We start from the raw sequence: 56627 nt of genomic DNA, 5'->3' as shown, positions 1-56627 counted from the left end.
TAACATGGCGATCGGTTTAGTCGGTAAGAAATGCGGCATGACCCGTGTCTTCACTGAAACAGGCGCTTCTATCCCTGTAACAGTTGTTGAGGTCGATGCAAACCGCATTACTCAAATAAAAACGAATGACACTGACGGCTATCAAGCCATTCAAGTCACCACAGGCGTACGACGTGACAGCCGCGTAACAGCAGCACAAAAAGGTCACTTCGCTAAAGCAGGCGTTAAAGCCGGCCGTGGTATGTGGGAATTTCGTGTTACAGAAGAAGAGCTAGAAGGACGTGAAGCGGGTAGCGAAATTGCTGCTGATCTATTCGAAACAGGGCAACTTGTTGACGTAACAGGTCAAAGCAAAGGTAAAGGCTTCCAAGGTGGCGTAAAACGTCATAACTTTAGTATGCAAGATGCTACTCACGGTAACTCAGTATCGCATCGCGCGCTGGGTTCTACAGGTCAGAACCAAAGCCCAGGTAAAGTTTTCAAAGGTAAGAAAATGCCAGGGCAAATGGGTAACAAACAAGTTACCGTTCAAGGACTTGAAGTCGTGTCAGTAGACGCTGAAAAAGGTCTTCTCGTCATTAAAGGTGCCATTCCAGGCGCCAATGGTGGCGATGTCATCGTACGTCCGTCAATCAAAGCCTAAGCAAGGGGATTAACGTGAATTTAAAAACTGTTACAGGCGCAGCGGTTGAGCTGTCTGACACGGCATTTGGTCGTGAATTCAACGAAGCCCTCGTTCACCAGGTCGTCACTGCATATTTAGCAGGCGCACGTCAGGGTACACGCGCACAAAAGACTCGTGCTGAAGTTTCTGGCGGTGGTAAGAAGCCATGGCGTCAAAAAGGCACAGGCCGTGCACGTGCAGGCTCTATCCGTGGCCCAATCTGGCGTGGTGGTGGTCGAGCATTTGCTGCTAAGCCACAAGACTGGTCACAAAAAGTGAACCGTAAAATGTATCGCGGTGCGATGCAGTGTATCTTAGCCGAATTAGTTCGCCAAGATCGTCTAATTTTAGTTGAAGATATTAATATCTCAGCTCCTAAGACGAAAGAGCTAATCAGCAAGTTAGAAGAACTGAATGCACCAAGAGCATTAATCGTGACCAATGAAGTTTCTGAAAACTTATATTTAGCGGCTCGTAACATTCCACATGTGAATGTTCTAGGCACTAACGAAGTGGATCCAGTTAGCTTGATTGCGTTTGATAAAGTCATCATGTCTGTTGACGCAGCGAAACAATTTGAGGAAGCACTAGCATGAATAACGCAAGACTTTATCAGGTCTTAAAAGGGCCTGTGTTCTCAGAAAAATCTCAGCTGTTAGGTGACTCGCTAGGTGTTCAGGTTTTCAAAGTAGATGGAAACGCCACTAAGCGTGAAATCAAGAAAGCAGTCGAGTTAATGTTTGAAGGTGTGGAAGTTACTAAAGTAAACACCTTAAATGTTAAAGGTAAGACAAAGCGTTTTGGTAAGAGCATCGGTCGTCGTAATGACTATAAAAAAGCCTATGTTACCTTAAAAGCTGGTCAAGATGTACAAATGGCTGATGCTGGTGAAGACGTTGCAGAAACTGCACCTTCTACTAGCGAAACAGCGAACAACGAATAAGGATACAACTCATGCCTATCGTAAAAGCAAAGCCAACATCACCAGGTCGCCGTTTTGTTGAAAAAGTGGTGCATCCACACCTTTACAAAGGTCGTCCGCATGCGCCGCTTGTTGAAGCACAAGGCAAATCAGGTGGTCGTAACAACAATGGTCGTATCACAACACGTCACATTGGTGGTGGACACAAGCAACATTATCGTATTATCGATTTCAAGCGTACTAAAGACAATATACCAGCGACGGTAGAGCGTATCGAATACGATCCTAACCGTACAGCGCATATTGCATTACTTAAGTATGCTGATGGTGAGCGTCGTTACATTATCGCCCCTAAAAAACTTAGCGTTGGTGATACTGTATTGTCAGGTGAGACTTCCCCTATCCGTCCAGGTAACTGCCTACCATTAAAAAATATTCCAGTAGGTTCTGTTATTAGTAACGTTGAACTAAAAATCGGTAAAGGCGCGCAATTAGCTCGCTCAGCTGGTGCATCAGTTCAGTTACTTGGTAAAGATGGCATCTATGCAATCTTACGTTTGCGTTCAGGCGAGACTCGTCGTGTACACGTGAATTGCCGTGCTGTTATCGGTGAAGTTTCTAACACTGAAAACAACCTAAAATCACTTGGTAAAGCAGGTGCATCACGCTGGCGTGGTGTTCGCCCAACGGTTCGCGGTACAGCGATGAACCCAGTTGATCACCCACATGGTGGTGGTGAAGGTCGTACTATGGGTAAACATCCAACAACGCCATGGGGTCAGAAGACCAAAGGTCTTAAAACGCGTTCTAATAAGCGTACTGACAGTATGATCATCCGTCGCCGTCGCGCCAAGAAGAAATAAAGGAAAATTTCATGCCTCGTTCATTGAAAAAAGGTCCATTCATTGATGCGCATCTGTTTGCCAAAGTAGAGAACGCTCTTGAGTCTAACTCACGTAAGCCAATCAAAACTTGGTCACGTCGCTCGATGATTCTGCCACAAATGGTTGGTTTAACAATTTCTGTTCATAATGGCCGTACTCATGTACCGGTTATCATTAGTGAGCAAATGGTTGGCCATAAACTAGGTGAATTTGCCCCGACCCGTACGTATCGCGGTCATGGCTTTGACAAGAAAGCAAAAAAATAAGGTGCTCACTATGGAAGTAACTGCAAAATTACGCGGTGCCGCCATTTCGGCACAGAAAGTTCGACTTGTCGCAGATGAGATTCGTGGTAAGTCTATTGAGCGTGCTTTGGATATCCTTGCGTTCAGCAACAAAAAAGGCGCAGTATTCGTCAAGAAATGTCTTGAGTCTGCTATTGCTAATGCTGAACACAACCACGGTTTAGATATCGATACACTTAAAGTATCAACTATCTATGTGGATGAAGGCATCACGCTAAAGCGTATCCTACCACGTGCAAAGGGTCGTGCTGATCGTATCAGTAAGCGTACCTGTCACATTACTGTTAAGGTAGGAGAATAATTCATGGGACAAAAAGTACATCCAATCGGAATTCGTCTTGGTGTTGTAAAAAAACACAACGCTAACTGGTATGCAGACCCAAAACAATATTCTGAATACCTAATCAACGATATCCAAGTACGTGACTATCTTCGTAAGAAGTTAGACAATGCTATGGTAAGCCATATTATGATCGAGCGTCCTACTGGCGCTGCTAAGATCACAATTTCAACGGCTCGTCCTGGTATCGTAATTGGCAAGAAAGGCGAAGATATTGAGAAGCTACAGAAAGAATTAACCAAAATGATGGGCGTACCAGCTCAGGTTAATATCGAAGAAATCACTTCTCCAGATTTAGATGCCCGCCTTGTTGCTGAAGGTATCGCAAGCCAGTTAGAACGCCGTGTTATGTTCCGTCGCGCTATGAAGCGCGCCGTACAAAACAGCATGCGTTCTGGCGCTCAAGGTATTAAAGTTGAGCTGTCTGGTCGTTTAGGTGGTGCTGAAATTGCACGTACTGAATGGTATCGTGAAGGTCGTGTACCTTTACATACGCTTCGTGCTGACATTGATTATGCATCAATCCGCGCTGAGACAACTTACGGAACCATTGGTGTTAAAGTATGGATTTTCCGTGGTGAGATTCTAGATGGTATGGATAGCGTTTATAATCCTCCTAAAGAAGATAAATCTCGCGCTCCAAAACGTCGCGGCCGTGGTAACCGTCGCAATTCCGACAGAGCAAACACAGATAGAGGTTAAGCTATGTTACAACCAAAACGTACCAAATTTCGTAAAATGTTCAAAGGGCGTAACACGGGTTTAGCTCATCGTGGTAGCACTGTTGCATTTGGTCAATTTGGCCTAAAATCAGTTGGACGTGGCCGTATGACCGCTCGTCAAATTGAAGCAGCACGTCGTGCTATTACTCGTAAAGTTAAACGCGGTGGTAAAATCTGGATTCGTGTATTCCCTGACAAACCAATTACTGAAAAACCATTAGAAGTTCGTATGGGTAAAGGTAAAGGTCCTGTTGAGTACTGGGTATGCGAAATCAAACCAGGTAAAATGCTTTATGAGATCGAAGGGGTATCAGAAGAATTAGCACGCGAAGCGTTCACGCTAGCAGCCGCTAAACTTCCCTTCAAAACTACCATTGTTAAGCGGACGATAATGTAATGAAGATCAGTGAATTACGAGACAAATCAGTAGAAGAGCTGACTGGATTACTAGATGAGAAGCAACTTGACGCTTTCCGTCTTCGTATGGCAAAAGCCACCGGTCAACTAGGTAGCACACACGAAGTCAAAGCAAATCGCCGTGCGATTGCTCAGATTAAGACTTTGATTAATGAGAAACAAAGAGGCGCCTAATGAGTAACGATATTCAACAAACCGAAGGTGTAGGTATTGTTACTGGTAAGGTTGTCAGTAACAAGATGGATAAGTCTATTACAGTGCTAATCGAACGTAAAGTTCGTCACCCACTATATGGCAAACAGATCCGTCGTTCTACAAAAATTAAAGCCCACGATGAAAACAATGTCTGTAAAGAAGGGGATGTGGTTCGTATTGCTGAAACACGCCCAATCTCTAAGACTAAGTCTTGGAAATTAGTTGACGTTGTGGAAACAGCGGAAAAAATATAAGCAAATTGCAATTGGCATTAATAACTGGTAGAATACGCCCCCTTGTGGTGACATACCAGATAAGTGAAGTCGTTCCAGAATCATCGTTTTAATGATGAGTAGGGGTGATTCCACCAGTATAGTTATTGCCTGTTGTATATGATTGGAGTAACGCGATGATTCAGACTGAAACAATTCTGGAAGTTGCAGATAATAGTGGTGCACGACGTGTACAGTGTATTAAGGTTCTTGGCGGTTCACATCGTCGTTATGCCTCTGTAGGCGACATCATTAAAGTATCTGTTAAAGAAGCAATTCCACGTGGTCGTGTTAAGAAAGGCGATGTAATGAATGCTGTGGTTGTACGTACCAAAAAAGGTGTACGTCGTCCAGATGGTTCAGTACTTCGCTTTGATGACAACGCCGCTGTATTGCTTAACCAGAATAAAGCCCCGATTGCCACTCGTATCTTTGGGCCGGTAACTCGTGAACTACGTGGTGATCAATTCATGAAGATTGTATCACTAGCACCAGAAGTACTGTAGAGGTAACCCATGGCTAAATTACGTAAAGGCGACACTGTTCTTGTTATTGCTGGTAAAGATAAAGGCAAACAAGGCACTGTGCTAGCGGTAAAAAATGACCGTATTAAAGTTGAAGGTATTAATATTGTAACCAAACACCAAAAGCCAAATGCGGCAACTGGTGCTGAAGGTGGCATTATTAAGCAAGAAGCATTTTTACATATCTCAAACGTCGCAATTTTTAATGCGCAAACCCAAAAAGCTGATCGTATTACTTATCAGTTTGACGATGAAGGCAACAAACAACGTGTCTATCGCTCAAACGGTGAAGTAGTGGCGACTGCGTAAAACACTAAGGGTGTAATAGCAATGGCTAGATTAAAATCATTATACAATGACCAGTACAAGCAGCAGATCAAAGAAGAACTGGGCTTAGAAAACGTCATGCAAGTACCAAAAATTACCAAAATTACTCTTAACATGGGTGTTGGCGGTGCTTCACAAGACAAGAAGCTTTTAGAAGGTGCCGTAGCGGACATGACTGCAATTGCAGGTCAGAAGCCGGTCATCACTAAAGCTCGTAAATCTGTCGCAGGCTTTAAAATTCGTGAAGAATGGCCAATTGGTTGTAAAGTGACACTTCGTGGCGAGCAAATGTATGAGTTTTTAGATCGTCTCATTGCTATTGCTATCCCACGTATCCGTGACTTCCGTGGCTTTTCTCCAAAAGCATTCGACGGTCGTGGTAACTACTCGTTAGGTATTAAAGAGCAAATCGTTTTCCCAGAAGTTGATTATGACAAGATTGATCGCCTTCGTGGGCTTGATATCACTATCACGACATCTGCTCAGGATGACGAGCAGGGTCGCGCACTGCTTAAAGCATTCGGCTTCCCATTCAAATAGGAATAAAGCATTATGGCAAAAAAGAGCATGATTAATCGCGAGTTAAAACGCGAGAAAATGGTTGCTAAGTATGCTGAGAAGCGTGCAAAGCTTAAAGCAATCATTAGTGATGTAAATGCAAGTGACGAAGAGAGAATGGAAGCAATTCTTGAGCTTCAATCTCTTCCGCGTAATTCATCACCAGTAAGACTACGTAATCGTTGTGCCGTAACTGGCCGTCCTCATGGTTACTTCCGTAAGTTTGGTTTATCACGTAACATTTTACGCGAACGCGTAATGCAAGGTGATGTTCCAGGCGTTCGTAAAGCTAGTTGGTAAGGGAGTAATACTATGAGTATGCAAGATACAGTTGCTGATATGCTAACCCGTATCCGTAACGCACAAATGGCACGTAAAGTTAATGTTGCTATGCCTAACTCTAAACTACGTAAGTCAATTGCTGACCTACTAGTTCAAGAAGGTTACATCGCTTCTGCTGAAGTAACTGAACAAAGCAATGGTAAAGCAACCTTGACTATCGAACTAAAATATTTCGAAGGCAAGCCTGTTATCGAAGTAATTAAACGCTACAGCCGTCCAGGTCTACGTCAATACCGCGGTAAAGACGCTATTCCCACGGTACAGCAAGGTTTAGGCGTTGCAATTGTTTCAACCAGTAAAGGTATCATGAGCGATCGCGCTGCTCGTGCTGCTGGTATTGGCGGTGAAGTAATCGCATTTGTTGCTTAAATCACTATTTGTATTATTTAACTTTTTAAAACACTATTAATCAGTTATAATAGGCGCCTTTATTTAGGCACCTATTAAGTTAATAGTATTAAAAGCTTATCTAATATAGAGCTGATTATATAAATTAACAGGCCTAGTGCCTGTTAATTTTTTCATAATCATTCGTTATTTATCTGTAATTAAGGAATATTCCTATGTCTCGTGTGGCTAAAGCCCCAGTAACATTGCCTAAGGGCGTAAGTGTTACTTTGAACGGTCAGCAGGTTGAAGTTAAAGGCAGTAAAGGTACTATGTCTTTACACCTGCATGATTTGGTCGAGCTAAAACAAGAAGATGATCAACTGATCTTATCACCTGTTTCTGACTCTAAAGAAGCATGGATGCACACTGGCACAATGCGTTCTACATTGAACAACTTTGCTATCGGTGTATCTGAAGGCTTTGAAAGACGTCTACAGTTGATTGGTGTTGGTTACCGTGCTCAAGTAGCGGGTAATAAAATAACCTTAAACGTTGGTTATTCACATCCAATCGAGTACACGCTTCCAGAAGGTGTAACTGCTGAGACGCCAACTCAAACTGAAATCATTTTAAAATCTAATGATAAGCAGGCACTGGGTCAAGCTGCTGCGAAAATCCGTGGTTATCGTCCACCTGAGCCTTATAAAGGTAAAGGTATTCGCTATAGTGACGAGCATGTGGTTCGTAAAGAAGCTAAGAAAAAATAAGGTGAAATGACATGTTTGATAAAAAAGCTGCTCGCTTACGTCGAGCTAAAAAGACACGTGCCCACATCCGCTATTTGGGTGTGCATCGGTTAGTAGTTAACCGTACTCCACGCCATATCTATGCGCAGATCATTTCTCCAACCGGCGGAGAAGTATTGGCTCAAGCGTCTACGCTTGATAGCACTTTACGCTCTGGCGCTACTGGTAACGTTGAAGCAGCAAAAGCTGTTGGTCAACTTATTGCTGAACGTGGAAAATCTGCTGGCATCACAAAAGTCGCCTTTGACCGTAGTGGTTTTAAATACCATGGCCGTGTTAAAGCATTGGCTGACGCCGCTCGTGAAAATGGATTGGAGTTTTAATCATGGCTAAAGTAGAACAAAATGACGGTCTAGTAGAGAAGTTAGTCTCTGTTGATCGCGTATCAAAAGTTGTTAAAGGTGGTCGTATTTTCTCATTCACAGCATTAACTGTTGTTGGTGATGGTAATGGCCGTGTTGGTTTTGGACGTGGTAAAGCTCGTGAAGTTCCTGCTGCTATCCAAAAAGCACTTGAAGCTGCTAAACGCAACATGATCACTGTTGATCTTGATGGCGTAACACTTCAGCATCCTATCGTTGCTCGTCATGGTGCTAGTAAAGTATACATGCAGCCTGCTAACGAAGGTACTGGCGTAATCGCCGGTGGCGCTGTACGTGCCGTATTAGAATCAGCTGGTGTTGAAGACGTATTAACTAAATGTTACGGTTCAACGAACCCAACAAACGTAGTACGCGCAACATTCAATGGTTTACGTGATATGTCGTCACCTGAAAAGGCGGCTGCAAAACGTGGTAAATCTGTAGACGAAATCTTGGGCTAACCATTTTTTAGATATTAAAGTAGGTGAGTTACGATGAAAACAATGAAAGTTACTCAAATTAAATCTGGTGCCCATCGCCTCAAGAGCCATAAAGCTTGTCTTATGGGCCTTGGTTTACGCCGTATTGGACATACAGTTGAAGTTGAAGACACGCCTTCAACCCGTGGAATGGTGAATCGCATCAATTACATGGTTAAAGTGGAGGAAGCGTAATGGGACTTAAATTAAACGAATTATCACCAGGTATTGGTGCTAAGAAAACTGCCCACCGTAAAGGTCGTGGTATTGGTTCGGGCCTTGGTAAAACTGGTGGCCGTGGTGTGAAAGGTCAAAAATCACGCTCAGGTTCAAGCATTCGTCGTGGATTTGAAGGTGGCCAAATGCCTTTATTCCGCCGTGTGCCTAAGTTTGGCTTTACCAGTCAAATGGCATTCACTACTGCAGAAGTACGTTTATCTGAGCTGAATAAGCTTGATGGCGATGTAGTCAGTGTTGAAACTTTAAAAGCAGCTAACATTATCCGTCATGACATGAAACGCGCGCGTATCATCTTATCTGGCGAGATTAATAAAGCTTACACTTTTAAAGGTGTTAAAGTGACTAAAGGTGCTAAGGCTGCTATTGAAGCTGCTGGCGGTACTGTTGAAGTCGCTGAGGGTACTGAGGAGTAATTTAAATGGCTAAGCAATCTGCGCCTACCTCTGCAATTCCGATGAACCCGCTTGTCTTTATCCGTAAGTATGATGAGCTATGGAATCGTCTGTTATTTTTGATAGGGGCGCTGGTTGTCTACCGTTTAGGTTCACATATCCCAGTTCCTGGTATTAATCCAGTTAGCCTAGCAGAGCTATTCTCTCGTAACGAAAACACCATCTTGAGCATGTTTAATATGTTCTCAGGTGGTGCTTTAGAGCGAATGTCTATCATGGCTTTGGGTATTATGCCTTACATTTCGGCTTCTATTATTGTTCAAATGATGTCAGCTGTGTTGCCATCATTGGAAGCCTTAAAAAAAGAAGGAGAGGCCGGGCGCCGTAAACTTAATAGGTATACGCGTCAAGGGACTCTCTTTTTGGCATCTATTCAAGCCATCTTTATGTGTACTGGATTAATCAGTCAAAATCTGACTTTATCCTCAGGTTTAACCTTTTATATTCCTGCTGTAAGCTCGCTTGTAGCAGGTGCCATGTTCTTGATGTGGCTTGGTGAACAAATTACAGAGCGCGGTGTGGGCAACGGTATTTCGATGCTGATTTTTGCCAGTATTGTATCCAGTGTTCCTAGTATGTTAGGGCAATCTTTTGAGATGGTTCGGAACGATCCGCAAAGCTTGATTGTACTGCTTGTATTTGCTGTTTTAGGTATAGCGGTTACCGCAGGTATCGTCTTTATTGAACGAGCCCAGCGTCGTATTCCGGTTAACTATGCTCAAAAGCAACAACAAGGCCGCAAAATTTATGCTGATCAGCAATCACATCTGCCTTTAAAGATTAATATGGCCGGTGTTATTCCAGCAATTTTTGCCAGTGCGTTGTTGATGTTCCCAGCAAGTTTAGGCCAGTGGGTTGGTAACTCTGCTGATCCAAGTATGTGGCAACAACTATTACAAACTATGTCTTTAGTCTTAGCGCCAGGTCAGCCATTATATTTAGTGCTATTTGGAGCGATGATTATTTTCTTCTGTTATTTCTATACGGCGCTAGTTTTTAGCCCACGTGAAGTAGCTGAGAACTTGAAGCGTAGTGGGGCATACATTCCAGGTATTAGACCGGGTCTTCAAACACAACGTTATTTAGATCATGTATTAAATCGTTTAACCTTTATCGGTGCGATATACATGACTGTCATTTGTTTGATGCCGATGCTACTACAGTCTTCATTTGGCATACCATTCCACTTAGGTGGTACATCACTCTTAATTATGGTAGTCGTAGTTATGGACTTTATCTCCCAGCTACAGGCTCACTTAATGACACATCAGTATCATGATCAAACTCTTATTAAATAAGTTCTACATGTAGCCTATCTAAGAGAGTTTGTTCAACAGGAGAATATTATGAAAGTTCAAGCATCTGTTAAAAAGATTTGTGGTAGCTGCAAAGTCGTACGCCGCAAAGGTCGTGTTCATGTTATTTGTAAAGCTGAACCACGCCACAAACAGCGTCAAGGTTAATTTATATTAATTGTGTTTTGAGTCATTAAAGCACAAGTTGTGAATTACACTTGAAAAAATAGGGCGGATGAGTTATCATCCGCCACTTGCCGTCGTTTGCTATCCTTTATTTCCTGTTTTGGTATCAAAGCCAATCGATAAATAAAGCGATTTAGTAAATGGCAAAATCTGAAACATAAGTCTGACTATTATTCTTAATATAATAAAGACTCATTTTTCATAACTGGAGAGAAATCAATGGCTCGTATTGCCGGCGTCAACATTCCGGATAACAAGCATGCAGTGATTTCATTGACTTATATTTTTGGTATTGGTCGTACTACCGCTAAGCAAATCTTAGAAGCGGTTGGCATCGAACCTACTACTAAAATCAGTCAATTAGATGACACGCAGCTTGATGCTATCCGTGCACAAGTTGGTAACTACATGACTGAAGGTGACCTTCGTCGTGAAGTTTCAATGAATATCAAGCGTTTGGTCGATTTAGGTTGTTACCGTGGCATCCGCCATCGTCGTAACTTACCTGTAAGAGGTCAAAACACGAAGAATAACGCTCGTACTCGTAAGGGTCCGATTCGTTCAATTAAAAGATAATTAACTTAGGAAGCTAAAAGATGGCAAAAGACACCCGTGGTCGTAAAAAAACGGCACGTCGTTCGGTATCAGAGGGCGTAGCCCACATTCATGCGTCTTTTAATAACACCATTGTAACGATTACTGATCGTCAAGGTAATGCATTGGCTTGGGCCACTTCTGGTGGACAAGGCTTCCGTGGTTCACGTAAATCTACACCATTCGCAGCTCAGGTTGCAGCTGAAGTTGCTGGTAAAGCAGCTCAAGAATATGGTGTAAAAAATGTCGATGTTCTGGTTAAAGGTCCAGGACCGGGTCGTGAGTCTGCGGTAAGAGCTTTAGGTGCATTAGGTTATAAAATTAACAGCATATCTGATGTAACCCCAATCCCACACAACGGTTGCCGTCCGCCTAAAAAGCGTCGCGTATAAACTATTGTTACCGTATGCTTTGCTTTATTAAAAGCAAAGTTACGGTGTGTGTATTAAGACGAAATTACCGTTACAAGTTACTATTAAGACGTAACTCAAGGAGACACAAGCATGGCCCGTTATATAGGTCCAAAATTAAAGTTGTCGCGTCGTGAAGGTACTGATTTACAATTAAAATCAGGTGTTAAACCTTATGACGTAAAGACTAAAAAAGCAGGTCGAGTACCTGGTCAACACGGCAACACTCGCAATAAAGCTTCAGAATACTCATTACAGCTTCGTGAGAAGCAAAAAGTTAAACGTATTTATGGCGTATTAGAGCGTCAGTTCGCTAACTATTATAAAGAATCTGCACGTGCTCGCGGCGCAACAGGTGAACACCTACTGCAAATGCTAGAGCGTCGTTTAGACAACGTAGTATACCGTATGGGCTTTGGCTCAACTCGTGCTGAAGCACGTCAGCTAGTAAGCCATCGTGCTGTTATGTTGAAAAAAGCGGGTCGTGATGAGTTTGTTCGTGTGAACATTCCATCTATCCAAGTTCAAGATGGTGACGTAATCGCCATCCATGAGAAAGCGAAAGAACAGTTGCGTATTAAGAATGCAATTGAGCTTGCAACTCAACGTGGTATCCCTGAATGGTTAGACGTTGATCATAGCAAAATGCAAGGTACATTTAAGAAAGCACCAGATCGTATTGATTTGCCTGCAGAAATCACCGAAAGCTTAATCGTTGAATTGTACTCTAAATAATCGCTAACAATAATTTGATTAACTAATCGAGGTGACAATATGATGCTAAATGCTACCGAGTTTCTGACCCCTAATGCCATTAACGTGGATGCGGTTGATGAAACCAATGCAAAAGTCACGCTCGAGCCGTTGGAACGCGGCTTTGGGCATACCTTAGGTAATGCCCTTCGTCGTATTCTTCTATCTTCATTGCCTGGTGCAGCCGTTATTGAAGCAGAAATTGAAGGCGTAGATCATGAATATTCTACCCTTGAAGGCCTGCAAGAAGACGTTTTAGATTTATTATTAAATCTAAAAGGTCTAGCAATTACAATGTACGATCAAAATGAAGTATTTTTGACACTAGATAAAAAAGGTCCTGGCACTATCACTGCGGCAGATATCGAACTGCCACATAACGTTGATATTGTTAACCCTGATTTGGTTCTAGGTACTTTAGGTGACCGTGGTCACCTAAAAATGCGCTTACGTGTGGTTATGGGCCGTGGTTATGAGCCTGCTAACTTACGCCGTGAAGATGGCGACACGAAAGCAATTGGCCGCTTGAAATTGGATGCTAGCTTTAGCCCAGTATCACGCGTTGCTTACCAAGTTGAAAATGCTCGTGTTGAACAGCGCACGGATCTTGACCGTTTAATCATTGAACTTGAAACCAATGGTACGATCGATCCTGAAGAAGCAATTCGCAAAGCAGCAACTATTTTGCAGCAACAAATCTCAATCTTTGTAGATTTAGAAGCAGAAGAAGCGCCAGAGCCTGTGAAAGAGAAAGAAGAGGTTGACCCTGTGCTATTACGCCCAGTGGATGACCTTGAACTAACGGTTCGCTCAGCAAACTGTTTGAAAGCTGAAAACATTTACTATATCGGCGATTTGGTACAGCGTTCAGAGACTGAATTGCTTAAAACACCAAACCTTGGTAAGAAGTCATTAACTGAAATCAAAGACGTATTAGCGTCTAAAGGTCTTGAACTGGATATGCGCCTAGAGAATTGGCCACCAGCTGACCTACGTGTTGATGACCGTTTTTCTTACCGTAGCCGTTAAACTATTAAGGATATTTGACCATGCGACATCGTAAGAGTGGAGTTAAGCTGGGTCGCACCGGCAGCCATCGTAAGGCAATGTTCCAGAACATGACAAACTCATTGTTTGAACATGAACTGATTAAAACAACATTACCAAAAGCTAAAGAGCTTCGCCGTGTGGCTGAGCCTTTGATTACATTGGCAAAAGAAGATTCAGTTGCTAACCGCCGTCTGGCTTTCAGCCGTATGCGCAATAAAGATATGGTTGGTAAACTATTTGGTACACTAGCACCACGTTATCAAGATCGTCCAGGTGGATACTTACGTATCATCAAATGTGGCAATCGTGATGGTGATAATGCACCAATGGCATATGTTGAATTGGTAGATCGCGACTAATATTTATTTGAGTTGAATAAACTCATTTAAGGTTAGCAAAGTCTATTAGTCATCGTGCTAATAAAAGAACCTCAGTAGCTTTTTAAATTATGTTCTAGAACATATTTTAATATGGTTACTGAGGTTTTCTTATGTCATTTTAAAATGCAGCGAGATATCTAGACTATTCGGATATTAATGTTCAATTATTCAATAATTTTTGAAACATCTCCTTCGCCTTGTCGCACAAGCTCTGGTGGAAATTGAGTCATATCGACTACAGAAGTCAACTTAGTGGTTAATACACCCGCATTAATCATCACATCAATGTTATTGGCAAGCTTGTCTTCAATATCAAAAGGATCATCTAGCGCAAGCGGTGTTTCGGTCTCTGGCAAGATTAATGAGCTAGTTAGTATTGGTTCATCCATGGCTTCAAGCATCATTTGGGCGATTGGATTAGAGGGTACACGAATACCAATGGTTTTTTTCTTAGGGTGTGAGAGTTTTTTAGGTACATCCTTTGTGGCCTCTAATATATAAGTAATAGGCGCAGGAGTGTTGCCCTTGAGTAGTTTGAATTGCTGATTGTCTACGGTTGCATAGGTAGCGATTTCACTTAAATCACGGCATAAAAGTGTAAATTGATGTTTGTCATCAAGTTGACGAATGTGACGTAATTTTTCTAGTGCATTTTTAGAGCCAATTTTGCAGCCAAAAGCGTAACTGGTATCAGTAGGATAGACGATAAGCTGATCGTTTTTGAGTGCATTCGCCACTTGTTCAATTAGTCGTGGCTGTGGATTTTCTGAGTGAATATATAACGTTTGCATGGGATGCCTCACAGTATAAAATTAAAGAGAAGTCAGGCAGCCGCACAAGTGATTTTATTGGTTATGGGAATCATAAGCCTCATTCATGTGCAGTGTGTTTGACCTTATGTTATGTGTTCATATTATCATGACATAAAGCGGTGAGTATGGTCAGTAGGGTTTGTGCGTCTTTGGGTAATGCGTTAGGATTTTGGATATAGTCTGTGGCCTGATTAAACACGTCATTAGCAAAGGTGCTGTGACTGGTATCAAAGTCGGCATTTAAGTTATCTTGTGAGACTCTAAAGCGCTTATGACACATTAAGGTAAATAGGCACTCAATTGCTTGTGGTTTGATTTCTACCCGCTCAAAAGCACTTTGCTGCGCTTCTGTGCGTCCGTCAGGGGCATACCAGTAGCCAAAGTCAGGCAACGTACGGCGATGACTACCTGCGATGCTCCAGTGGCTGATTTCATGTAAGGCACTTTGGAAAAACCCATGTGCAAATTCAATACGAGCAGGCTGCTGCTCATGCGCAGGGAAGTATTCTGGTTCATGTTCACCGCGAGCAAGAAGGACATTATGGTAGGCAAAGGTTTTGTTAAAGACAGTAATAAGCCAGTCAACTTCTTGAGCTTCTAATTGCTCACTAGAGAGTTGCTCGGTGGCATTAGAATGATGCAAGTATTGCCATTGTTGTTTCAGATGCACCCAGCTTGAATCTTCGCTTTCTAAGACAGAGTTGTTAGCCACTGTATAATTAAACTGAATAAAGAATGGCTTATGTTCAAGCTCTGCGACAAGCTTACGAATCGGCAATTGAGAAAAATCAGGTGTTGGCATAGTGATTCTAATAACAGATAAGTAAATGGATATAAACAGACCAGTTAGGCTGATAAACGCGCTATTCTAGCAAGGAATGGCCCATTTATATATTGTTGGTAGTAAAGATGCCATGATATGGCCTTATTAAAAGCAATCCTAGTAATTAAGATACTGATATGACTATGCTTGCCTTTATCGCTTACAATACCAACATAAGACATACGTTCAAAAAATACAGGTTTAAATAAAGAGAAAACTATGAATAAATATACTCAAAAGGCTGAAATGTCATCACCGGCGGCGACGAACAACACTGAAAAAAGTGCCAAACATTTACCGGAACTGGTTAATTTAGAGAAGTGGGAAGATGCCGGCTACGTATGGTCAGGTACGATTACACCGCGCATTATGCAAAGACTGGTTAGTGTTGTGCCAGAGGCTTACCAAGATGCTCCAATTGAGCTAAAATGCGAGCTCACTAAACAAGGCCAGTTATTGACCTTGATTATGGAATTCTCAGGCGATGTTTGGGTCAACTGTCAGCGCTGTCTACAGCCACTGGCCATTGATGTGGGCCATCAAGCGCAGTTGGTCTTATTGCAACGTGAAGAGCAAGAGAGTCTAGTTGATGATTCTGATGATTATTTATTATTAGAAGAGCTACTAGAAGAGCAGCCAGAGAATAAAAAAGGCGATCGGATGTTGCCGCTCAAGAAGTTGGTCGAAGATGAGCTGTTACTTGATATTCCTTTATCTGCCAAGCATGATGATTGTGAAATGGCGGTAGAGCAAGTCGGCGAGATTATTGAAGAGGAGAATGAGAATCCGTTCGCCGCTTTAGAGGCGTTAAAGGGTAAGCTATAATTAGATTGATTTAACACCGGATATTAGCTTTTAAGGTAGCTTTGGTCAGGATATTGATGATTAATAACAGTCATTACTCTATGTCCTGACTGAGTAGATGAATACCCCCTTTATTTTATGTGATAAAGCGAGTATAATCCCTCGTTTATTATTCCCAGATTTTAAACCTATTTGATTTTTAATAAGAGTTGCTCTTATTGAGGTCAATAGAGAACTCATTTTTGCTAAGTTAGCGTTTTAAGGTTTGTTAACAAACATAAGCGTTTACCTCTACAGCATATTTTAGAATAGGAGCAAGACCCATGGCTGTTCAAAAAAGTCGTAAAAGCCGCTCACGCCGTGATATGCGTCGTTCACACCACCATATGGAAGTTGCTGAGCTAAGCATTGATGCCACTACTGGTGAAAAACATCGTCGTCATCATATGACTAAAGATGGTTTCTACCGTGGTCGCCAATTGTTCAAAGCGAGCCAAGAAGACTAATCTACAATCATTTATAATGATTGCAGTGTAATATAGAGCTAAGCTTTACTAATGATCTTATTTCATTAGTGGCGCTTGGCTCTTTTTTTATGGTTATCTTTAGATATCTCAAGGCATAAGAAGGCTAATAATGTCGTTAAAATCGTCTCACTCAGTTAAAAAACAAACACAACCTGATATGCCACGCCGCATTGCCATTGTGTTTCCAGGCCAAGGGTCACAAACCGTTGGTATGCTTAATGAGCTTAGCGAGGCATATCCCATCGTTGAGCAAACGTTCTCAGAAGCCAGCGAAGCATTAGGATTTGATCTTTGGGCAGTCTGCCAAGATGAGGAAGCTTTAGCGAGCACTGAGAATACTCAGCCCGCGTTATTAGCTGCCAGTATTGCCGTATGGCGTATATTGCAGTCACATGCAGAGATTGATATTGAGCCGCTGTTTTTTGCCGGCCATTCTCTTGGCGAATACAGTGCATTATGTGCAGCTGGTGCTATTAGTCTTGCCGATGCGGTAAAATTGGTACACGCACGTGGTCAATTTATGCAGCAAGCGGTAGAGGGCCTAGATACCAAGATGGCAGCAGTGCTTGGCTTAGAGAACAGCCAAGTTATTAGCGTCTGTGAGCAAGTAGAGAGCAACAATGAAGATGCCATTGTTAGTGCCGCTAATTTTAATAGTCCAGGTCAGATAGTGGTTGCTGGTAACGCAAAAGGCATTGAAATATTAAGCCAACACATTCAATGTATGGGTAAGCGTATGCTACCGCTAAAGGTGAGCGTACCTTCACACTGTGCGTTAATGGAGCCAGCAAGTGATGCGTTAGCAGAGCGCTTGGCGAGTATTGAGTTTGATCTGCCGTCTGTGCCTGTGATTCAAAACCGCTATGCCACTGAAGAGAAAACTGTCATAGCGATTAAAAAAGCACTTACCGAGCAGCTAAGTCACCCTGTGCTATGGACACAAACCATGCAGAAATTTGCTGATAAGCACATTAACTTGATTATTGAATGTGGTGCTGGCACGGTATTAAGTAACTTGGCGAAGCGTCAAGAAACCCCGATTCCAGCGTATCCAACGGATAAGCCAGCACGTATTGATAAGCTGGTTGAAAAGCTACTTGAGGAACAGTCATGAGTCGTACGATTACATTGGTCACAGGCGCAAGTCGAGGTATCGGTAAGGCCATTGCAAAGCAGTTTGCAAAAGAAGGCCATTTTGTAATTGGTACCGCCACAACTGCCGAAGGTGCTCAGCTGATTGATGATTATTTACATGATGCTGGTGGTATTGGCCGTGCGTTAGATGTTACCAATCAAGAGCAGATTAATAAGCTGTTTGAAGAGATTGAAAGTGTTTATGGTAGCGTGCAAGTGCTGGTGAATAATGCTGGTATCTCGCAAGACGGTCTGCTGATGCGTATGAAAGATGAGGATTGGGATCAAGTAGTTGATACCAACTTAACCTCGATTTATCGTATGAGTAAGCGTGCCATTCGCGGTATGATGAAAGCGCGAAAAGGCCGTATTATCAATATCACCTCAGTGGTGGCGCAAATGGGTAATGCCGGTCAGGCAAACTATGCGGCGACCAAAGCAGGGGTTGAAGGCTTTAGCCGTACATTAGCGCGTGAAATTGGGTCACGCCAAGTGACGATTAACTGTGTAGCACCCGGTCTTATTGAAACAGATATGACTGATGAGCTTGATGAGCGCCTACTAAACTCTATGTTAGATGCGGTACCAGTGGGACGCTTGGGTCAGCCAGAAGATGTGGCCGCTGCGGTCTCTTATTTGGCCAGTGATCAAGCCAGTTATGTCACCGGTGCTGTTATTCCTGTTAACGGCGGCATGTATATGTAGTCTGCTTATTAGCGAATCCTATGAATAATAATTAACCTAAAGTTTAATTAAGTACTAGCATTGATAATTGTCAGATTTATAGTAAGTTAGCAATAAACGGGCGGTGATAACTAAAAGTTATGTATTTTGCTGCCCAATTATCAGTTAAGTCAGTTAGAATTGAGCGAGTGTATTCGGTAAGATAAACGATATACCTTTATAAACTAAGAACATTAAGGATGGAGATTTCTATGAGCGAAGATATCGAGTTAAAAGTAAAATCAGCCGTTGCTGAACAATTAGACGTAGATGTTGAAGACATTAACAATGAGTCTTCTTTTATCAATGACTTAGGTGCAGACTCTTTAGACTTAGTAGAATTAGTGATGACGTTTGAAAATGATTTTGATATCACTATTCCTGACGAAGATTCAAATGAGTTAACCACGGTTCAAAAAGCAGTGGATTACATCAAAGCTAAGCTGTAATTTATACCTATAAGTAAGTGTATAAATTTAATTAGGTAGCCTTGGCTATTGATCTACTTGTGAAAACATCAGCCATAACGTATTCGTTGTGGCTTTTTTATGGTTAATGATAAGACAGTGTTTGATAGTAGAGATTCATCTAGCTATTAAAGTAATAAAATTTAACATTTAACTACATAGCGAGTGTAATAAATTTACGTGGTAATGCGTATAATTTGTTCAGTGTAATGATACACCCTGTTAGCTGAATGCTTTATTTTGAGTTAAGCATTTAAAATTGACTGCTGAGATAACGCCACTGATCATTGTTAGATTGATGTTATATAAATACTATTATATGAATAAAAACGCGATGATCGGTGTATACAATAATTAACCAGCTAACCGTTTGAACAATAATTTATGATAGGAGTAAGACATGGGGATTTTTAGCTTTGCAAAGGATATGGGCGATAAGATTTTTAATCGCGATGATGCTAAAAAAGAAACAGAATCACACGCGGATGCGAATGCTGCACCAGCTTCTACTGAGCCATCAGCGCAATCAGTAGCTAACTTATTATTACAGCGTATCCAAAGACAAAACCTAAATATCACTAACTTGAAAGTGAAATATAACGGTACAACAGATACAGCTGAAATCAGTGGTCATGCTGAAACTCAAGCGGACCGTGAAAAAGCGATTATTGCAATTGGTAATGTTCAAAACGTTGCTAAAGTTATCGATAATATCGATATCAAGCAAGATGCGCCTGAATCAACTATGTACACTGTAAAATCAGGTGACTCGTTATCTAAAATTGCTCAAGAAGTTTATGGTTCAGCCAATGAATACAATAAAATCTTTGAAGCAAACAAGCCTATGCTAACTAGTCCAGATAAAATCTATCCTGGTCAAGTACTGCGTATTCCAAAGCCATAATTAAGCTTTAATGCTATCAGGTATTGTTATTTGTACCGACTAAAAATAGTAGGTACCAAATTGATAGCAATGCATGAGCAGAATCTAGCAGAATAATAAAAAAAGGGACATACCAATGGGGTGTGTCCCTTTTTTAGATTCGGTGTTTTATTTGGCAGACTAGGTTTTGAAGATTAATTGAAAAATCATCTGTTATTATCACTTCTATTGTTTGGTAAGCTGCTCATTAATTGCCCAGTTGATGTGTTCATCAAGCATGTCATTGTGCTCACCCAAACGCTGCTTTAAGAGTTGGATATTGTGTTCAGAATAAAGCGCATTGCCGATACCAATAGAGAGGTTACGCAGGAAATTGACATAACCGGTACGGCGAATAGGACTGCCTTGAGTACGCTCTAGAAACTCAGCTTCTGTCCACTGCCATAAGTCCGTTAACAAGCTTTCATCTAGCTGATGGCGGGCATGAAAATCATCAATTGGGCTGACTTTTGCATAACGGTTCCAAGGGCAGATGAGCTGACAGTCATCGCAGCCAAACACTCTATTACCCATGGGTCTACGGTATTTCTCATCAATAGGGCCGTCATGCTCAATGGTCAGATAAGAGATACAGGCGTTGGCATTAAGCTTATGGGGCGCAATAATTGCCTGTGTCGGGCAGATATCAATACAGGCACTACAGCTACCACAGTGTGCACTCACCGGAGCATCTTCAGGTAACTCGAGGCTCAGGAATAACTCGCCTAATACGAAAAAAGAGCCAGACTGCCGGTTAATCAGCAAGGTGTGCTTACCGGTCCAACCGAGTCCTGCTGCATCTGCAAGCGGACGCTCAAAGATGGGTGCAGAATCACTAAAGGGGCGAAAGACGAAAGGCGTGTCAGCAGCTATGTCAAGGTGTTGCCACTGCGGTAGCATGCTCTGTATTTGTTGTGCCAGTTTTTTGAGGCGAGAGCGCATGGTCTTGTGATAATCACGACCTCGGGCATAGCGCGCGATAATGGCATGATTGGGACGCAGATTATCCTCAATTGACCGCGGCTTAGGTGTTGCTTCTAGATAATCCATACGCACAGAGAGGATAGTGCGCGAGCCTTCAACCAATAGCGCAGGATTGGCGCGTTTGTCGTGGTTGTTTTCCATAAAGGTCAGCTGCCCATGATAGCCTTTGGCAAGCCAATCACGTAAGCCTTGCATTTGGGCTTCAAATACAGGGTTATTAACATTGATAAAGCCGCAGTCTGCAAAGCCAAGCTGCTGCGCCTGCTGACGTATCCATGCCTTCACATCTTGGGCATCATGAAAGGTGTTTATCTCCAAAGTATTGGAGCGCGGCGGAGTGGAAGGAGCAGACATAATCAGAACAGCTTTAAGACCAAATAAGCCGCTATGATAAGCTATAACGTGTTAAATATAAAATAATAGCCGGCCACTTTATTCATGAGGATAAAAAATGACACAGCAATCACCTATCAACGCCCATATAGCAAACATACCTTTGTATACCCCAGAACAAGTGTATGAGATTGAAAAGCACTGGTTTGCGCAGTCCAATCCTAGTTATGGACTAATGCAGCAAGCAGCATGGCAAATGGCGCATTGGCTGCAGCGTCAGTGTGATTTGGCAGGGTCGTTAAAGGCTTGGGTGTGGGTAGGTAGTGGTAATAACGGCGGTGATGGTTGGCTAGTCTCCAGTTATTTAAGCCAACTCGGTGCTAAGGTCACTGTGGTCGAAGTGGGGCAGAGTAACACTCAAGATGCTCAATCTGCTAAAAGAGATGCACAGAATCAAGATATCCAAGTACTCAGCCTTACAGAGGTTGATAGTCATTTGGATTATTTGAACGCTGATTTATTCGTCGATGCCTTGTTTGGTATTGGGCTAGATAGAGCGCCAAAGGGAGACTATAAACAAGCGATTGATACCATCAACAGTATCAAACGACAGCGCGGTGATGCGTTGACGGTAGCCAGTGTCGATGTGCCTAGTGGACTTGTAACAAGTACAGGGCAAGTCTTCGATGACTGTGCGATTAGGGCAGATGTGACGCTGTGTTTGGTAGGACGTAAAATTGGGCTGCATATCAAAGATGGCAGTGATTATAGCGGGCAAGTGATAGATATGCCTCTGATACCAAGTGTGTTATCGCAGTTGCCAAAAGCTTGGCTACAGCAGACAGCTAAGTCGATGCCGCAGCGTGATAGTAATTCGCATAAAGGCAGTTACGGCAATGCGCTCATTATTGGCGGTAATCGGGTTGATAGCTCACAAGGCATGGGCGGTGCGGCTATTCTAGCAGCCAGTACAGCGATGGCGACTGGGCTAGGTAAGCAGACCGTCGCTTGTCATGAGATGTTTCATCCAAGTTTAATCACCAGTCTGCCTAATGCAATGAGTATTGATTTGCATGATGTTGATGGCGTGAAACAGATGATTGAGCAATGTGATACGGTAGCCATTGGTATGGGCTTGGGGCGTGATGAGGCGAGTTTGACGCTCTTTCAGCAATATCTTCAGGCAGCGATAGCCGCCGGTGTGAATCTGATTATTGATGCCGATGGTCTGTATCATTTAGCCACTGTTGCCAAGCAAGATACCGATTTAAAGCAGCAGTTGGTACAGCATGCAGATAAGCATGACGTTTGGTATACGCCGCACAGCGGAGAGGCAGCACGGTTATTAGGTATTACCGCATCAGAGGTGGAAGCTGACAGAATGGCTGCCATTGAAGAGTTGTCAGCGCAATATCATGGGAGTTGGTTGTTGAAAGGTGCAGGCTCGATTGTTAAGGAACAAAAGGGCTGTTATGTCTGTGCAGCAGGTAATCCTGGTATGGCGACAGCCGGAATGGGCGATGTTCTTTCTGGATTGGCATTGGGATTATTGGCGCAATCTGCATTACCGAATAATGTCAGACAGTTACGACAGGTGGTGATGGTGCATGCTTTGGCCGGTGATATATTGCAGAAAGAAGTCGGTGTATGGGCATTGCAAGCCAGTGATATGCCAAAAGCGGTAGGTAAGGTGCTGCAGCAATTAACTGCAAATAATTAATCAAAGCGATAGGGATGGAATCTGCGTCATTCTAAGAGAATATCAGCGACAGTATTGAGTCAGTACAAGCTCGATATTCTCTTTTTTTAATTCTATTTCGCCTTGATCGATATGACGACCGCCGCCCTTACTATTAGGCTCATAGATAGGCTGCCCTGATTGCAATTCACCTAAACTGGTGCGTAAGTCATTGCATTGTCTTAAGCGCTCTTGTTGTTTGTGCTGCTTTTTCTGGTCAATGTGAGCGTTTTGGCTGGTCGTTCTAGTGATATCAGTCGCTTTTGTTGTTATAGGGAGACTGTTATTTTGTGCTACCTTTACAGGTTTGGCTTGCGGTGAGGCATGGTAAGTATTGACCTCCATGATATCGACCTTCGTGTCAGATTCGGGCGCAAACTGCGAATACTTGACCTCACCAAAATCGCCCACCGTTTTATACACGGTCATGGCGTGACTGCCGCTAAGACCAACCCAAGTTAGTATGAGGCTAAGACTGGAAAAATGAGTGATAATGGCTAATTTTGCTAAGGCAGATGACCTTTTCTTCTTAAAGCTGTTTTTTAATACAAAAAAGGTCATAAGTTTATTGCCTTGGTATAAAGCGTGGGTTTGTTTTTAATAGAGCATTTAAGGATTTGGCTATATTATATTTATCTAAGTCAAACTCAATGGCTGGCTAGTAACGCTTGATGCTTTTATCTTTAGATATGGTTTCTTGATGCAGCGGAAAACTATCATGGGCATCGATGCTTTGACGGTCTTTAAAGTAATGCGTCAAGGTGCGTTTTACAGCCTCAAATGCGATGTCATCCCAAGGAATGTCTTTTTCTTCAAACAAAGCACACTCTAAGCTTTCAGGTCCTACACCATATTTACCCTCTTGCAAGTCGGTTAGATACAAGGTGTAAATTTGACCAATGGCAGGAATGTCATAGATGCAGTACAGATGTGGATTGATGGCAACGGCATCGGCCTCTTCCATGGTTTCGCGAGCGGCGCCTTCTGCAATCGTTTCACCGATTTCCATAAAACCTGCAGGCAATGTCCAGTAGCCGTATCTTGGCTCAATGGCGCGGCGGCATAATAGAACCTTTTGCTCATGCACTACTAACGCACCGCAAATAACTTTAGGATTTTCATAATGGATGTAATCACAGTTTGGGCAGACAAGCCGCGGATTGTGATCGCCCTCTGGTATTTTATGCTCTGCTTCGTGCCCACATTGTAAACAATATGCCATAAGGGATTCCTTGAATTGGTTATTGATATTAGCATGTCTGATTGTGTGTTGACTCTGTGTACAGCGTCTACTCAAATCACATAAGATATTATATTATCAATCTTCTCAGGCGTATGCGCTGATTGGCTAGGTTATTGTTGGTCCTATCCTACATCTTTATTACTGTCAGAGAGCTTGGGTTACACAATGACTAAGCCGAGCCAGTCATCACGATAGCATACTTAATAAGAATGCGTTAGGCTAACACAACGCCCTAAACAATCGATGATAGTCCGCTATGAAACGTTCTAATGCCTCCTCATTTTTCTTACCGCAGAATCCAAATGTGCAGTCACCTCGCTTTGAAGAATTATCGGTACTGCTGCCAGATTATATTGAACAGCCGCTATTAAAGCAGCTAGCGCAGCGGCTGCAGGCTGATATTTTGCAAAAAGCAAAGCAGCAGAATGCTAATGAGTATAATCAGGCCGAAAATGACTATCAACCAGGGGATATTGGCAAGACACAAGCGCTGCTTAATATGCTGCTCACCACGCCTGTCGCAGATGCATCGGTGCTGGTAGTGATTACTAATGAAGCGAAGCCGAAGCTGCTATTAACCCGCCGTGCGGCGCATTTAAATAGCCATGCTGGCGAGGTTTCTTTTGCCGGTGGTAAGCATGATGAGGATGATGGTAATAATATAGTTACAGCGCTGCGTGAGGCCTGTGAAGAGACGGCTTTGCCGCCTAATGAGGTGCATATTATTGGGCAATTGCCTATTCAGACCTCAAAGTTTGGTTTAAGTGTGCGTCCTATCGTGGCATTGGTGAAGCCGCCGATTACTTATGTGCCTGAGCTTGGCGAGATTGCACGTATATTTTGGGCAGACTTTGAAACGCTTATTTCTGCGCCGACCACAGATTATATTCTTGCCTATGAGATGGAGGGTAAGAGCATTAATATCAGAACGCCAAGTTGGGTGATTGATAACGAGGTGGTGTGGGGATTAACCGGACGTGTCATCGCCAGCTTATTAAAAATAGGCTTTGATCGTGAGATTGAATGGTATTACAAAGCAACAGATTAAGATTAGTCTGCTAATTTGTATGCTTATTTATTATTTAGCTGTCTATTTATTTGACCGTCGATTATCTAACCATCCATTATCTAATAGCCGTGACCCGAATGTTTCCGGTATAAATATTGAGTGCTTGTCGCTCATTCTCGATTGAACCTTGAGCCAACTTAAGACTACCATCTGCATTAATTCCCAGTACTTTACCTTGTTGTACATTCTGCTGCAGGGCAACGGTTGGCGCATTTGTGTCTGCGTCTAATTTATCTGACTTAGTGTCACTGCCATGTTGTAATACTTGAATATCACGACCTGCTAATACGCTGACCGTATTGTATTCGCTGATAAATTTATTCACTGCATAAGGAGAGTCCGCAAAAGATATGAATTGCTGAATCGCCCGCAAAATTGTGGCACTAACTGGCAGATATAAGTCCTCTACACGCGGTGAATTTGCTAAAGCTGATAGGGTCGTTATTTGTTTATTGTCCTGACTTTGTACAGCAGTATGAGTATCGGTGATGAGTTGATTGAGACTCACTGCATGATAATCCATTCCTTCTTTGGTCATCTCGCTTAATAGGGGTGCCGCTTTAATATTAATACCCACTCCGACCACCACGCCAGTAATACGCTTTCCAGAAGTGACCGGCTCAATGAGTATTCCTGCAAGCTTGTTAAAAACCAAGCTATCTTCTTTATCTTGACTATCTGACTCTAGGCTTTTTTCTTGCTTTGGCAGATTGTTTTTAGCATCACGATTATAAAACCCAATATCATTAGCCCATTTGACCCCAATCATAGGCAAGCCTACTTGGTGACGTATTCTGTTTAGGTTTTGGATAATAGGCAGACGAGTTAAATGATAGCCGACAACCAACGATAATAATCCCGATAAAGGGGCGGCCAGCGGATGATACAGCGATAGATAAATATTACCAATGGGCGATTGCCAAGTCCTTTTGTGTTGCCCACGTCCTGCAGTCTGCATACCGGCTGTCAGCATATAAGGACGCATTTTACTAATACGACCACTCTCTAACCAGTGCAGCAGCTCGCTATTGGTCGAGGCGCTAACGGCAACATGATGGTGAGTTAGGTTGTTATTGGTATTTTGTTGAAACGGACGCTGCATTTGCAAAGCCTGTATGAAATTGACTTAAATGACGGAAGTAACGATTTAAAAGAGAGGTAATATTAACACAGTCATTATGATGCAGTGGCAATCGATTTAGCGACCGCTTTTGCTATACTGACAGTCTAATATCAGTGGATAGAGTAAATGGCATGATGATTGTTTGGTTTGTAGTAGCAGGTGCATTTGCTGGCTTATGCGCGGGGCTGTTCGGTATTGGCGGCGGTATGATTATCGTGCCAGCCTTGGTTTGGATTTTTACAGCCTATGGCTTCTCTTCTGAGATAATCGCGCATTTGGCAGTCGGCACCTCTCTGGCAACCATTGTTGTTACCTCTATTAGCTCTTTAACTGCGCATCATAAGCGCGGCGGCGTGCGTTGGGATATTTGGAAAAATATGGCCATTGGTCTGGTAGTGGGTAGCTTGCTTGGTGCAGCCGTAGCTGATCAAATCAATGGTTTAATGCTACAGGCGTTGATTGGTGTTGCGGCATTATTGGTTGCGTTTAAGATGCTGTTTTTATCAAACAAAGAGCAGTTAGGCAAACCGCTACCTTCTGCGCCGGTACAAATCGGTGCCGGCTCAGGCATTGGTATGGCGTCCTCTATATTTGGTATTGGCGGTGGTAGTTTGACCGTGCCTTTTTTGACATGGGCTGGCTTGTCGATGCGTCAGGCAGTCGGTACCTCCGCGGCATGCGGACTACCGATTGCACTGGCAGGGGCGGCAGGGTTTGCTTGGTTTGGTCAAGACGTGGCCAATTTGCCTGAGGGGGCGATTGGGTTTGTACATATCATTGGTTTTATTTGTATTTCAATCGCCAGTTTTATTACTGCCAAATTAGGGGCAAAATTGGCACATCAGTTGCCGGCCGCTACATTAAAACGTGCTTTTGGCATACTACTGGTGTTCGCCGGTGGTCAACTGCTTTGGTCAGGACTACAAGGCATGGGTGTGGTTTAGCAGACCTACATTTGATATGACAGATTAGCGCTTGTCTAATGCATCAATGCCCAGTCGTATCCACTTGCGGGCAAGCTCGTCTTGCTCGGTTAACATGTTCCACAAGGCGTCTTCACTAAAGATAGAATGCGCCTCGCCTGAATACTCAATTGGTAAGTCGGCTTCTCGGTCAGTCATCCATTGCCCATCGAGATAATAAGCTTGCAGTTCCGCCCGTAATACTTCGGCCTCAAGCCACTGTGCTTGTGCTTCTAGCTGCTTTTGATACAGGTTATACCAACGCTCATATTTTTGCTGCAAGGCTTGTGGGTCGTCTTTGCTATTGCTTGGATTAGTCATGGAATATCCTTTCATAGTTGTGTTGTTATTTATGTTTAGTAATCTAATTATTGGTTAGGTGTCCATCCATTATTTTACTATTTTACGTACCTATTTTGATAATTAGTCATTCTATAATAAGAATTTAATCTAATCTGAGCTTAATCGCTGCTAAAACCTGAAAACTACTGGGATTTACGGTAAAATAGCCGCCCTTATTAAGCGTACTCATCATTCGACTTCTAACCTAATTGTGCGGCCTTCATGCGTCTAAAATCTCTTAAATTATCCGGATTTAAATCTTTTGCGAATCCAACCACCTTTACCTTCCGCCATGGCATCACCGCTATTGTGGGACCAAACGGTTGTGGTAAATCCAATGTGATTGATGCCATCCGTTGGGTGCTTGGTGAATCCTCTGCTAAGCAGCTGCGCGGCGGTGCGATGAGCGATGTGATTTTTGCAGGGACGCAAAGCAAAGCGGCCAAAAGCTTGGCCAGTGTGGAGCTGGTATTTGAGCATACTCAAGATGAGCAGACCGGTATCCGTCATGAGTTAAATTTATATCATGAGCTGTCGGTACGTCGTCAAATTAATGCAGAAGGTAAGTCAGACTATTTTATCAACGGTACGCGCTGCCGTCGACGTGATGTGGTCGATGTATTTTTGGGGACAGGTCTTGGTCCGCGTAGTTATTCGGTGATTCAGCAGGGTATGATTGGACGTATTGTTGACTCAAGTCCGCTACAGCTGCGTGAGTTTATTGAAGAGGCAGCAGGCGTGTCACGCTATCAGGCGCGCCGTGAAGAGACGCAGAAAAAGCTGTTAAAAACTCGTGAGAATCTTGAGCGGTTAACAGATATTGAGTCAGAGCTGACTAAGCAGAAACAAAAATTAGCCAAGCAGGCAGAAAGTGCTAATGAATATCAGCAGGCCAAAGAGTCGCTTGAAGCCGTCAAAGAGCAGCTAGCAACCTATCAATTATATCAAGCCAAAGCTGCTCAAATGCAGCACAAGGCAGAGCAAGAGCGATTAACCAAAACGCTTGAGGTACAGCAAGCAGAGGATACTAAACTGAAGCAAAAACTGGCGAAAGTCAGCGCACAGCTAGCAGAAGAGCAGTGGCTCAAGGATGAAGCGCGCGATAAGTTGCATGGACAGGACATGCAGCGTCAGCAAGTCGAGCATCGTCTGAAAGAGCTACAATCAACACTGAGTCAGCTTGATGGCAGGCTGCAAGGTAATCAAGATAGGCAAAAAAAAATACAAGCCAGTATTACAACCACTGAGCAGGATAATCAAGCTCAAAATGAGACTCTAGCACGTCTAAGCCCAGAGCTTGAAGCTCTACAAACAAAGCAGCAGCAAACACAGGCGAAATATGCACCACTGCAATCGGCTTGGGAAGCAATCAATACCAAAGTCGCTAAGATTGAAGCAGATAAGCGTGAAGCTGAGCAGCGACTGGCATTAGACAAACAGTCTCAATCACGTCTGACATTGGACTTATCAAAGTGGCAGAATAAAGACAAGCTGTGGCGGCAAGAAGCCACCAAGTGGGGCATAGCCTCAACGATTACGCAGGGAGACTCATCACACCAGCAGCAGGATAAGGGCCGCTCGCTAGCCAATGAAATTGCCCATATTAATGCCGAGCTTAAAGGCTTGGATAAGCAGCAAGACTCGATTGAGGAGCAGTTAGAAACAGAGCAGCCGGTCTTTAATCAGTTAAAACAGTCACTGGGTGAGCAGCAGAAGCAACTGGCTCAATTAGAGAAGCAGCATGCCAGTTTGATGGCAGAATACGACACACTACATGCCATCGTACATCCCAAAAAGCAGGCAAAAACAGAACAGCCTACTGCATCTAAAGAATCTGTAACGGCTGATAGTAAAGCGTCGATACCAAAGGTATTAGAGAAACTGTCGCCACTGCATGAACAAATCAAGCTGACCAAGACAGGTGAGCAATATGCAGACAGCTTAGATAAATGGTTAGCATTTTGGCTAGATACTCGAGTGTTACCAGTAGCTAATGCTGATGCAAGTGCGCAAGATAATGAGTGTGCTAGCTTGTTACAAAACCTATTGTCTGATGAGTCATTAAATCAGTCTGCTGCTAAAGAGGCGACATCGAAACCTAATAGCGTATTTTTTGAAAACAAAACGGGTTTAACTTCAGAGAATAATCAAGAGAACCTGCCACCCAATCTTATTGCGTTATCAGAACTGATAGCTGCACCCAAATTGATAATTTGGCAGCAGGCATATTTGTATGTTGAGCAATCAGACTCAGAAAATAATACAGAGACTGATTCAACACCTAATAAAATAGCCAACTTGTTAGAGCTGTTGCCTAAACATGCGGTTATCTTGACCCAGTCTGAATGGTTTATTAGTCATATCGGCGCTGTTCATTTAAGCAAGTTAAATGCAGGTGCGCCAAATGAATCCTTTTTAAGCGTACGCTTACAGCAGCAACAGCGTCTGGGAGAACTAGAAAATAGCTTAAACGAGATAGAAGAGGCAATTGAGCAGCTAAATAAAGCCATTAAAGCCGATAGCAGTAAGCACGAGCAATTGTCAGTGGTGATGGAGGAGCTGTCAGCACAACTGTCTGCTTTAACTCATAAGCGTCATGATTTGCAGCAGCAGCGAGTGACGTTAACTGCCAAGCAAGAGCGACAAGACAGTGAGCAGCAGCGGCTAGGTGCACAGCGAGAGGAGCTTGATACAGAGCATCAAGAAATTGAGCAGGCATTAGCGCAATTAACCCAGAAAATGAGCGAAGACACTCAGTATTTAGAAACGCTAATGCCAAACTTAGAGTCAGCTAAGTCAGAGCAGCAGCAGCTTGAGCAAGAGCGTCAACAGATTAGCCAGCAAGAGCGTGATGACAATGAGAAACTGCGTCAATTGCAGTTACAATATGGTCAAGCGCAGATTGCAGCGAAGCACAGTAGTGAGCAATTGACCCAGTTTAATGCCGATAAGCAGCAGCTAGAGCGTAATTATCAAAAGCTACTACAAGAGCAAGAAAAGGCTCAAGACAAGCTGCCCGCGTTAGAGACTGAGTTGAAAGCTGCGAGCACTCAGCATTATGAGCTGCAAGTGGCTCTCGATGAGCGTCAAGCGGTCATTATCACGCTTCAAGCAGAGGTCAATGACTATCAAGCCAAACGAGGTGTTTTGGCGTCGGAGCTGCAGCAGATTCAGGACACATTGGCACAAACTGCGACTCAGGTCGCTATTGCTAATGAGCGTATTCATGAGGTCAGTGAGCGGTTAAAGGTGTTAAATGCTGAGGTTAGCCCTTCGGTATTGTTGACTGATTATATTACGTATGGGCGCTGCGTATCAGAAACCAAACAACAAAAGCTGCAAGCAGAAGAAAGCCGGTTAACTGCCAAGCTTGATAATATGGGCCCAGTGAACCTTGCCGCTGCAGCAGAGCTTGCTGCCGTTGACGAAAGACTGTTGCCGCTTGAGCAGCAAATTAATGATATTACTGCCAGTATGGACACATTAACCGATGCCATTGCCTCTATCGATAGCAAAACCAAAACACTGTTCTTGGACACGTTAGATTCTGTCAATGAGTCATTAACCCGTTTGTTTACCAAGGTGTTTGGTGGTGGGCAGGCAAGCCTTACTTTGGTTAAACAAGAGGGTCTTGAGAAAAGTGAACAGTGGCGAGCTGGGCTTGAGCTGATGGCACAGCCAAAGGGTAAGAAAAACAGTCGCCTTGCGGTATTATCAGGTGGTGAAAAAACACTCACTGCACTGAGTCTAATATTTGCCATCTTCAAACAACATCCTGCGCCATTTTGTGTTCTGGATGAGGTTGATGCACCACTTGATGATGCCAACGTCGCCAGATTTACCAACTTAATTGCTGATCTGGCTGATGATGTACAGTTTGTGTTTATCAGTCATAACAAATTGGCGATGCAAATTGCCGATGAGCTCAAGGGTATTACCATGCCGCAAGCAGGTATCTCAACCTTAGTTAGTGTGAGCTTAGAGGAAGCGGAGCGTTACTTAGAGCCAACTGCGTAGCCGATTAATGTGGTAAATATACTTTTTTTAAATGAACCGCTTGTATAAAAGTTGCTGAGACCGCTTTCGGACTGATGACGAGCGCGGTTAAGCGTGCTAGACTAATAGCGTTTTTTTCTATCTTAATTTTAGGACACGCATGCCATGACCACCGTACAATATATTTTAATTATTATCGCTATTGTCATTATGGTGGTCGGTCTGTACATGATAATTCGTGGAATTTTGAATCGTAAAAAGAACACTGCGCACAAGGCGGTGCATTACGATAAAAATGGTATCCCTATTATTCCTCGTCATGAGCGTGAATTGGTTAAAGACACCAATTTGGATGAGGCAATCGAGGGTGAGACCACCATTACCCCAGACCGCGACCATCTTAAACCTGTTATTGAAGAGGCGCCATATGATGCGCCTCTAGAGCAGGCAAACCCTGCAGATTTAGTACATACAGCCAGTAATACGGCTGAGCAGCCGGCATCAACAGCCCCTGAGTCATGGCAGCAGCCAGTCGCAATGCAGAACTCAGAGCAGTCGCAATTTGAAACAGATTCAACTGCTTTACTAGATGAGCATGACAGTGAAGATGATTTGTTCTCAAATTTAGCTTCAGCGACTGAAAGCTTAATGCCAATTATTGAAACGGCGCCTGAGCCTGGATTTAGCGAAAACAGCCCGATGCTTGATAGACATCTATTGGCAGAGGCGGATCAAGATCAAAACAGCCCGCTTAACCATGCTCAAGAGAATATCAACATTACGTTAGTACCTAAAGATCCAATGCAAGCAATCCTAGGTAAAACGGTATTGTCCTTGGTCACTCAGTATGGTTTAAAATACGGTGCTATGAATATGTTCCACCGTTATGAGACCAAAGATGGTGACGGTATCTTATGGTTTAGTATGATGGGAATCACCGAAGAGGGTATTGCACCGTTTGATTTGAACCTATTACCAACTTCTAAGTTTCAAGGTCTAGTGTTGTTTTTATCACTGCCACATCCAAAAGCGACTCAAGGCTTTGATAGTATGATGAGTGTGGTAAATCTTATTTCTAATGAATTTGATTTGCTGGTATTAGATGAGAATAACGAAGTGCTGACTCGGGAACGTCGTCAACAACTGCGTACACAAGTACAAGAGTATCAAGCTTCTATACGTTAGTATGGGCCTATTTAGTATGGGCTTATACTGTGTGACTTATAACAAAAAACCGTGCTATTAAGCACGGTTTTTTATTGTCTATTAAGCTATTTATAGTGAATCGGATACTAGCCAAGTTTATTGACTAAATGTAGCGGTAAAACCTTCATCGCTTTACCAATAAATAACCATGGCATAGCTGGCACACAGGCCTCATCAACACCTGATTCAATCGCCGCAACCAGTGCATTACTACCGGTCTGCTCATCGACTTCAAACGGCAGCTTTGGTGCGCCCTCATTAATCTCAGTACGAATATAGCCCGGATAAATAGTGGTCACATTAATCGGTAGATTATCCGCAATCATTTCCGCACGAATACCCTCAGCAAGATGGGCAAGACCGGCTTTACTGGCTGCGTAAACAGTAAGGTGTTTGGGTAGACCGCGCATGGCTGACATACTTGAGATAGCAACTAGGTGACCATGATTTTGCTCACGGAATATCTCCATCGCTGCCTCGCATTGGGCTAAGGCAGAGATAAAGTTGATTTCTGCTGTTTTGCGATTGATGTTAAAACGACCAGTGCCCACACGGCGACCAGCACCAACACCTGCATTCACAATAACGCGGTCAATGGTATTAAAGGTGCTCTGGAAGTCTTTGAATACGCTAAAGACAGCATCATAATCGCAGACATCGAGCGCTCTAAATTCAACACGAATGTCTGGGCTATCGGCTAATATTTGCGTTTTCAAGGCTTCTAGTCGATCTGTGCGGCGAGCACAGATAGCTAAGTTATAGCCCAGTTTTGCAAAGCCTTTGGCCATACCAGCGCCAATACCCGAACTGGCACCGGTGATGAGGACGGTTTTGTTTTTACCTACTTTGCGCTTGGTTAAGTCGTCTAAATCTTTGCTTGAAAGCAGTAGCTTTTTGGTTTCATCTACTTTGGTTTGTAGACCTCCCTTTAAGCTGTTTTGTAGGCTGCTAAATAATGAGCTCTTCATAAATATCCTTATAAGATGAAATAGTACTCAGTCGTTAAGAGTGTTTAGTATTAATGGTTTAAGCTTAGTGCCAAGTGATAAACTTTTGACCGGCTTGGTATAAATGACTGTGTTCGTTTAATGATAATAATCGCGGCTTGTTATCTTTTAGCACGACCGAGGTAACACCGGTATTAATTAATCTACGGTTAATTTGATACGCAGTTTGGCTACCTTGACCAAGCAGGCCTGCCACTATCGCAGCAATCACACCACCGGAGGTAAAGATGAGTACCGTCTCTAGCTGCTGGCTTTGTGCGTAGTCGCTAATTTTAGTCAGGGCATTCTGTACACGTTGATTAAAATCAGACCAACTTTCGATATAGTCTGCATCATGCTTACCTGAATGCCAACGAAGCATCGCTTCATTAAACAGCTCTGCCAAACGCAGTTTGGGAACAGGCGCATCAGCAATGGCAGTCATCACCCCAAATTCGGTTGCAAAACTGGGATCATATTTAATAAACACATCGGTATGATTAAATTCGTTTAGCTCTTCAATGGTTGTTGGCGTAGATAATGATAATTCTGAATCATTACCCGTCTGATACGCTGTCAAAAAATGCGCTGCAGAATCTTGTTGACGCACCAAAGAGCCCGTAATGATGGCATCAATTTGACGCTCTGCTTGTGCGTACTGTGTACCCAGTAAAGCCGCTTGCTTGGTACCCAGTTCTGATAGCTTATCGTAATTTTTTTGACCAAATGAGGCTTGTCCGTGTCTGGCAAAAAGTAAGGTTGTCATAATGTCCTATTGTGTTTATTCAAATGATAATCAGCCTAGCTTGGTATCCGTAAAAGCTGGTAGTTCTACGGACACCAAAGGTTATTGTTGACCTATTTTGCCATAGTTTGATGATAACCAGTACGCTGATAGTGCGTTGTTTCAGTGACTGTATAGAGAATCAACAGCACCTCTAACCACTGACTATTTCAAGAATTTAAAGCCCAGTACTTTTTGAGTTATATTCGCGACCGGTGCAGGCAGTCTATTGCTATCTACCAACTTGGCTGCTTCATGTTTCGCAATTAGCTTTAACGTACGAGCGTGAATGGCATGCGTAATTACCCAAAAATTCTTAAAGGCTTTGTTATCCGTTTGCTTGTGGTAATAACGGTAATAAATTTGCTGAGCGATACCGGCCAAACGGAACAGACCAAATACTTCGTAAAAGGTCCAATTATCGGTGGTCAAGCCGGTCTTGTCTAAATAGTAATCAACTACCTCATCGCGGGTCATCATACCTTTTAAATGGGTTGGTTGACGACGTGATTGACGCATAATAATATTGTCATCGCGCTGTACCCAGTAGGCAAGGGCGCCGCCTAAATCCATCAATGGGTCGCCTAAAGTCGCCATTTCCCAATCAAGCACACCAATGACCGATGTTGGGCTCTCAGGGTCCAATACCACGTTATCAAAACGCCAATCATTGTGAATCACACAGGTATGGCTGTCTTGAGGTAGGTTACGCTTTAACCACTGGCGCACAAGATAGAAGCTAGGCACATTTGGTGTTTTTGCCTTGGTATAACGGCGCTCCCAACCCAGTACTTGACGCTCACAATAGCCCTCGCCTTTACCAAGCGCATTTAACTCTGGGTTATGTTGATAGTCGATTTGATGCAGTTCAATCAGCGCATCTATCACATTAGTACACAGGGTACGAACCTCGGACTCATCTAACTTTAATTCTTTAGGTAAGTTGGCACGAGGGATAATGCCGATAAGACGCTCCATGACATAAAAGTCGCAGCCAATGACCGACTCATCAGTACATAGGGCAATCATCTCAGGCACATAAGGGTAGTCGTTAGTCAGTGCTTGCTGGATTTTAAATTCACGAACCATGTCATGCGCTGATTTGGCTTTGGTGCCGGTAGGTGGGCGGCGTAGAATTAAGTCTCGATTGTCATAGTGCAGACAGTAGGTCCAGTTAGAGGCGCCACCAGAGAACTGAGTAACCTCAGCCGACCCTTGGACATCGACATCTTGCGACTTTAGCCATTCAGTGACAGCGTCACTATCTAATTTTTCGGTTTCTCTCACTGCTGTTGGTTTGTCGATGACCGTATTATTAGCAGCGTCTTTGGCAGTATTTTGATTAGACTGTTGAGGGGTGCTCATAAAAATCCTTTTTATAGGCAAAATTAAATAAATAGGTAATCAGGATATCAGGGTTAAACCATTAATCTCTAAAACTCCCTACCTTCTATTTAAAGAAGATAGGAAGGGTTTAATTGAGTTATAGTCTTAGCCAAACTAAAGAGCTACAGCGTTAACCTCACTAAGCCTACTAGAGTAGTACTTGCACTCGGTTGCCTTGTATCTCATTTAGTTGCCTATGACTATACGAGATACTTTATTTTGATTTAGGCTTTGAGTAACCGTGCTTTTTAAGCTCTAACTTGGCAATCATACCTTTATGAACTTCATCCGGGCCATCTGCTAGGCGCAAGCTGCGTGCTTGAGCATAAAAGGCCGGCAATATCGTATCCTGACACACGCCCATACCGCCATGAATTTGCATCGCCATATCGACCACTTCTTGTAGCACATTTGGCGCAACCACTTTAATAGCCGATATTTCGGTTAATGCTTCCATCACGCCTTGTGTATCAATTTTTTCGGCAGCATGGAGTGTTAGCAGTCGGGCTTGGTCAATTTTGATACGTGCTTCAGCGATGCGTTCCATATTGCCGCCTAGCATCATAATCTTTTTGCCAAAGGCTCTACGGTCCATGGCACGGTGCACAGCAAGTTCTAGCGCTTTCTCAGCAGCGCCTATACAGCGCATGCAGTGGTGAATACGTCCAGGACCTAGGCGACCTTGTGCGATAAAAAAGCCCATACCCGGTCCACCAATAAAGTTGCTCACCGGCACGCGTACGTTTTCAAATAGTACTTCGCCATGACCATGCGGCGCATCGTAATCACCGAATACTCGAAGCATACGCTGAATTTTAACGCCTTCGGTTTTGATGGGCACTAATACCATAGAGTGCTGTTGATGGCGGCTTTTGGTCTCATCAGGGGTATGTGCCATAAAGATAATGAAATCAACGTCAGGGTCGCCCAAACCAGATGACCACCATTTACGGCCATTTAATACAATCTCATCACCCTCCACGATGGCAGTGGCTTCCATATTAGTGGCATCACTTGATGCAACATTGGGTTCGGTCATACAGAATACAGAGCGAGTTTTACCCTCTAATAAAGGCTTTAAGAAACGCTCTTTTTGCGCTGTACTACCAAAGCGCCATAACAGCTCCATATTGCCACTGTCAGGAGCATTACAGTTGAAGATATTTGGCGCAATTAAGCTACGGCCGGTTAGCTCTGCAATAGGGGCGTAATCGGTAACAGATAAGCCTGCGCCAAGCTCATCATCGGGTAAAAATAGATTCCAAAGTCCGGCGTCTTTGGCCTTTTGACGTAGCCTGTAATATTCTTCAGGCCATTTCCACTGAGTCCAATCGCCATGATTGTTTGCTTCGTGGCTGGCTTTGATAAGGTCGGCTTCAATAGGTTCGATTTCTGTTTCGATGAAATCTTTGACGCGATTATAAAACGCTTGTCCGTGAGAACTGATGTTATGCATCATAAAATCCTTTTTATGCGAGGGGAGTGGTTGATAAATTAATCAATCAACTGATCAATAACAGTATGACTGAAAGTGTTTATTGTTTCTATTAATTATTTTTCACTATTAATAAATGGGATTTTCACTGTAATCCATTTGTTTTGTGTGGATTAAGATAATTAAACACTTGTTTAGTTTATCACTAATCGCTTTCTGTTTATGTCACTCTATTGACTGATTGGTGTTCCATTTGATTCGTTTTATACATAGATGATTCTACAGATGAGTGTGAAGCGTATCAACAGTGAATGGCGTATTATTGAGTGTTTTTATCTCGGCAAGCACAGCTCAAAATTGCTATTATATTATCAACAAAATCTTTGATTAAATCGCAAATAAAGCGCAGAAAAATGCAAATAAAATAAGGCGAATACCATGACTCAGACTGCAGACAATCATAACCACTCAACCTGTGATGCGCAGCAAATTATTGCCAAAATGCGTACCTTAATTAATGAGGTACGCAAGCATAATAATGCCTATTACGTCATGGATGAGCCAACGATTAGTGATAACGAATATGATCAGTTGAGGCTGAGTCTGATTGAGCTTGAAGAGCGTTATCCAGAATTAACACAGTCCGATAGCCCGACTGCGAGCGTAGGTGATGACCCATTGCCGTCATTCTCGCAAGTGGAGCATGACATTCCAATGCTGTCGCTGGGTAACGTCTTTAATTATGATGATTTGAAAGAGTTTATGCGCCGTGTCAATGATCGCCTAAGTAATGCCGACCAAAACCCTAAATATGAAATAGAGATGAAGCTTGATGGCTTGGCAGTATCGCTTAAATATCACAATGGTGAGTTTGTGCGCGGCGTGACCCGAGGTGATGGTCAGACTGGCGAAGATATTACCCAAAACGTGAAAACCATTAATAATATCCCATTAGTGATAGAAGTCGCGCGTGATATCGATGTGCTTGAGGTGCGCGGTGAGGTGTTAATGCCCAAAGCTGGCTTTAAACGTCTTAATCGTTTGGCTGAAGAAAACGGTGATAAAACCTTTGCTAATCCGCGTAATGCAGCAGCAGGTAGCCTTCGTCAATTAGACCCAGCCGTGGCGGCCAGTCGTCCGCTAGCATTTTATGCGTATTCGGTAAACCAAGGATTGCCAGAGGACATTACTTTGCAATCGGGTGCCTTAAATTGGCTGCAAGAGATTGGCTTTACGGTAAGCCGCTTTAAGATAGTGGATACGTCAGAGCAGGTTCAAGAATATTATGAGTCAATGATTGAAGAGCGGACAGATTTGGCGTTTGAAATTGATGGCATGGTCATTAAAGTCGATGACTTGACATTGCAAAATCAGTTGGGTGCGTTATCTCGTGAGCCACGTTGGGCGACAGCTTACAAATTCCCTGCCGAAACAGTGATGACAAAACTGAATAGCATCGAATGGCAAGTGGGGCGTACCGGACAGATTACTCCTGTTGGTAAGCTTGAGCCAGTGCAAGTGGGCGGCGTGACTGTCAGTAATGTGACTTTGCATAACTTTGGTGAGATTCAGCGTCTTGATGTGCGTGCCGGCGATACGGTCAGCGTGCATCGTGCGGGTGATGTGATTCCTAAAGTAACCCGTGTTTGGCATGATTTGCGTCCAGAAAATACTCAGCCGGTGACTTTGCCGACCAATTGCCCCGTGTGTGATTCTCCCGTAGTGTTGCCCGAAGGCGAGGCATTGGCACGTTGTTCTGGCGGGCTGTTTTGTCCTGCACAGCAGCAGGAAGCGTTGATTCACTTTGTGTCGCGTAAAGCGATGGATATTGATGGGCTAGGTGAACGCTGGTTAATTAGCTTCTTTGAGCATGGCATCGTCAAAACCGTGGCAGATATTTACCATTTAAATGAACATCAAGATGAGTTGATTAACTTTGAAAAATTGGGTGAGAAGTCGGTCAGCAATATACTTAGTGCTATCGAGGACAGTAAGGACACCACGTTATCGCGCTTTATTTATGCCCTTGGCATCCGCGGTGTGGGTGAAACCACGGCACAGAACTTGGCTCAAGAGTTTGGTGATTTGCCCGCATTAATGCAAGCAAGTATTGAGGATTTGCTGGCCACTCAGGATATTGGCACCATTACCGCTGAGCTGATTTATGACTTCTTCCGCGCTGAGCATAATCTTGAGGTGATTGAGGCGCTGCAAAAAGCGGGTGTACATTGGGAGCCTGTTGAACAAGTGGTGTCTGATAATCTGCCGCTAGATGGTCAAACGTGGGTCATTACCGGTACGCTGGTTAATAGTGGCATGGCACGCGATGAGGCCAAAGCCAAGCTACAGGCGCTTGGTGCGAAAGTATCTGGTAGCGTCTCTGCAAAAACCTCAGCGTTGCTGGCAGGTGAGAAGGCGGGATCTAAATTGACTAAAGCTGAGAAGCTTGGCGTACGTGTGGTATTAGAGGATGAGTTTTTGGAGATGATTGCGGAGTAGGGCAGGCGTTTCGCTCTACCTAATTAAAAGACAAAAAATAAAGAGACTGGCCTCATCATTCAATTATTCACCTTGCTTTAAACGAGTGGGTGCATCCTTTATGTGACTGGCAGGCTCGTGGCGAAAGGCTAAACTGGTGATATTTAACCAGTAAGAACAGATATAGCGAAACATGGTTTTGTTAGCTTGCAGGATATTCGATGCGTTCGAGTAATGTAGAAACTTTGGTTAATACAAAAGCGATGACTGGTTTTGTGTGAGGGACGAGCACTGCTTAAGTCTTTAAAGAGCGCCTACCTAAAAGCCGCATATTTCTCCCTTTCAAAAGAACATCGAGGCTAAGGCCAGTCTTGTTGTTCTTTTTTCTTTATTAGAGCCGCTAATTGACTCATTTAATTAAAGTTTTGATCTGAGAAAAGTGCGTCTAAAGCTAGGCAAAACAAAGTCTGATTTTTGATTGATAAACTCAATCAATTTAATAACACGCATCGCCTATAATAGCGTTATGATAAAGGGGCAGGTCGCCGTATTGAGGTGACCTATAAGCCCCGTTTTTAGTGGCTGTTTTTCATTAACCTATTTACCCAGCTTGAAGGCTTGGTTGCAAGGATATTTTATGCAATACGACGTTATTGTTATCGGTTCAGGGATGGTGGGTACCTCAATTGCGTGGCATCTACAAAAAAATAATTCCCAAGTTTTGTTATTGGATAAAAAAGCACCCGGTGAAGAGACCTCTTACGGTAACGCAGGTTTGATTCAGCGTGAGGCCGTGTATCCGAAGCCTTTCCCAAGGCATGTTGGTGAGATTTTGAGAGTATTACCGAATACCAGTACCGATATCCGTTATCGCTGGTCGGCTATTTTTAATTACCAAAGCGCGTTATACAAATATTGGACCAGCTCTGCCAAATCTAGAATTGGTAAAATTCAAGACGAGTGGGCGACCTTAATTGAGCATTGCACCAGTGAGCATGCGGTGATGATTGAAGCGTCCGGTGCTGATGATCTAGTACGTAAAGATGGCTGGTTCGAATTATATCGTCATCAAGATAAGTTTAATGAGGCGCAGCAGCTTGCGAAACGTGCCGAGCAAAAAGGTGTCAAACACAGCATTTTGACCCCAGAAGAGTTAAAAGAGCGTGAGCCCAATGTCGACTTTTCAGAGTTTATTGGTGGGATTCATTGGCAGAATTCTTGGCAAGTCAAAAACCCAAGCCGCTTAGTAAAAACCTATGCCAAAAGCTTTGAGACCATGAATGGTGAAGTCAAGCAAGCGACGGTTAAAGAGCTGAATAAAGCAGAAGATGGCAGCTGGCAAGTGGTGGTCGAAATTAATGATTCACAGTCGGGCGCTCAGACCCAAACCTTTACCAGTACTCATGTGGTGATTGCCGCCGGTCCTTGGTCGACACAACTGACGCAGCCGCTAGGTTATAAGTTCCCATTATTTCCAATGCGCGGCTACCATCAACACTTCAAGGTGAGCGAGGGCAATCGTATTGGTCACAGCTTATTCGATGCCGAAAAAGGCTATTTGATGGGGCCGATGGATCAAGGTATCCGTATTACTACTGGCGCTGAGATGACCACCATTGATGCACCCAAAAATGTGAAGCAGCTTGAAGCAGTATTGAAGATTGCCAAAAGAGTCTTGCCTTTAGAGGATGCGGTGGAGTCGGAGCCTTGGCACGGGTCAAGACCGTGCATGGCTGATATGAAGCCCATTATCGGGCCTGCAGCCAATCATGATAAGTTATGGTTTGCTTTTGGTCATGCGCATCAAGGCTTTACCTTAGGCCCTGCGACAGGCCGTTTGGTAGAAGAGATGATTCATGAGAAGCCACTTTATATTGATGCTACGCCATTTAGTTGTGAACGCTTTATGCGTTAATTGCTTGATCGGCAAATATTTAACAATATAAATAATTTAAACGTTTAATAAAGAGACCTTAGATGCAAAAATTACACAGCAATCAGCGCATGAGCAAAATCGTTATCCATAACTACACCATCTATTTATGTGGTCAAGTAGGGAATGCTGAAGATGATATCTCGGCACAAACCTTAACCTGCCTTGAAAAAATCAAAGCGCTGTTAGAAGAAGTAGGCAGTGACAAATCCAAAATCTTATCAACCACAGTCTGGCTAAAAGATATGTCAGACTTCGCAGAGATGAATGCAGTATGGGATGAATGGTTTAGCGATGTGACACCGCCAGCACGTGCCTGTGGTCAAGCAGCACTAGCACGCCCAGAGCTATTGGTTGAGATGATTGTGATTGCAGCCGTTTGATGGTTAATCGGATAATTAACGATGACAACATGCATGCTATTAACGGTTAGACTGAATATTTAATCAAAAAATAGCGCAAAAAAAGACAGCCCACTGGCTGTCTTTTTTAGTGTGTACTCAATATATAGTCAATCTATTTAGCCTCTGATTCTGGAGCCGCGTTATCAGCAGATTGCTCAGTTTGCGCTTTAGGCGGCGGCTCGGAGGTAATCTCTATCGGCAACGTCAAGCCATGTGCGAACTTGTGGGCAATCACATAATCAAACTGACTGGGTGTGACATTGGGTGTGGTATACACAATCAGTTGGGCATCCTTTTCAGAATACGTATGCGACAAATAGCTGTCACCCAATTGATTGAGCAGCTTCTCCATAGGCTCGTTACTGGCCATACCGACGGTCAAGCTATGGCGTGCTTGCTCCGCAGAGATGCCGGAAAACTTAGCTTGTGATTGCACAGAAGCACTATCAAGCTCAAACGGATAATTAAAGCTGTCTGGATCAACAGGCTTAACACCCGAATCAATCGCTTGCCAATTAATTGTCAGCGGCTTATCCCGTGTAGACTCCAGTTGTACGTCTTCGATATCTGCCATGTCATGCGTTGACGCAGCGGTATCGTCAGTCGTCTCGCTTGTCTGGGCAGTATTCTCTTCAACGACTGCCTCCGAAACGGCTTCACTGTCATCACTCGATGTACTGGTCTTTTGCTCACAAGCAGATAGAGACAATAGAGCCATGCAAAGGCTCGATAGCATGAGCTCTGAACGAATAGTTCGCTTTTTTGAGCTGATGGGGTATAAATCTGTCATTAAGGCATATCCAAAAGATAAAAGCTTAGTTTAATGCATCCGCTAATTCAACCAGTTTAATAAACTCACGGCGGCTACCGGTACTATCGGCTGGGCTATTTATACCAGATTTGGCCAATTGTGCGACGTCGGTATAGCTTAGATTGTTGACGTATTTACTGTTTGAGAGTAGTTGACCGTAGCCTGCGACTGCCATAGCAAATTGCGTATCGCTCGACGCTTGAGTAACTTTATTGGCAATCGGGAAGGTGAGTAATTTTGAGGTGTCACCATTAGGCGCTTTATAACGAATTTTTAGGAATCCAAGCTCGTTTAGATTGCTGCCTTTGGTCACAAGCTTTTGATAACGGCTGTCATCTAATAAGCCTTTGTTGCCGACTGGGGTGATTTCAAATAAGGCCACTACAGATTTACCCGCACCCAACTCACCGGCATCGACTTTGTCATTATTAAAATCTTCTTTAGCCAATACACGGTTTTCATAACCGATTAAACGCCATTCAGAGACGGTTGCAGGGTTAAATTCTACTTGGATTTTAACGTCTTTGGCCACGGTATTAAAGGTTGATGACATCTCATCAATAAGCACTTTTTTGGCTTCGGACAAGCTATCAATATAGCTGTAATTACCGTTACCATTGTCCGCCACTTGCTCCATCATATGATCATTATAATTGCCTTGACCAAAGCCAAGCGTCGATAATGAGATGCCTTTGTCACGGTTATTGCGGATAATCTCAAGCATGTCATCGACGCTTGAGACACCGACATTAAAGTCGCCATCAGTGAGCATCAAGATACGGTTAATACCTTTAGGCTTAAAGCTTTTCTCTGCTTGTTGATAAGCAACTTTGATGGCTGCTTCACCATTGGTTGAACCGCCTGCATCTAAATTATCAATAGCATTAAGAATCTTTTGGGTGTCACTACCTGAGGTCGGCGGTAGAACCACTTCGGTGTTGCCGGCATAAGTGACTAAGGTGATGGTGTCTTGCGGCCGCAGCTGCTTGGTTAGCATTTTTAAACTGGCTTTGGCCAATTGTAGCTTGTCGCTTGCTGACATAGAACCTGAAACATCGACCATAAATACTAAGTTGGCAGGGGGTTGCTGCTGTGCGCTAAGGATGTCTTCGGCTTTAATACCGACTTTGATAATGTTATTGGTCGGATGCCACGGCGATTTCACCACCTCAGTACTCACTAAAAATGGCGCATTTGCCTGTTTTTTGGCACGACTAAAATCATAATTAAAATAGTTAATTAGCTCTTCAACGCGAACGGCATCAGCGGGCGGTAAACTGCCATTGTTTAAAAAGCGGCGTGTGTTGGCATAACTGCCCGTATCGGTATCAATACTTAATGTCGCAAAAGCTTGCTCACGAGTAGATTTGACGGCATTACGCTCAATATCTGCATAGTTCTCATTACTTTTCGGTACCATACTAGGCGCAGGCGCACGAGAGCTGGTAATCATAGCGGCAGGCGCTTGTTTGGCCATTGCCATATCGCTTGAGCTTTCAACCACGATAACAGGCATAGCCTCAGCAGGCTCTGCAGCAGCAACTTCTATGTTTTCAGTAACAGGAGGCGATACCACTTGTTGTCCCTGACTACACGCACTCAATATTGCTAGGCTCAGCACACTGACAGTAGTGGCAAAAATAGGGTGCATAGCCACTGCATTATGATTATTGGTCACTGGTCTTTTATTCTGTAAAGATACCGACATAAAAAATCCTTGCTGAAAGCGATAAAGTATTTAGTTGAATTAAATTGATTATAAAGGATTAATAGACTCTATGGTAGTGAAGGAGACCCAAGATTAGGTTGGATTTAGAGTAATATGCATCGCTACTTACAATCGTAATATGGTTTTCATCAGATTAAACGATACACTAAGGCTAAATAGATGTGGTCTACTTCATAATACATAGCAGCAGTTATAGCCCTTTGAACTTGCTTATACCGTGTTTAAGCCTGTGAATGTGCTTGCTAATTAAAAAAGCCAGACCATCGAATAAACAGATTTTATACCCTGATAGCGCAGTATCTTTTATATGAGTCGCTCAAATGACTGATAACACATAAAAAGGTGGGTGCTAGCTGTTGAGGTTATTAAGGAGATTTTATGGCAGGTGGTAGTTTATTGTTGCTACTCGACGATATTAGTTTACTTATGGACGATGTGGCGGTGATGACCAAGGTAGCGGCTAAAAAAACAGCCGGCGTCCTAGGTGATGATTTAGCATTGAACGCAGAGCAGGTCACGGGCGTTAAGCCAAGCCGTGAGTTACCCGTTGTCTGGGCAGTAGCGAAAGGCTCGTTTATAAATAAGCTTATTTTAGTGCCCGCGGCATTACTGATCAGCTACTTTATTCCTTGGTTGATTACGCCTTTACTGATGCTTGGGGGCTTGTTTTTGTCCTATGAGGGCGCTGAAAAAGTGGTGCATAAGTTTTGGCCAAAACTATTGCCGCATGATGAAGAGCATGAAGCCCGAAAAGCGGCAAATGCGGATGAGTCTGTCGATTTAGTGGCATTAGAGAAGAAAAAGGTAAAGGGTGCAATTCGTACCGATTTTATCTTGTCAGCTGAGATTGTGGTTATTGGTTTGGGTACCTTGACTGCCGCAAGTATGGTTAATAAGACCATTGTACTGTCTGTTTTAGCCATTGGCGTGACCATTGGTATTTATGGCTTAGTTGCTGGTATCGTTAAAATTGACGATGTGGGTTTGCATCTGATACAAAAGCCGGGTGCTAGCAATACCACCAAAAAGTTTGGTGAGTTCTTATTATCTGCAGCGCCTAAGCTAATGAAATTTTTATCTATTGTGGGTACTATTGCGATGTTCTTGGTCGGTGGCGGTATCATTGTGCACGGTATCAGTTATTTACATCATGCGGTAGAAGATATTTCTCATTTAGCGGGTATCTTTGAAGGTGTTTCTAATACCTTATTAAATGGTCTTGTTGGTCTGATTATTGGTGTGATTGTTTTGGCTATCGTGACAGGTATCAATAAGGTACGCGGACAGCACTAATTTAAGGTATTGGGTTAAGCTGATTAGTTCAGATACCCGTTTAATATAAAGTCAATTATGACCTAGTATAATTTAGAGCAATACTCTTAAAAGACCATACGGAAAAGACAATAAAAAAGCGCCCCTGCTATCTATAGTAGGGGCGCTTTTTATTACAACTATTAATATTTTATAGCGTTAAGACAATACGCTAGCTCTCGCCGTCTTGATCTTTGCTATCATTTGACGCAGGCTTCTTATTATCCTCTTTCACTTTACGAGTGCGTGCTTTAGGCACTTTAGGTGAGGTCAGATTTAATAAACCTGTTTGTGGTAATAGCTGTTCAGAGATATTCTCAATCATACTCTTATACGTCTCGATACTGGTCTTATTCGACGTATTGGCGCTTTGTTGAGTTTCAGCTTGAGTCGCCGTTTCGGCTATTTGCTGCTCAGCATCAACATGCGTGTGCGGCTCATGCAAACGCTCTTCGTTTTCCTCACTGATCGCATCTGCTTGCGGCTCATTGGCTAATACATCTGCTGGGTGCTCAGTGATGTCGCTATCTGTAATATGCAAGCTAGGCTCAGAGGTAACAGTAGTACTATTGCCACCCTCTACAGACTGAGCCACTGATACTAAGACGCTCCAAGGTTGACGTAGCGCTTTTAAGAAAGCCGCTTCGGTTTGACCTGACGCAATGATGTCAAGACCTTCTTGTCCCAATACCTTACCGACGAAGTTACCAACATTGAGCTTTAGCAAATCTGCCATGGCCTGTGCCGGCGACTTTTCATTGCTGTCAGATGCTGCTACTGCTGGTTTAGAAGCTTCCGTAGTTTGAGTTGCTTCACCCTGCTTAGATGCTACCTCACTTGACGTAGTATCAGTTGATTCAGCCGCTTGAGTATCAGGCTTAGACTCTACCGCTGGCGGCGGCGTATAGTCAGGATGCTGACCACGTGGATCATTGGCCGCGCGTGCACCGATAGGTGTTGGTGCTACCTCGGTTTTTCCCTGATCCACATTGTGAGCCGCTACCGCTGAGGTCATCTGAGCAAAGCGCTCTAGATAGCTTGGCGATAAAGACTGATAGCCATAGTTGATAAAGCTAAACGCTTGCGGTGTCTCAGCTGCAGGGGTTTTCTGAGTTGTCACAGGTATCGTTTTGATGCCTGAAGTTTCCTTATACGCATTTAATGCCGCTAAGAAACAGGTAATCACACCATCTTTTGCTAGGCGCATACGCGGCTGAGCTAAGTGAGTGTGAATAAACTGACCCACAGAGCCGTTAATCACCGGTGCAGGTGTAGCAGCAGCTTGCTCAGCTTTAGGCGCTGTCTGCTTATTCTGCAAGGAGGCCTTAATCACACGAGGGTCGTTACTGGCTTGTCCAAACTTCTCGGCAGCCACATAGCGATCCGCAAACAGCGACTCAACATCAAAGCTAAGCGTCGCTTTGCTAGAGGTCTCATCTGCCAGTTCAGGACTGGTCTCTACTGCTTTAGCATCAGTCTCTTTAGTAACCGGCGCTTTAGCAGCAGGGGCTACTTCTGATTTGCTTTCAGATTGCTCAGATTGATGCGGTGCATCATTCGATGCCGGCTTCTCAGCGCTCTTTTCTGCTACTGGCGCCGACTCTTTAGCTGCTGTCTCTTCTTTAGGAGCAGACTTTGCTACTTCTGGTTGAGATTTAGCTTCTGTCTGCTCGGTTGATTCAACAGGCTTATCAGCGTCTGCTGATTTTTCATGAGCCTCTTTTACTGATGGCTCACCTTTGTTATCGGCTTGCTGATTTTGAGTAGAGATGTTGTCTTCCTGCTGTGCCGGCTTCTCAGATGACTCTGCTTTTTTTGCGGTGTTATCCGCTTTAGAGTCCCTTGAAACAGGCTGATTGCTCGTCTTGTCATTCTTATGCGACGTAGACTTTGAGTCATCAAGTGAGATGTGAACCACTTCAACTTCTTTTAGATGATTCTCAGCTTCCGTGACACGAAGGTTTACCTCATTTGGATCAACTTGGCGCTCGTTTTGCGAGCGATTGTTTGATCGATTTGAGCCAGACTTATTGTCCTGTCTTGAGTGACGCTCAGAGCGGCTGTCTTGTGACTGATTGTCAGACTTCTGCGGCTGCTTAGTCTCACCACGCTCTATAGCACCGCGTGATTCACGTTTGCTGTTAGGCTCGCGTTTTGGCAACTCTTTTTGTGAGTTGGTTTGGCTGTCGCTGTCTTTAGCGCCTTGATGACGATTGTCTGAACGGTTGTCAGAGCGATTATCAGGCCTTTGCGAGGTGTCAGCCGACTTGTTGTCGTCTTTATCTTGGGTGTTATTACGGCGACGATTATCAGGTCTACTACGCTCACCACGTTTGTCATTTTTGTTGTTACGGCTGCGACTGTTACGTGAGCGGCGGCGTTCTCTGTCGCTGTCACTCTCTGTATTTGAGTCGCTGTCGTTATTGGCTTTATTTTCTGGTGCTGCTGCAGGAGTTGGCGTGGTAGAAGTCAGCGCAGTGGCGCTTACTTGTCCGAAAGCACCACGGCTTTCAGCACCGCTGTTTACAATCGCCTCAATGGCTTGTGCGGCATCGGCACTGCTTACTGTTGCTGCCATTTGAGCTTGCGGCGTTGGAGCAAATAGGTTTGATAACCATGCTACAGCGGCAGGCTTAGCCTGTTCAACAGCTGTTTGATTTGGCTGAGCTGCTGCTTGTTGACTGGCAGGCGGAAGTGGTGGATTAACAATGGCACCGGTATGAGCGGTATTGCTGCCATTTTGAGTGCTGTTATTGTTAGCGGCTGTATTGATACTATTGCCAGTGGCTTTGTTGGCCGCAGTATCTTGCTGGCGAGGTTGACGCACTGGCTGCTGCTCTGGGCGATCAGATTCAGCGGTCTGCCAATCAACTTCATAGCCTAGTGAGCTGGTTTCTTGCTGTTGAGTATCGGTCACACGCTCATAACTGGCCGGCGCAAACCCTTGATGATTAAAGTGTAGATTAAAGTTTGGTGACTCAAGATGGGCATGTGGCAAGATAGTGATACGCGTACCGCTGTCTTGTTCTAGATACACAAGACTTTCACGTTTTTCGTTCAATAAGAAAGCAGCGATATCGGTTGGTACTTCAGCTTGAACTTCACCATGACGCTCTTTTAGGGCAGTCTGTTCAATCTGACGCATGATAGATAGCGACAATGAACGTAGGTCGCGAATCATGCCATTACCATGACAACGTGGACAGATATAGCCGGTTGACTCTTCTAAAGATGGACGCAGACGCTGACGGCTCATCTCCATCAAGCCAAAGCGTGAAATTTCACCAAATTGAACGCGAGCACGGTCATATTTAGTGGCTTCAACCAAACGTTTTTCGACTTCTTTTTGATGTTTGTTATCGTTCATATCAATGAAATCGATAACAATCAGGCCACCCATATCACGTAGACGCAATTGACGTGCAATCTCGTCTGCCGCTTCTAAGTTAGTGTGGTAGGCGGTCTCGGCAACGTCAGCACCTTTGGTTGATTTGGCAGAGTTGATATCAATAGAAACCAGTGCTTCGGTTTGGTCGATAACAATTGAACCACCAGATGGCAGACGTACTTCACGCTGATAAGCGGTTTCGATTTGACGTTCAACGTTAAAGCTTGAGAACATCGGTTCAAAGTCGGTATATTTACGCAGCTTATCGATTTGCTTTGGCATAACTGCTTTAACAAAGGTTTCTGCCTCAATAAAGGCCTCTTCATTATCAATCCAGATTTCGCTAATGTCATCACGTAAATAGTCACGCACAGCGCGAGTCACAACGCCGGCTTCTTGATGCACAAGGCGCGGTGAAGCGTATTTTTTGTTTTGGTCTTGAATCGCGTTCCAGATATTAAGTAGATGGTTTAAATCATGCTGTAAATCGTCTTGAGTTTTACCAATACCGGCTGTACGTACGATAACACTCATGCCTTTTGGTAAATCAAGATTACCCAGCATACGCTTCATGTCTTCACGTAGCTTTCCGGAGATTTGACGAGAGATACCGCCGCCTTTAGGGTTGTTTGGCATTAATACCAAATAGCGACCGGCTAAAGAAACGTAAGTCGATAGGGCAGCGCCTTTATTACCGCGCTCTTCTTTTTCAACTTGGACGATGAGCTCATCGCCTTCTTTAATTAATTTACGGATGTTTTCTTCGCGTGGGTTGCCGGATAAATATTCACTGGCAATTTCACGAACAGGTAAGAAACCTTGACGCTTTGAGCCATATTCAACAAATACTGCTTCTAGTGAGGGTTCTACGCGGGTCACATGACCTTTATAGATGTTGGCTTTTTTCTGCTCACGCGTACGGTTTTCAAGATCGAAGTCATAAAGGTGGTTGCCTTTACAAAGGGCAACACGAACTTCTTCGTTGTGAGTGGCGTTAATGAGTATGCGTTTCATTGGTGTATCCTAGTTTAGGTCATGATACACAATGGCTGATACTTAGAGGGAGTAAAGCTTAGACATGATATATAGCCAAAATAGGGGCTGGCTTGCTAGGTACTGAGTTGACCGATAATACGGCCTATTCAAGTACAGTTAATCAAAAGATGAAGAGGACAGGGTTAACATAAAACTTCAAAAGGTGTTGAGCATTAAGTCATTGGTTATTAAGCGGTTAAGTTATCAAGCGGGTCAGCAAAGTGTGCTTTAGGCTCGTATTAAGTGTGCAACATTGTGTGATACTCCAAGTTATGTAAAACTTAGATGGCCATGAAAGGTAAATATCACTAGCAGACGGTTGGTCTGCTTATTATGTTAGTTTTCAGTCGCCCTATAAAGAGAGGCTGTCATCATTACAGTCATACTCAAGGTTGCCAGGTTCTAGTCAAATCAGTACATACGTCGTTGTTACTGCAAAAGAGGTGAGTCGTAAATTCACCGCCATGTCATCTTGGTATGATAAGCCAATCCATATTGAGACTGGCTTGATATCAGGGACCGTGTCGGTACAACTGGGTTAACTATAATAAACCTACTCTTAATTAATAAACTTAATCCGTTAAATTTTAAATCTTTAAAGTTATGTTTGGGTGTCACTTAAGAGCGGAGCTTGGCGGGGCGTACTTGGCAAATAACGGCTTTTTTTATGACGACAAACACAAGGTTTATTGAGTATCTGTTTACGGTTATTTGACCGCCAATTCGGCTCTGTCTTATCTTTTGTTATCATGCTTACTATCCAGATAATGTTAGCGGTAGCTTAATCAATAAAAGCAGGCAAGGTGTAAGGTTGTCTGCACAGATTAGCGGCTACATGACCTATCTGGGCTTTTTAATAGCAGAGGCTTTTGGCCATAAGCTATTGTTATCCTAAGATATTAGAGCATTGTGTTCATGTTAAATTTAAATGGGGATAATGGCGCCAAATTGGCTAAAGTAGGTTTAAGCTACCAGACCATTCACCCAAAATCATTGTTTATAAAAATAACGTTGTGGGCTGACTTTATAACAAAATATCAGTTTATGATATGCAAACGTATATCATTATGAGCCTGCTCAAAAAGTGAGCTTTTACGCATAACAATACACGAGACACAAAGTCAACGTGTTAGACTATACCAAATCTTTTGCCAAACACCTAACAAAATATGTCAAAATCCAACCGAAAACCTGAGAATAATGTAGCTAAAATGAATAATGAAAACCCAAGTATAGAAGAAGATTTAAAAGGTCTAATGGCCAGTGTTGGCGCTGAGCCAACCTCAGTTAGACGCAATTCTACTAAGGCACGACCCCAAAGTGCCGATGAAGATATTGAAGACTTCGGTCAGGTCAATCATCTCGAAGTAACACGCAACCAACACGGACAGCGTGTGGATAATTTCTTGTTAGCCAGACTTAAAGGCATGCCACGCGCCCATATTTACAAAATGATTCGATCCGATGAGGTGCGTATCAATAACAAGCGCTGCAAGCCTTATGACAATCTTGAACGTGGCGATGTGGTACGTATTGCGCCTGTGCAGTTAGCAACTCGCGAAAAGCCAGTGATTGGTAAAGAATTTGCCAATAGCCTGCTTGAGCGTGTGGTTTATGAAGATGAAGGTCTGATTGTACTCAACAAACCATCAGGTATGGCGGTCCATGGCGGCAGTGGTATCGACTTTGGTGTGATTGAAGCGATGCGTGAAGTTACCGGTAAAAAGTATCTAGAGCTGATTCACCGCATTGACAGAGACACCTCAGGGCTGCTGATGATTTCCAAAAAGCGCTCAACCCTAAAAGTATTGCAAGAGCGTTTGCGCGAAAAAACCATCCAAAAGCACTATCTGTGTATTGTTAAAGGTCAGCCTGCCCTGAATGAGTTAAAAATTGATGCACCTTTACTGCGCTTTACTTTAGCCAGTGGCGAGCGCCGCGTTAAAGTCGATAAATCAAGCTCGGATGCTAAGCCAAGTCAAACCGTTTGCAAAGTATTGGCAAGATTTAAAGTAGGCGGTGAGCCGGTTAGCCTAATTGAAGCAATGCCATTAACGGGCCGTACCCATCAAATTCGTGTGCATTTAGCCTATCTTGGTCATCCTATCTTGGGCGATGATAAATATAACCCTCAAGACAGCTCTGGCGTTCGTCGTCTATGTTTGCATGCGTGGAAGCTGGATATTCCAGATTATGAAACCATTACTGCGCCGCTGCCAGAGGACATGCAAAGCTTATTGCCTAGCGATGTTGATTTAGATAGCGAATAAGCGGTGTTACAAGCTAAGAGACATATACAGTAGATATCGATAAAAGGTGAGATATGAATAAGCGTACGTCCGATTCGGTCACTGTGTCAGCCGGTGAAGACAGTCATTTGCTTGCAGATAAGTCGTTGATTATCTTTGACTGGGATGGCACTTTGATGGACTCTATTGGTCTGATTGTCAAAGCCATGCATGTGGCCGGTGAGGCCAATGGCTTTACCACTACAGATGAGGCGGTCAAATCGATTATTGGCCTGAGTCTTATTCGCGGCATCCAACTCTTATATCCTGAGGCTACGGCAGAGCAGCATGCAGCGATTCAGCAAAGCTATGCTGATTATTATATCAGTGCCAGTATTGAGCCGAATCAACCCCATTCGCAGTTTTTTGATGGTATTGAGCCCATGTTGCAACAGCTACAAGCACAAGGCAAAAAACTGGCCGTTGCCACCGGTAAAAAACGGGCAGGGCTAGACAGAGTCATGGATTATGCACACAGTCGTCATTATTTTGTGACCAGTCGCTGCGCAGATGAGTCTGGCTCTAAGCCAAATCCGCAGATGCTGATTGATATCCTCGAAGAAACCGGCTATAGCGTGACTGATGCGGTCTTTATCGGTGATAGTATTCATGATATCCAAATGGCCAAAGCGCTTGATATGACCTCTATTGCGGTTAATTATGGTGCCGCCACAGCTGAGACTTTAGCCGCTGAGAATCCGACCTATCAGGTAGAGACGCCGCAGCAGCTTATCGAGCTATTAACCGCGACTTACCACTAAGCAGTACAAACCGTATTTGTGTTATCTTTTTTTACCTTAATTAGCCTTGCTGGTTTGTTATGACTCAATCTTCACTCTCGTTACAACAAAAATTTCACGCCTACGTTCAGCTCACGCGCTTTGACAAGCCTGTGGGTATTGAACTGCTCCTATGGCCGACGTTATGGGCAGTTTTTTTAGCTGCTTTTGGAGCGCCAGAAAGCCTCTCTGAAAATATGAGCAGCGCATTACCGGCAGTGCTACCGTCTTGGTCTGTGCTGTTTATTTTTGCGTTAGGCGCTATTTTTATGCGTGCAGCAGGCTGTGCGATTAATGACTTTGCGGATCGTAAAGTCGACGGCTCGGTAAGCCGGACCAAAGGTCGGCCCTTGGCGGATGGCCGATTATCTGCCGGCGAGGCGGTCGGTGCGTTTTTGTTATTGTCTTTGGTCAGCGCAAGTTTGCTGTTTTGGTTGCCGGTTGAGGTGTTTTATTGGTCGTTGGGCGCAGTGCTACTGGCATTTATCTACCCTTTTATGAAGCGCTTTACCTATCTGCCGCAAGTGTTTTTAGCAGCAGCTTTTGGTTGGGCCATTCCGATGGCGTATGTGGCCGTACAGGGCTCGCCTGATATTTGGTGTTGGTTATTGTTTGCAGCTTATATGTGCTGGACTGTGGCTTATGACACTCAGTATGCGATGGCAGATAGAGAGGATGATTTAAAAATAGGCGTTAAATCGACTGCAATTTTATTCGGTCGTTATGATGTATTGATTATCTCTATTCTGCAAACTGCCTTTTTGATATTAATGGGCGTGGCGTTGGCTCATTATTTTAAAGACACGGTGCTGGGCTTGATTCCAGTATTTGGACTTGGTCTAGTCGCATTATTATTTGCCCAGCAAAACAAAGCCTGTGCAACCCGTCAGCCAATGGCGTGTTTTCAGGCCTTTTTGGCCAATGTATGGGTTGGGCGCTATGTGTTTTTATTAATTGCCTTAAGCTGCGTATGGGTTGCCTTTAATAGATAACTTGCCTCCCATCAGATTTTTTATCTAATAACGATTACATAAGACACACCATTATGAAGCAGCAACCACCCCTAAATCAGTTCGATGAGCGTTTAAAGCGCCAAGGATTAACCCGCGATCAAATCGTTGAGATGGAGCGTGGTTTGGCTAAGTTTGCCAATACCATGGACTCTTTGGTACGTATTCCTTTTACAAAGCAGGGGGTAGGCGCTGATGCCGCATTGTCGACCGTGCCATTAGCCGGTGACGTGGCGGGACTACTATTAACGGGTTACGCCTTTATATTGGGTCGCCGACTGGGTGTACCGATGCATAAACTGATGCCTGCGGTAAAGTTAGCGTTACTCGATATGGTGGTGGGTATCGTGCCTGGGGTCGGTACGTTAGTGGATATTTTTATTCGGCCCAGTCGTAAGACGCTACAGATTGTGCGCGAGCATCTACAAGTAGAATATGGTATTGAGGACACGCAGCATATCGACCGTCCTTTTTTACATGAGTCTCTACAAACAAAGCAGCAGCAATCTAAGCTGTGGCGTAATCCGCTTATGGCATGGCTCTATCTGCATATCCCTGACATACTCGGTGTTGTGGTATTGATATTCATTGGATTTATGCTGTGGACAATTGGCAGGTGGGTAATGGATTTGTTTTATCAATATGCATTCCCTAAAGGTTAGTGGTGTAAATACCCCATTCTTAACACAACATCATCGTAGAATAATTAAGCCACCTGCCTGTACTCAGCAGGTGTCATATCATTAAGTGAATCATGGGGTCTTTCGGTGTTATAAACCTTGATCCATTCTTCAGTCAGCTTATTGACTTCATTTAAATCATTGAATAAATAACAATCCAAAACCTCATTGCGATAACTACGATTAAACCGTTCAATATAAGCATTCTGATAAGGACATCCAGGCTCAATATAGTCAATATAAATACCATGAGCTGATGCCCAGTCAGTAAACACTTTAGAGGTAAACTCACTGCCATTATCCACACGAATCTGCTTAGGATAGCCATGCCACTCGGCTAACTGGTCAAGGTAGCGAATCACTCGGAGTGAGGGAATACTGGTACCAATATCAATGCCGAGTACTTCGCGGTTATAATCATCAATCACATTAAAGGTGCGAAAGCGAATATTGTTGTATAGGCTGTCGCTCATGAAATCCATTGACCAAGTATGTCCCAATGCATTTGGTACACTTAACGGCTGAGGATTGCGTGTTGGTAGACGTCTTTTAGACTTACCACGTAGGTTTAAGTTTAACGCTGTATAAACACGATGTACGCGCTTATGATTCCATGAATAGCCAAGCTTGCGTATACGCTTAAAACACTTTGGGAAACCCCAACTATTGTGCTTATCTGTTAGCTCATTTAAAACCTCAATAATTTCACTATCATCAGATAGTTTAGGCTTATAGTAGTAAGCAGTTCGACTGATGCAGACGACCTGACAACTCAATGCAATACTGATACCATACTGCGCCTGTAACTCTTGCGCCCAGACTTTGCGCGCGAGGGCAGGCGCTATAGCTTTTTTATGATCTCTTCCTGCATCTGCGCTTTGAGGCTTAAATCAGCAAACATCTGTTTAAGCCTACGGTTTTCTTCTTCAAGCTCTTTTAATCGCTTAACATCAGAGACTTCCATACCACCGTACTTGGAACGCCATTTATAGAAAGTCGAGCTAGCAATCCCGTATTTACGGCACAGCTCTTTAGCAGGTATTCCAGCTTCTGCTTCTTTTAATATCGATACGATTTGGGTCTCAGTCATTCGTTTGCTCATATCAAAACTCCTTATGGGTATTTTATAAGAAATTCTACGTTTGAGCTGTGTTATTTTAGGGGATAGTTACA

At 43.5% G+C, this 56627-nt stretch carries 60 protein-coding genes and 1 pseudogene; 46 read left to right on the top strand and 15 right to left on the bottom strand.

Annotated elements, in window-relative coordinates; translation table 11 throughout:
* The first annotated feature begins 4 nt into the window (after nucleotides 1-4).
* The 27 genes and pseudogenes from rplC (at nucleotide 5) to rplQ (ending at nucleotide 13788) form a co-directional block, all read left to right on the top strand.
* Nucleotides 5-643, top strand: coding sequence for a 50S ribosomal protein L3 (gene rplC, locus AC2SLM_RS07345; protein ID WP_486541803.1), 639 nt, complete (start codon nucleotides 5-7; stop codon nucleotides 641-643).
* 14 nt (nucleotides 644-657) lie between these two features.
* On the top strand, nucleotides 658-1260 hold the full coding sequence (rplD, locus tag AC2SLM_RS07340) for a 50S ribosomal protein L4 (protein WP_486541805.1): 603 nt from the start codon (nucleotides 658-660) through the stop codon (nucleotides 1258-1260).
* A complete protein-coding gene (rplW, locus tag AC2SLM_RS07335) occupies nucleotides 1257-1607 on the top strand; it encodes a 50S ribosomal protein L23 (RefSeq protein WP_486541807.1) in 351 nt (116 codons plus the stop codon). Before rplD ends, rplW begins: the two co-directional genes overlap by 4 nt.
* An 11-nt stretch (nucleotides 1608-1618) precedes the next feature.
* Nucleotides 1619-2449 carry a 50S ribosomal protein L2 gene (gene rplB / locus AC2SLM_RS07330; protein WP_486541809.1) on the top strand — a complete coding sequence of 277 codons (831 nt, stop codon included), beginning with the start codon at nucleotides 1619-1621 and terminating at the stop codon, nucleotides 2447-2449.
* Nucleotides 2450-2460: 11 nt separating this feature from the next.
* Nucleotides 2461-2736 (top strand): 30S ribosomal protein S19, encoded by a 276-nt coding sequence (gene rpsS / locus AC2SLM_RS07325; RefSeq protein ID WP_486541811.1) that lies wholly within the window; start codon nucleotides 2461-2463, stop codon nucleotides 2734-2736.
* Between the two features lie 10 nt (nucleotides 2737-2746).
* Complete coding sequence (gene rplV, locus AC2SLM_RS07320; protein WP_026348696.1) at nucleotides 2747-3076, top strand: 50S ribosomal protein L22; 330 nt, start codon at nucleotides 2747-2749, stop codon at nucleotides 3074-3076.
* Between the two features lie 3 nt (nucleotides 3077-3079).
* A pseudogene (gene rpsC, locus AC2SLM_RS07315) lies at nucleotides 3080-3881 on the top strand (30S ribosomal protein S3).
* The gene (gene rplP, locus AC2SLM_RS07310) at nucleotides 3821-4234 is read left to right on the top strand and encodes a 50S ribosomal protein L16 (protein ID WP_486541814.1); all 414 of its coding nucleotides are present in this window, start codon (nucleotides 3821-3823) and stop codon (nucleotides 4232-4234) included. The pseudogene rpsC and the gene rplP overlap by 61 nt, the downstream one beginning before the upstream one ends.
* Nucleotides 4234-4428: a 50S ribosomal protein L29 gene (gene rpmC / locus AC2SLM_RS07305; RefSeq protein WP_028858245.1), complete on the top strand. Its 195-nt coding sequence runs from the start codon at nucleotides 4234-4236 to the stop codon at nucleotides 4426-4428. Before rplP ends, rpmC begins: the two co-directional genes overlap by 1 nt.
* Entirely contained in the window at nucleotides 4428-4703 is a 276-nt protein-coding gene (gene rpsQ, locus AC2SLM_RS07300) for a 30S ribosomal protein S17 (protein ID WP_486541816.1), read from the top strand. Before rpmC ends, rpsQ begins: the two co-directional genes overlap by 1 nt.
* 155 nt (nucleotides 4704-4858) lie before the next feature.
* The gene (rplN, locus tag AC2SLM_RS07295) at nucleotides 4859-5227 is read left to right on the top strand and encodes a 50S ribosomal protein L14 (RefSeq protein ID WP_007394238.1); all 369 of its coding nucleotides are present in this window, start codon (nucleotides 4859-4861) and stop codon (nucleotides 5225-5227) included.
* A 9-nt stretch (nucleotides 5228-5236) separates the two neighbouring features.
* Entirely contained in the window at nucleotides 5237-5554 is a 318-nt protein-coding gene (gene rplX / locus AC2SLM_RS07290; RefSeq protein ID WP_486541818.1) for a 50S ribosomal protein L24, read from the top strand.
* 21 nt (nucleotides 5555-5575) lie between these two features.
* The gene (gene rplE / locus AC2SLM_RS07285; RefSeq protein ID WP_019671645.1) at nucleotides 5576-6112 is read left to right on the top strand and encodes a 50S ribosomal protein L5; all 537 of its coding nucleotides are present in this window, start codon (nucleotides 5576-5578) and stop codon (nucleotides 6110-6112) included.
* A gap of 12 nt (nucleotides 6113-6124) precedes the next feature.
* Nucleotides 6125-6430: a 30S ribosomal protein S14 gene (rpsN, locus tag AC2SLM_RS07280; protein ID WP_486541821.1), complete on the top strand. Its 306-nt coding sequence runs from the start codon at nucleotides 6125-6127 to the stop codon at nucleotides 6428-6430.
* A 12-nt stretch (nucleotides 6431-6442) separates the two neighbouring features.
* Nucleotides 6443-6841, top strand: coding sequence for a 30S ribosomal protein S8 (gene rpsH, locus AC2SLM_RS07275; protein ID WP_486541823.1), 399 nt, complete (start codon nucleotides 6443-6445; stop codon nucleotides 6839-6841).
* Between the two features lie 194 nt (nucleotides 6842-7035).
* A complete protein-coding gene (gene rplF / locus AC2SLM_RS07270; protein ID WP_486541825.1) occupies nucleotides 7036-7569 on the top strand; it encodes a 50S ribosomal protein L6 in 534 nt (177 codons plus the stop codon).
* Nucleotides 7570-7580: 11 nt separating this feature from the next.
* A complete protein-coding gene (gene rplR / locus AC2SLM_RS07265) occupies nucleotides 7581-7931 on the top strand; it encodes a 50S ribosomal protein L18 (protein ID WP_486541827.1) in 351 nt (116 codons plus the stop codon).
* 2 nt (nucleotides 7932-7933) lie between these two features.
* Nucleotides 7934-8431, top strand: coding sequence for a 30S ribosomal protein S5 (rpsE, locus tag AC2SLM_RS07260; protein WP_019671650.1), 498 nt, complete (start codon nucleotides 7934-7936; stop codon nucleotides 8429-8431).
* Between the two features lie 33 nt (nucleotides 8432-8464).
* Complete coding sequence (gene rpmD, locus AC2SLM_RS07255) at nucleotides 8465-8644, top strand: 50S ribosomal protein L30 (protein WP_011959727.1); 180 nt, start codon at nucleotides 8465-8467, stop codon at nucleotides 8642-8644.
* Nucleotides 8644-9102 carry a 50S ribosomal protein L15 gene (rplO, locus tag AC2SLM_RS07250; protein ID WP_486552915.1) on the top strand — a complete coding sequence of 153 codons (459 nt, stop codon included), beginning with the start codon at nucleotides 8644-8646 and terminating at the stop codon, nucleotides 9100-9102. The genes rpmD and rplO overlap by 1 nt, the downstream gene beginning before the upstream one ends.
* Nucleotides 9103-9107: 5 nt before the next feature.
* Entirely contained in the window at nucleotides 9108-10439 is a 1332-nt protein-coding gene (gene secY, locus AC2SLM_RS07245) for a preprotein translocase subunit SecY (protein ID WP_486552913.1), read from the top strand.
* Between the two features lie 48 nt (nucleotides 10440-10487).
* Nucleotides 10488-10604: a 50S ribosomal protein L36 gene (rpmJ, locus tag AC2SLM_RS07240; RefSeq protein WP_201497744.1), complete on the top strand. Its 117-nt coding sequence runs from the start codon at nucleotides 10488-10490 to the stop codon at nucleotides 10602-10604.
* 237 nt (nucleotides 10605-10841) lie between these two features.
* Nucleotides 10842-11198, top strand: a complete 357-nt coding sequence (gene rpsM, locus AC2SLM_RS07235; protein WP_486541834.1) for a 30S ribosomal protein S13 — start codon at nucleotides 10842-10844, stop codon at nucleotides 11196-11198.
* Nucleotides 11199-11218: 20 nt separating this feature from the next.
* Nucleotides 11219-11608, top strand: a complete 390-nt coding sequence (gene rpsK, locus AC2SLM_RS07230) for a 30S ribosomal protein S11 (RefSeq protein ID WP_486531045.1) — start codon at nucleotides 11219-11221, stop codon at nucleotides 11606-11608.
* A gap of 111 nt (nucleotides 11609-11719) precedes the next feature.
* A complete protein-coding gene (rpsD, locus tag AC2SLM_RS07225; protein ID WP_486541836.1) occupies nucleotides 11720-12361 on the top strand; it encodes a 30S ribosomal protein S4 in 642 nt (213 codons plus the stop codon).
* Nucleotides 12362-12400: 39 nt separating this feature from the next.
* Nucleotides 12401-13408, top strand: a complete 1008-nt coding sequence (locus AC2SLM_RS07220; protein ID WP_486552912.1) for a DNA-directed RNA polymerase subunit alpha — start codon at nucleotides 12401-12403, stop codon at nucleotides 13406-13408.
* Between the two features lie 20 nt (nucleotides 13409-13428).
* Entirely contained in the window at nucleotides 13429-13788 is a 360-nt protein-coding gene (gene rplQ, locus AC2SLM_RS07215) for a 50S ribosomal protein L17 (RefSeq protein WP_096065015.1), read from the top strand.
* 185 nt (nucleotides 13789-13973) lie between these two features.
* On the opposite strand, the gene AC2SLM_RS07210 is transcribed toward rplQ, so the two are convergent.
* Nucleotides 13974-14600 (bottom strand): L-threonylcarbamoyladenylate synthase, encoded by a 627-nt coding sequence (locus tag AC2SLM_RS07210; protein WP_486552910.1) that lies wholly within the window; start codon nucleotides 14598-14600, stop codon nucleotides 13974-13976.
* 109 nt (nucleotides 14601-14709) lie between these two features.
* On the bottom strand, nucleotides 14710-15423 hold the full coding sequence (locus AC2SLM_RS07205) for an elongation factor P hydroxylase (protein WP_486552908.1): 714 nt from the start codon (nucleotides 15421-15423) through the stop codon (nucleotides 14710-14712).
* 240 nt (nucleotides 15424-15663) lie between these two features.
* Here AC2SLM_RS07205 and AC2SLM_RS07200 point away from each other — a divergent pair, with 240 nt between their 5' ends.
* The 6 genes from AC2SLM_RS07200 (at nucleotide 15664) to lysM (ending at nucleotide 20003) form a co-directional block, all read left to right on the top strand.
* A complete protein-coding gene (locus AC2SLM_RS07200) occupies nucleotides 15664-16269 on the top strand; it encodes a YceD family protein (protein WP_486552907.1) in 606 nt (201 codons plus the stop codon).
* A gap of 302 nt (nucleotides 16270-16571) precedes the next feature.
* Nucleotides 16572-16754 carry a 50S ribosomal protein L32 gene (gene rpmF / locus AC2SLM_RS07195; protein WP_011959737.1) on the top strand — a complete coding sequence of 61 codons (183 nt, stop codon included), beginning with the start codon at nucleotides 16572-16574 and terminating at the stop codon, nucleotides 16752-16754.
* A 130-nt stretch (nucleotides 16755-16884) separates the two neighbouring features.
* Nucleotides 16885-17889, top strand: a complete 1005-nt coding sequence (fabD, locus tag AC2SLM_RS07190) for an ACP S-malonyltransferase (protein WP_486552905.1) — start codon at nucleotides 16885-16887, stop codon at nucleotides 17887-17889.
* Nucleotides 17886-18614 carry a 3-oxoacyl-ACP reductase FabG gene (gene fabG / locus AC2SLM_RS07185; RefSeq protein WP_486541848.1) on the top strand — a complete coding sequence of 243 codons (729 nt, stop codon included), beginning with the start codon at nucleotides 17886-17888 and terminating at the stop codon, nucleotides 18612-18614. The genes fabD and fabG overlap by 4 nt, the downstream gene beginning before the upstream one ends.
* A 230-nt stretch (nucleotides 18615-18844) precedes the next feature.
* Entirely contained in the window at nucleotides 18845-19081 is a 237-nt protein-coding gene (gene acpP / locus AC2SLM_RS07180) for an acyl carrier protein (protein ID WP_486541850.1), read from the top strand.
* Between the two features lie 418 nt (nucleotides 19082-19499).
* Nucleotides 19500-20003, top strand: a complete 504-nt coding sequence (gene lysM, locus AC2SLM_RS07175) for a peptidoglycan-binding protein LysM (protein WP_486541852.1) — start codon at nucleotides 19500-19502, stop codon at nucleotides 20001-20003.
* A gap of 204 nt (nucleotides 20004-20207) precedes the next feature.
* On the opposite strand, the gene queG is transcribed toward lysM, so the two are convergent.
* A complete protein-coding gene (queG, locus tag AC2SLM_RS07170) occupies nucleotides 20208-21359 on the bottom strand; it encodes a tRNA epoxyqueuosine(34) reductase QueG (RefSeq protein ID WP_486552903.1) in 1152 nt (383 codons plus the stop codon).
* A gap of 97 nt (nucleotides 21360-21456) precedes the next feature.
* Here queG and AC2SLM_RS07165 point away from each other — a divergent pair, with 97 nt between their 5' ends.
* Nucleotides 21457-23058: an NAD(P)H-hydrate dehydratase gene (locus AC2SLM_RS07165; RefSeq protein WP_486552902.1), complete on the top strand. Its 1602-nt coding sequence runs from the start codon at nucleotides 21457-21459 to the stop codon at nucleotides 23056-23058.
* A gap of 42 nt (nucleotides 23059-23100) precedes the next feature.
* Here the strand turns inward: AC2SLM_RS07165 and AC2SLM_RS07160 are convergent, their stop codons facing one another.
* On the bottom strand, nucleotides 23101-23637 hold the full coding sequence (locus tag AC2SLM_RS07160) for a hypothetical protein (RefSeq protein WP_486552900.1): 537 nt from the start codon (nucleotides 23635-23637) through the stop codon (nucleotides 23101-23103).
* 97 nt (nucleotides 23638-23734) lie between these two features.
* Entirely contained in the window at nucleotides 23735-24298 is a 564-nt protein-coding gene (locus AC2SLM_RS07155) for an NUDIX hydrolase (protein WP_486552898.1), read from the bottom strand.
* Between the two features lie 277 nt (nucleotides 24299-24575).
* On the opposite strand from AC2SLM_RS07155, the gene AC2SLM_RS07150 reads away from it, so the two are divergent.
* The gene (locus AC2SLM_RS07150; protein ID WP_486552897.1) at nucleotides 24576-25367 is read left to right on the top strand and encodes an NUDIX hydrolase; all 792 of its coding nucleotides are present in this window, start codon (nucleotides 24576-24578) and stop codon (nucleotides 25365-25367) included.
* 76 nt (nucleotides 25368-25443) lie between these two features.
* Here the strand turns inward: AC2SLM_RS07150 and AC2SLM_RS07145 are convergent, their stop codons facing one another.
* A complete protein-coding gene (locus tag AC2SLM_RS07145) occupies nucleotides 25444-26490 on the bottom strand; it encodes a biotin--[acetyl-CoA-carboxylase] ligase (protein WP_486552895.1) in 1047 nt (348 codons plus the stop codon).
* A 152-nt stretch (nucleotides 26491-26642) separates the two neighbouring features.
* Between AC2SLM_RS07145 and AC2SLM_RS07140 the strand changes: the two genes are divergently transcribed.
* Nucleotides 26643-27455, top strand: coding sequence for a sulfite exporter TauE/SafE family protein (locus tag AC2SLM_RS07140; RefSeq protein WP_486552894.1), 813 nt, complete (start codon nucleotides 26643-26645; stop codon nucleotides 27453-27455).
* Between the two features lie 24 nt (nucleotides 27456-27479).
* Here AC2SLM_RS07140 and AC2SLM_RS07135 read toward each other — a convergent pair whose 3' ends face one another.
* Nucleotides 27480-27794 carry a DUF4298 domain-containing protein gene (locus AC2SLM_RS07135; protein WP_486541868.1) on the bottom strand — a complete coding sequence of 105 codons (315 nt, stop codon included), beginning with the start codon at nucleotides 27792-27794 and terminating at the stop codon, nucleotides 27480-27482.
* A 243-nt stretch (nucleotides 27795-28037) separates the two neighbouring features.
* Here AC2SLM_RS07135 and AC2SLM_RS07130 point away from each other — a divergent pair, with 243 nt between their 5' ends.
* A complete protein-coding gene (locus AC2SLM_RS07130) occupies nucleotides 28038-31832 on the top strand; it encodes an AAA family ATPase (RefSeq protein WP_486552892.1) in 3795 nt (1264 codons plus the stop codon).
* A 144-nt stretch (nucleotides 31833-31976) separates the two neighbouring features.
* Nucleotides 31977-32996 carry a cell division protein ZipA C-terminal FtsZ-binding domain-containing protein gene (locus AC2SLM_RS07125; protein WP_486552890.1) on the top strand — a complete coding sequence of 340 codons (1020 nt, stop codon included), beginning with the start codon at nucleotides 31977-31979 and terminating at the stop codon, nucleotides 32994-32996.
* A 107-nt stretch (nucleotides 32997-33103) separates the two neighbouring features.
* Here AC2SLM_RS07125 and AC2SLM_RS07120 read toward each other — a convergent pair whose 3' ends face one another.
* The 4 genes from AC2SLM_RS07120 to AC2SLM_RS07105 form a co-directional block, all read right to left on the bottom strand.
* A complete protein-coding gene (locus AC2SLM_RS07120; RefSeq protein WP_486552888.1) occupies nucleotides 33104-33985 on the bottom strand; it encodes an SDR family oxidoreductase in 882 nt (293 codons plus the stop codon).
* A 64-nt stretch (nucleotides 33986-34049) separates the two neighbouring features.
* Entirely contained in the window at nucleotides 34050-34769 is a 720-nt protein-coding gene (locus tag AC2SLM_RS07115) for a histidine phosphatase family protein (protein WP_486552887.1), read from the bottom strand.
* A gap of 183 nt (nucleotides 34770-34952) precedes the next feature.
* Entirely contained in the window at nucleotides 34953-36152 is a 1200-nt protein-coding gene (locus tag AC2SLM_RS07110; protein WP_486552885.1) for a phosphotransferase family protein, read from the bottom strand.
* 235 nt (nucleotides 36153-36387) lie between these two features.
* The gene (locus AC2SLM_RS07105; protein ID WP_486552934.1) at nucleotides 36388-37629 is read right to left on the bottom strand and encodes an acyl-CoA dehydrogenase family protein; all 1242 of its coding nucleotides are present in this window, start codon (nucleotides 37627-37629) and stop codon (nucleotides 36388-36390) included.
* Between the two features lie 417 nt (nucleotides 37630-38046).
* Here AC2SLM_RS07105 and ligA point away from each other — a divergent pair, with 417 nt between their 5' ends.
* The 3 genes from ligA (at nucleotide 38047) to AC2SLM_RS07090 (ending at nucleotide 42402) form a co-directional block, all read left to right on the top strand.
* Complete coding sequence (ligA, locus tag AC2SLM_RS07100; protein WP_486552884.1) at nucleotides 38047-40107, top strand: NAD-dependent DNA ligase LigA; 2061 nt, start codon at nucleotides 38047-38049, stop codon at nucleotides 40105-40107.
* 616 nt (nucleotides 40108-40723) lie between these two features.
* Nucleotides 40724-42001, top strand: coding sequence for an NAD(P)/FAD-dependent oxidoreductase (locus AC2SLM_RS07095; RefSeq protein ID WP_486542296.1), 1278 nt, complete (start codon nucleotides 40724-40726; stop codon nucleotides 41999-42001).
* 62 nt (nucleotides 42002-42063) lie between these two features.
* Nucleotides 42064-42402 (top strand): RidA family protein, encoded by a 339-nt coding sequence (locus AC2SLM_RS07090; RefSeq protein WP_486552882.1) that lies wholly within the window; start codon nucleotides 42064-42066, stop codon nucleotides 42400-42402.
* A 133-nt stretch (nucleotides 42403-42535) separates the two neighbouring features.
* Here the strand turns inward: AC2SLM_RS07090 and AC2SLM_RS07085 are convergent, their stop codons facing one another.
* Nucleotides 42536-43213 carry a hypothetical protein gene (locus tag AC2SLM_RS07085; protein ID WP_486552880.1) on the bottom strand — a complete coding sequence of 226 codons (678 nt, stop codon included), beginning with the start codon at nucleotides 43211-43213 and terminating at the stop codon, nucleotides 42536-42538.
* 25 nt (nucleotides 43214-43238) lie between these two features.
* Entirely contained in the window at nucleotides 43239-44885 is a 1647-nt protein-coding gene (locus AC2SLM_RS07080; RefSeq protein ID WP_486552932.1) for a vWA domain-containing protein, read from the bottom strand.
* Between the two features lie 456 nt (nucleotides 44886-45341).
* Between AC2SLM_RS07080 and AC2SLM_RS07075 the strand changes: the two genes are divergently transcribed.
* Nucleotides 45342-46256: a DUF808 domain-containing protein gene (locus AC2SLM_RS07075; protein ID WP_486542302.1), complete on the top strand. Its 915-nt coding sequence runs from the start codon at nucleotides 45342-45344 to the stop codon at nucleotides 46254-46256.
* A gap of 190 nt (nucleotides 46257-46446) precedes the next feature.
* Here the strand turns inward: AC2SLM_RS07075 and AC2SLM_RS07070 are convergent, their stop codons facing one another.
* Nucleotides 46447-50676, bottom strand: a complete 4230-nt coding sequence (locus AC2SLM_RS07070; protein ID WP_486552878.1) for an Rne/Rng family ribonuclease — start codon at nucleotides 50674-50676, stop codon at nucleotides 46447-46449.
* A 1232-nt stretch (nucleotides 50677-51908) separates the two neighbouring features.
* Here AC2SLM_RS07070 and AC2SLM_RS07065 point away from each other — a divergent pair.
* Genes AC2SLM_RS07065 through AC2SLM_RS07050 form a run of 4 tightly spaced genes read left to right on the top strand, consistent with a single transcriptional unit; the run spans nucleotide 51909 to nucleotide 55436 of the window.
* On the top strand, nucleotides 51909-52967 hold the full coding sequence (locus AC2SLM_RS07065; protein ID WP_486552876.1) for an RluA family pseudouridine synthase: 1059 nt from the start codon (nucleotides 51909-51911) through the stop codon (nucleotides 52965-52967).
* 53 nt (nucleotides 52968-53020) lie between these two features.
* On the top strand, nucleotides 53021-53746 hold the full coding sequence (locus tag AC2SLM_RS07060) for an HAD family hydrolase (RefSeq protein ID WP_486552875.1): 726 nt from the start codon (nucleotides 53021-53023) through the stop codon (nucleotides 53744-53746).
* A 59-nt stretch (nucleotides 53747-53805) separates the two neighbouring features.
* Nucleotides 53806-54756 carry a 4-hydroxybenzoate octaprenyltransferase gene (gene ubiA / locus AC2SLM_RS07055; RefSeq protein ID WP_486542310.1) on the top strand — a complete coding sequence of 317 codons (951 nt, stop codon included), beginning with the start codon at nucleotides 53806-53808 and terminating at the stop codon, nucleotides 54754-54756.
* 53 nt (nucleotides 54757-54809) lie between these two features.
* Nucleotides 54810-55436: a DUF4112 domain-containing protein gene (locus AC2SLM_RS07050; protein ID WP_486552873.1), complete on the top strand. Its 627-nt coding sequence runs from the start codon at nucleotides 54810-54812 to the stop codon at nucleotides 55434-55436.
* A gap of 44 nt (nucleotides 55437-55480) precedes the next feature.
* On the opposite strand, the gene AC2SLM_RS07045 is transcribed toward AC2SLM_RS07050, so the two are convergent.
* Nucleotides 55481-56556 (bottom strand): IS3 family transposase gene (locus tag AC2SLM_RS07045; RefSeq protein WP_486552872.1). Its coding sequence is split into 2 segments (ribosomal slippage): nucleotides 55481-56301 and nucleotides 56301-56556, totalling 1077 coding nucleotides; the frame shifts between segments, so codons are not numbered across the junction.
* Nucleotides 56557-56627 lie beyond the last annotated feature (71 nt).

The sequence above is a fragment of the Psychrobacter sp. CX16 genome (assembly GCF_057396245.1).
This window is presented reverse-complemented; position numbering and strand designations above follow the sequence as displayed.

Excerpts from the sequence above, each read along its gene's own strand:
- queG (WP_486552903.1), bottom strand. The coding sequence starts at position 21,359 with ATGTCTGCTCCTTCCACTCCGCCGCGCTCCAATACTTTGGAGATAAAC.
- AC2SLM_RS07160 (WP_486552900.1), bottom strand. The coding sequence starts at position 23,637 with ATGACCTTTTTTGTATTAAAAAACAGCTTTAAGAAGAAAAGGTCATCT.
- AC2SLM_RS07155 (WP_486552898.1), bottom strand. The coding sequence starts at position 24,298 with ATGGCATATTGTTTACAATGTGGGCACGAAGCAGAGCATAAAATACCA.
- rpsH (WP_486541823.1), top strand. The coding sequence starts at position 6,443 with ATGAGTATGCAAGATACAGTTGCTGATATGCTAACCCGTATCCGTAAC.
- AC2SLM_RS07125 (WP_486552890.1), top strand. The coding sequence starts at position 31,977 with ATGACCACCGTACAATATATTTTAATTATTATCGCTATTGTCATTATG.
- rplB (WP_486541809.1), top strand. The coding sequence starts at position 1,619 with ATGCCTATCGTAAAAGCAAAGCCAACATCACCAGGTCGCCGTTTTGTT.
- ligA (WP_486552884.1), top strand. The coding sequence starts at position 38,047 with ATGACTCAGACTGCAGACAATCATAACCACTCAACCTGTGATGCGCAG.
- AC2SLM_RS07105 (WP_486552934.1), bottom strand. The coding sequence starts at position 37,629 with ATGCATAACATCAGTTCTCACGGACAAGCGTTTTATAATCGCGTCAAA.
- rpmD (WP_011959727.1), top strand. The coding sequence starts at position 8,465 with ATGAAAACAATGAAAGTTACTCAAATTAAATCTGGTGCCCATCGCCTC.
- rplN (WP_007394238.1), top strand. The coding sequence starts at position 4,859 with ATGATTCAGACTGAAACAATTCTGGAAGTTGCAGATAATAGTGGTGCA.
- fabG (WP_486541848.1), top strand. The coding sequence starts at position 17,886 with ATGAGTCGTACGATTACATTGGTCACAGGCGCAAGTCGAGGTATCGGT.
- AC2SLM_RS07220 (WP_486552912.1), top strand. The coding sequence starts at position 12,401 with ATGATGCTAAATGCTACCGAGTTTCTGACCCCTAATGCCATTAACGTG.
- rplW (WP_486541807.1), top strand. The coding sequence starts at position 1,257 with ATGAATAACGCAAGACTTTATCAGGTCTTAAAAGGGCCTGTGTTCTCA.
- rplE (WP_019671645.1), top strand. The coding sequence starts at position 5,576 with ATGGCTAGATTAAAATCATTATACAATGACCAGTACAAGCAGCAGATC.
- rpsN (WP_486541821.1), top strand. The coding sequence starts at position 6,125 with ATGGCAAAAAAGAGCATGATTAATCGCGAGTTAAAACGCGAGAAAATG.
- AC2SLM_RS07070 (WP_486552878.1), bottom strand. The coding sequence starts at position 50,676 with ATGAAACGCATACTCATTAACGCCACTCACAACGAAGAAGTTCGTGTT.
- AC2SLM_RS07115 (WP_486552887.1), bottom strand. The coding sequence starts at position 34,769 with ATGACAACCTTACTTTTTGCCAGACACGGACAAGCCTCATTTGGTCAA.
- rpsE (WP_019671650.1), top strand. The coding sequence starts at position 7,934 with ATGGCTAAAGTAGAACAAAATGACGGTCTAGTAGAGAAGTTAGTCTCT.
- AC2SLM_RS07205 (WP_486552908.1), bottom strand. The coding sequence starts at position 15,423 with ATGCCAACACCTGATTTTTCTCAATTGCCGATTCGTAAGCTTGTCGCA.
- fabD (WP_486552905.1), top strand. The coding sequence starts at position 16,885 with ATGTCGTTAAAATCGTCTCACTCAGTTAAAAAACAAACACAACCTGAT.
- rpmC (WP_028858245.1), top strand. The coding sequence starts at position 4,234 with ATGAAGATCAGTGAATTACGAGACAAATCAGTAGAAGAGCTGACTGGA.
- rpsQ (WP_486541816.1), top strand. The coding sequence starts at position 4,428 with ATGAGTAACGATATTCAACAAACCGAAGGTGTAGGTATTGTTACTGGT.
- AC2SLM_RS07210 (WP_486552910.1), bottom strand. The coding sequence starts at position 14,600 with ATGCAAACGTTATATATTCACTCAGAAAATCCACAGCCACGACTAATT.
- rplV (WP_026348696.1), top strand. The coding sequence starts at position 2,747 with ATGGAAGTAACTGCAAAATTACGCGGTGCCGCCATTTCGGCACAGAAA.
- rplR (WP_486541827.1), top strand. The coding sequence starts at position 7,581 with ATGTTTGATAAAAAAGCTGCTCGCTTACGTCGAGCTAAAAAGACACGT.
- AC2SLM_RS07135 (WP_486541868.1), bottom strand. The coding sequence starts at position 27,794 with ATGACTAATCCAAGCAATAGCAAAGACGACCCACAAGCCTTGCAGCAA.
- rpmJ (WP_201497744.1), top strand. The coding sequence starts at position 10,488 with ATGAAAGTTCAAGCATCTGTTAAAAAGATTTGTGGTAGCTGCAAAGTC.
- lysM (WP_486541852.1), top strand. The coding sequence starts at position 19,500 with ATGGGGATTTTTAGCTTTGCAAAGGATATGGGCGATAAGATTTTTAAT.
- acpP (WP_486541850.1), top strand. The coding sequence starts at position 18,845 with ATGAGCGAAGATATCGAGTTAAAAGTAAAATCAGCCGTTGCTGAACAA.
- AC2SLM_RS07145 (WP_486552895.1), bottom strand. The coding sequence starts at position 26,490 with ATGCAGCGTCCGTTTCAACAAAATACCAATAACAACCTAACTCACCAT.
- AC2SLM_RS07165 (WP_486552902.1), top strand. The coding sequence starts at position 21,457 with ATGACACAGCAATCACCTATCAACGCCCATATAGCAAACATACCTTTG.
- rplX (WP_486541818.1), top strand. The coding sequence starts at position 5,237 with ATGGCTAAATTACGTAAAGGCGACACTGTTCTTGTTATTGCTGGTAAA.
- rplO (WP_486552915.1), top strand. The coding sequence starts at position 8,644 with ATGGGACTTAAATTAAACGAATTATCACCAGGTATTGGTGCTAAGAAA.
- rpsD (WP_486541836.1), top strand. The coding sequence starts at position 11,720 with ATGGCCCGTTATATAGGTCCAAAATTAAAGTTGTCGCGTCGTGAAGGT.
- rplQ (WP_096065015.1), top strand. The coding sequence starts at position 13,429 with ATGCGACATCGTAAGAGTGGAGTTAAGCTGGGTCGCACCGGCAGCCAT.
- rplP (WP_486541814.1), top strand. The coding sequence starts at position 3,821 with ATGTTACAACCAAAACGTACCAAATTTCGTAAAATGTTCAAAGGGCGT.
- rpmF (WP_011959737.1), top strand. The coding sequence starts at position 16,572 with ATGGCTGTTCAAAAAAGTCGTAAAAGCCGCTCACGCCGTGATATGCGT.
- AC2SLM_RS07090 (WP_486552882.1), top strand. The coding sequence starts at position 42,064 with ATGCAAAAATTACACAGCAATCAGCGCATGAGCAAAATCGTTATCCAT.
- AC2SLM_RS07110 (WP_486552885.1), bottom strand. The coding sequence starts at position 36,152 with ATGAGCACCCCTCAACAGTCTAATCAAAATACTGCCAAAGACGCTGCT.
- AC2SLM_RS07200 (WP_486552907.1), top strand. The coding sequence starts at position 15,664 with ATGAATAAATATACTCAAAAGGCTGAAATGTCATCACCGGCGGCGACG.
- AC2SLM_RS07065 (WP_486552876.1), top strand. The coding sequence starts at position 51,909 with ATGAATAATGAAAACCCAAGTATAGAAGAAGATTTAAAAGGTCTAATG.
- AC2SLM_RS07060 (WP_486552875.1), top strand. The coding sequence starts at position 53,021 with ATGAATAAGCGTACGTCCGATTCGGTCACTGTGTCAGCCGGTGAAGAC.
- rpsM (WP_486541834.1), top strand. The coding sequence starts at position 10,842 with ATGGCTCGTATTGCCGGCGTCAACATTCCGGATAACAAGCATGCAGTG.
- rplC (WP_486541803.1), top strand. The coding sequence starts at position 5 with ATGGCGATCGGTTTAGTCGGTAAGAAATGCGGCATGACCCGTGTCTTC.
- AC2SLM_RS07120 (WP_486552888.1), bottom strand. The coding sequence starts at position 33,985 with ATGAAGAGCTCATTATTTAGCAGCCTACAAAACAGCTTAAAGGGAGGT.
- AC2SLM_RS07050 (WP_486552873.1), top strand. The coding sequence starts at position 54,810 with ATGAAGCAGCAACCACCCCTAAATCAGTTCGATGAGCGTTTAAAGCGC.
- ubiA (WP_486542310.1), top strand. The coding sequence starts at position 53,806 with ATGACTCAATCTTCACTCTCGTTACAACAAAAATTTCACGCCTACGTT.
- AC2SLM_RS07085 (WP_486552880.1), bottom strand. The coding sequence starts at position 43,213 with ATGACAGATTTATACCCCATCAGCTCAAAAAAGCGAACTATTCGTTCA.
- AC2SLM_RS07140 (WP_486552894.1), top strand. The coding sequence starts at position 26,643 with ATGATGATTGTTTGGTTTGTAGTAGCAGGTGCATTTGCTGGCTTATGC.
- rpsK (WP_486531045.1), top strand. The coding sequence starts at position 11,219 with ATGGCAAAAGACACCCGTGGTCGTAAAAAAACGGCACGTCGTTCGGTA.
- rplF (WP_486541825.1), top strand. The coding sequence starts at position 7,036 with ATGTCTCGTGTGGCTAAAGCCCCAGTAACATTGCCTAAGGGCGTAAGT.
- secY (WP_486552913.1), top strand. The coding sequence starts at position 9,108 with ATGGCTAAGCAATCTGCGCCTACCTCTGCAATTCCGATGAACCCGCTT.
- AC2SLM_RS07080 (WP_486552932.1), bottom strand. The coding sequence starts at position 44,885 with ATGCACCCTATTTTTGCCACTACTGTCAGTGTGCTGAGCCTAGCAATA.
- AC2SLM_RS07075 (WP_486542302.1), top strand. The coding sequence starts at position 45,342 with ATGGCAGGTGGTAGTTTATTGTTGCTACTCGACGATATTAGTTTACTT.
- AC2SLM_RS07150 (WP_486552897.1), top strand. The coding sequence starts at position 24,576 with ATGAAACGTTCTAATGCCTCCTCATTTTTCTTACCGCAGAATCCAAAT.
- rpsS (WP_486541811.1), top strand. The coding sequence starts at position 2,461 with ATGCCTCGTTCATTGAAAAAAGGTCCATTCATTGATGCGCATCTGTTT.
- AC2SLM_RS07095 (WP_486542296.1), top strand. The coding sequence starts at position 40,724 with ATGCAATACGACGTTATTGTTATCGGTTCAGGGATGGTGGGTACCTCA.
- AC2SLM_RS07130 (WP_486552892.1), top strand. The coding sequence starts at position 28,038 with ATGCGTCTAAAATCTCTTAAATTATCCGGATTTAAATCTTTTGCGAAT.